Raw genomic sequence first — 56372 nt, 5'->3', positions numbered from 1 at the left:
GGCGCTGCAGCAGGGTCGCCCAGTCCAGCACCTGCAGATCGACCTTGAAGCCGGCCATTTCGAGCTGGGCCTGCGCCACCATGCTCATCTTGTACAGGAACTCGTACTGGACCGAGGTCATGATGCGGATCGGCTCGCCCTTGTAGCCGGCGGCCTTCAGCAGGTCCGCCGCCTTGCCCGCGGCATGGTCGCTGTAGGGCTTGGCGCTGGCCGCATCGAAATAGGGCGTGCCCTGGGCGTAGATCGACCCCTCCGCCTGGACGAAGGCGGGATCGCCGAGGCCGGCCAGCAGCATGTCGTTCGGCTCCAGCGCCGCCAGAACCGCCTGGCGCAGCTTCGGGTTCGCCATCACGCCGGTCTTGGTGTTCATGATCATCAGCGGGAAGCCGAAGGGCTTGACGATCACCGGCTTGACGCCGGCGGCGTCCTTGATGCGCGGCAGGGTTTCCGCCGGCAGGCTGTCGGCGAACTGGTACTGGCCGGCCAGCACGCCCGACACCCGGGTCGCGGCGTTCGGCACCGGGACGAAGCGCACCTCGCCGATGGCGGCCTTGCGGCTGCCGGCATAGCCGCTGGGCGTGCCGGCGGGAGAGGCGTAGCCGTCGTGGCGCACCAGCCGGATATACTGGTCGGGCTTGTGCTCCAGCAGCTTGTACGGACCGGTGCCGATCAGCGACTTCAGCGCGCCCGGCCCGTCGATCGCCGATTTCGGCACGATGGCGGCGGCGCCGTTGTTCATCGCCAGCAGCGCGGTCAGCGGCGCGAAGGGCTCCTTCAGCGCGATGACGACGGCGTCCGCACCCTTGGCGCTGATGCTTTCCACCAGCGGGGCGACGGTCTTGCCGCGCGGCGAGGCCTTGGTCCAATGGTCGAGCGAGGCGACCACGTCGTCGGCCGTGACGGTGCTGCCGTCATGGAAGGTGACGCCGCTGCGCAGGGGGATGGTGTAGGTCTTGCCGTCCGCCGACACCTGCGGCAGGGCCGACGCCACCAGCGGGGCGAGCTTCCAGTCGCCGTCGAAGGTGAACAGCGTCTCGAACATGTGCTGGGTGATGATGCTGACGAGGTCGGACGTGGTGCCGACCGGGTCCAGCGTCGGCGGCTCGCCGATGGTGGCGACCGTGACGACCGAGGCGCCGCCCTGCTGGGCCTGCGCCGGCGTGGTCCAGGTTCCCAGGATTCCAGAGGAAAGCCCGCCGGCGGCCAGCGTCGTGCCGAGGGCGGTGTTGAACAGACGTCGCGTGATCCCTGTCATTTCTGCCTCCCCGACCGTTTGTCCGAAATATCGGACATCGGTCTTGTATTCCAGACAAGAGAACGGTATATCGGACAAACATCGCTGGCAAGCCGAAAATCCGCGTGCTAAGCGATAGTGCGGCAAGAGGGAGCGTGGATCAGATGACGGGCGACGGTCTGGCGGAGAAGCAGATTTCCGAGAAGACGACGGGCCGCGCCCGCGGCATCGACCGCGTCATCGCGCTGATGGAGCATCTGCACGACCGGCGCGCTCCCACGCGCATCGCCGACATCGCCCGGGATACCGGCACCCCGCGCTCCACCATGTACGAACTGGTCAACACGCTGGTCGAGGCGCGCTGGCTGGAACTGCGCGACGGCGAGGGCACGGTCTATTTCGGGCCGGCGATGCATTACTACGGCAGCGATTACCTCGACAGCGTCGACCTGATCCGCAAGGCGCGGGTGGAGGTCGCCCACATCGCCGAGACGGTGGGGGAGACGGCGCAGTTCTGTACGCTGGAAGGCGACAAGTATCTGGTCGTGCTGAATGAGCCGGGCCGGCGCATGTTCCGCATCAGCTCCGAGATCGGGATCAAGGTGCCGATCCCCTGGACGGCGTCCGGCCGGTTGCTGGTCGATCACGTGGCCGCCGACGAAATCCTCCGCTTCATTCCGCCCGAAGACTTCATCCTTCCCGACGGCCGCCGCATCGCCGAGGACGAGTTCCTGGAGGACATTCGTCGTGCCCGCACCCAGGGCTATGTCCGTACCACGGCGCTGGTCGACCGTTTCACCACCTGCCTTGCCGCCCCGGTCCGTGATCCGGCCGGCCGCTGCATCGCCACCATCTGCTTCGTCGTCCCGGCCGACACGACGGAAGAGGCGCAGCAGGCGATGATCGATACGCTGAAGGCCAGTGCCGAGCGGCTGTCGCCGGGGCGCTGACGGCGGTTGCGCCAATTCGGCGCATCGGCCGTTGCCATTGACACAACCCAACCCACATGTCTTTAATCTGAACAGACGGCAGCCAGTAATAGCGCTGCGAAATCCCCCATAAAGCCCTGTAGAGCGCTGCGAACGACGCGGAGACCACAAGAAAAACTCCGTATGACGTCTTTCACAGCGCTATGCTGCAATGCGAAATGACGAGTGCAGGGATGTGATGTCTCCGCTTTTGCGGCGGCGTGATTGTGCCAATATCTTCCTCAACAGGCCGCTGCATCGGCCGCCGGAAATCCAAACCGACATTGAAGGAAGATCATCATGACCTCGTATGAAGCCCAATTCGCTGCCGCCAACGCCGAATATGCCGCCAAGTTCGCCATCGTCCGCTTCGTCATCGGCGCCCTGCTGTTCGCGGCCGTCGCCGGCATCGCCAACGTGAACACGCCCGCCGTCCTGGCCGCCGACGAAGTCCGTGCCGCTGTCGCCCTGGAAATGGTGCGGACCATGCCGGTGACGGTGGCCGACGCCACCAACTGATGTGGCCGGGGGAGCGGGTTTCCTTCAACCGCTCCTCCGTTTCGTGATCTTGCAGGCCAGTTCCTGTTTGCTGGGAAGTCCCCGGCGATCCAGGAGGAACCGATGCCCCGCAAGCCTGAAGGCTCCGACGACAATGACGACCGCAAGTCCGGTCAGGACCAGGTGCCGAAACCTCCCTCCCGCGCGGAGGTCGAGGAGATCAGCCGCTCCCAGGACTATCTGACCGACGACTGGACCGGCGAAGGCGGCAAACCGGACGAGGATCGCCAGCCCGGCTGACGCCGCCGGCATTTCCCCACAGCACCCATTCTGCCGATCGGGCTGGAAGCCGGAGGATTCCGAAAGCTTGCCGGCCCGAATCCATATGCGCAACACAGGTCCATCGACTGTGGCTAAGCATTGGGACTGGAGAGCTTACTTGGCCGTCATTCCCCCGAAGGCGGAAATCCAGGCTTTTCCGGGAGAGACCCCATCTGGGAACCCTGGCTTCCCGCCTTCGCGGGGATGACGGAAAGTTCTCGGTGCGGCAGGGGTTTAGTCGATGCCGGACCTATGTGCGTCATCGGGTTCATGCCCGAACCCGACACCCGAAGCCGCCGGAAAACCCATTCGGGACTCTGCCGGATTACATCCGCCGCCCTCAGGCTTAAGCCATCGGAGAAGTGGACGAATCACGGAACTTGCGGTCCGTCCCTCCTGTCGAAGGAAGTCCCCTTCCCCAGACCGGAGAGACCGGGATGCGCCACTCCCTCCTCGCCCTGCTGTTCGCGACCGTCCTGGCTCCCGCCGGCGCAGGCGCCCAGGCAGTCGCCCGGGAAACCGGTGCTGACATCGGCGCTCTGATCAGTGGCGGCTTTCAGGCCGATCGGCCGGTCTGCCCTTCCGGCGACGACGGCTGCGCCCGCTTCGTCGGCGATTTGAATGGGACCGTGCCAAAGCGGGGCGGGGCGAAGCAGCCGGTGGTCATCGGCTCCTCGGTCTACATGCTGACCCCCTGGCAGGCGGAGCGCGAGCGCCGCTGCCTGGCGCTCGCCGGCTGGGCCGAGGCGCGGGGCGAGGGTGCCGACGCCATGGCCGCCGTCATGTGGGTGGTCGCCAACCGGGCCGCATCGGCGTCGCAGCCGTCGCTGCCCTGCCGCGTCGTCGTCGCCGCCGGCCAGTTCGAACCCTTCTCCCCACCCCAGCAGGTGGAGCCGGAGAAGCGCCGCAAGCCGATCAAATCGGCGAAATCCCGCGCCAAGCAGGCCGAGCCGCAACAAGTGGCGGAGGACCCCCGCGTCGTCAACCGGGCGGAGGCCCGGCGCATCCTGGCGGAAATCCGTCGTCAGGCACAGGTGATCCGGGCGGGCGGCATGCCGTCCTGGCCGAAGCTGCGCACGGCGCCGGACCAGGAGGCGCTGCGCCTCGCTCGCGGCCTCGCCTGGAACCTGAACGACGACGAGATGCCCGATCCCACCGCGCGCGCCTCGCTGTTCTACAGCCCGCCCACCCAGGCGGCGCTCCGGCGCCAGAAGCCGGATTGGGCGGAGGCGCGGCTGCGCACCGCCTCCATCGGCGACCATTCCTTCTACCGCTATCCGCCCGCCCCGGCCGAACGGACCAGCCCGGCCGAAACCCAGGTGGCCGAGGTCGGCGAGTAAGGCGTCCGCCTATTCCCGCCGTTCGCCCAGCCGCATCTGCATGCGGGCCAGCTCCGGGGCGTTGCGCGCCTCCATCTTCTCCAGCACGCGGGCGCGGTGGGTCTCCACCGTGCGGATGCCGATGGAAAGCCGCTGGGCGATGATCTTGTTGGGCAGGCCCTCGGCGACCATTTCCATCACTTCCAGTTCGCGCGGGCTGAGCAGGGCGAGCCGCCGGCGGATTTCCCCGGCCTCCACTTCGTCGCGGCGGGCGGCGAGGTCGCGCTCGAAGGCCTCCTGCACCCGTTCGATCAGCAGATCCTCGTCGAAAGGCTTCTGCAGGAAATCCACGGCGCCCGCGCGGAAGGCCCGGACGGCGGCGGTCACGTCGCCATGGCCGGTGATGATGATGACGGGCAGGGTCAGGCCGCGGCGGATCATCTCCTGCTGCAAATCCAGCCCGTCCATGCCCGGCATGCGGATGTCGAGGATCGCGCAGCCGGGCTGGTCGGGCGACGCGGCATCCAGGAATTCCGCCGCCGAAGCGCAGCAGCGCACCGACAGCCCGGCCAGATCCAGGTGGAGCGCCAGGGCATCGCGCACCGCCTCGTCGTCGTCCACCACGAAGGCGACAGGCTTCTCGATCATCATGCAGACTCTCCTTGCCTGTCCTTCGCATGCACGGGAATGGTGAACTGGAACACGGTTCCCCCTTCTGCGCCATTCGCGGCGCCACCGCCACTGCGTGCCGTCAGCGTGCCGCCATGGGAATCGACGATGGTGCGCACGATGGACAGCCCCAGCCCCATGCCGGTCGGCTTGGTTGTGACGAAGGGCGCGAACAGGTTGCGCTCCACCACCTCGGCAAGGCCGGGGCCGGTGTCGCGCACGCCGATGGCGACGAAACCGGGCTGGGCCGCCTGACAGGCGAAGATCACGATGCGCCGCCGCCCCATCTGTTCACGGTCCGGCTGTTCCTCCGGCCGGGCGCCGTCGGGCGTCATTGCCTCCGCCGCATTGCGGACGAGGTTTAGGATCGCCTGCTGCAATTGGACCGCATCGCCGGCAATGGCCGGCAGGGCGGGAGCGACCTCCGCCGCGATCTCCACCGCATGCCGGCTGGCGAGCGGGCCGGCCAGCGTCAGGCAGTCGGCGATCAGCGTGGCGACCGGCAGCGGCGCCCGATCGCGGGCACCCTTGCGCACGAAGTCGCGCAGGCTGCGGATGACGCGGTCGGCCCGCTCCGCCTGAGTGACCGTCTTGTCGAGGATCTCCATCAGCCGGGGGGACGCGTCATCCAGGCGCGCGATCTTGCGGGCGGCGCGGGCGTAGCCCATGGTCGCCGCCAGCGGCTGGTTCAGCTCATGGGCCAGCGCCGCCGCCATTTCCCCCGCCTCGATCAGGCGGGAGGCGTGGGCAAGGTCGGACTGCCGCACCCGCAGCCTGTCCTCCACCCGGCGTCGTTCGCTGACCACGGCGCCCAGCAGCAGGATGGTGATGGCGAGCGTCAACATCAGAAGCTGGAAATGCGCCATGCGCGCGGTGTCGACGCCGGTCGCCTGGATGGCGGCGATCAGCCCGGCCTGCGTGGCGGCCGACGCCAGCACCGCCCCGCCCAGCCCGTGCCGCACCGCGACCGCGATGGCCGGCAGGAACAGAAGGTAGAAATGCTCGTACTGCGACGAGGCCAGCGGACCGAAATCGAGCCACAGGGTGAAGCCGATCAGCGCGCCCTGGGCCAGAATCTCGGCGGCACCGCTCCATGACCAGCGCAGCGCCGGCATGCGCCGTACCATCAGCACCATCGGAGTCAGGACGGCGATGCCGATGATCTCGCCGGTCCAGAAGCGCAGCAGCACCTCCGGAAAACGCGCCCATTCGAACAGCCCGGCCGCCGTGTGGACGGCGATGAAGCCCAGCCCGATGACCAGAACCGCCGCCGCGCTGCCGCCGAGCAGCAGGACGATGTCACGCAGGCTGGACAGCCCCGGATCGATGACCTTGCGCAGCATCCCTCCCGCCGTCCCATAGCCCAGGGCGACGATGCCATTCGCCAGAAGGGGCGTTCCCAGGGCGACCGGGAGGTCGCGGACCACGATGTCGGCGACGGTCAGTCCCAGCCAGACCAGCGGCACCGCGCGCAGGCCCAGCAGCACCGACAGCCCCATCATCAGGCCGGCCGGCGGATTCCACGGCGTGATGTTGATCGACGACACCGCATGGATGAAGCTGATCCAATCCAGGAACATATGGGCGGCCAGATAGGCCGGAATGAACATCCATCGGCGGCGGATAGTCTGTGGCATGGACCGATGGTAACGCCAACCGGTCCGGACTGCATCAGGTGAAATGATCCGCCCCGTATTACTACGGACATTCGGCAGAGCGCCGCGCGACCCTTTCAGGTCCGTATTTCCCGGCATGGACAGACTGCGGCCGACTTCCGATCATCAAGGGGTCTCTGCAAATGAATCGAAAGTCACGATGGCGAGCCTCCGGCGAATTCTGCTGGCAACCGACCTGGAACCGAAATCGGACCGCGCGTTGGAGCGCGCCGTCCATCTCGCCCGCCGGTTCGATGCGGAGTTGACGGCGCTGCATGTCGTCGACGGCACCGGCGGTCCCTATGGCTGCCTGCCGCTGCACCATGTGGAAGCGGAACTCCAGCGCCACATCCTGGCAGTGCCCGGCGGGATGGAAATCCGGTCCCAGGCGGTCGCGGTGCGCGGCGACGCCGTCGAACACCGGGTCGCCGGCTATGCCGGGCTGTGGCTCCCCGACCTGCTGGTGGTGGGACTGCACCAGCGCGACCGTGTGGCTGACCTGTTCCTGGCCTCCACCGTCGAGCGGATCGCGATCGCCGATGGAACGCCGATGCTGATCGTGCGAGACAAGCCGCTCCAGCCCTATCTGCGGGCGCTGGTGCCGGTCGATTTCTCCGAACGCTCGCGCCCTTCGGTTGACGGCGTGCGGATGCTGATGCGGGAGGGAAGCATCCACCTGCTGCATGTCGTCGATCTGCCGGGGATGGCGGGCCGGTCCAGTTCTCCCCTGGACACGGCGCCCCTGGACACGGCGCAGGTCGCGCACGATTTCCGGAAAGTGCTGGGCACCCCGTCCGGCGAACCGGATCAGGAACCGGCGGTCGAGACGATCCTGCTCACCGGTTCTCCGGGGCGGCGGATCGTCGATCTCGCGCGGGACGGACGGTACGATCTGGTCGCCCTGGGCTCCGCCCGGCGCAGCGGCGTTTCCCGTGCCCTGCTGGGCAGCACGGCCTCCGAAGTGATCGAGGCGCTGCCCTGTGACGTGTTGATCGGCGGTACGGGTGGCGTTCGGTCCCCGGTGCCCGCCTCCACCTTTGGCCTCAATGGAGAGTCGGATGCCGGAGAACCAGATGGCCATCACTGAGCTTTTTTCCGCGGCCGACGTCATCCTCGACGCCGCTCCCGCCACCAAGCCGGCCTTGCTCGACCGGCTGGCGGCGGAGGCGGCGACCCGGAGCGGCCGGCCGGCGCCGGAAATCCTGGATGCCCTGCTGGCGCGCGAGAAGATCGGCTCCACCGCGCTCGGCAAGGGCGTGGCCCTTCCTCATACGGAGCTTGCCGAACTGGCGGCCCCGGTCGTCCTGTTCGCCCGGCTCCAGCGCGCGATCGACTTCGACGCGCGCGACGACGAACCGGTCGATCTCGTCTTCCTCGCCCTGTGGCCGGCATCGAACCGCAAGGGGCTGCTGGCCGCCATGGCCGAGATCTGCGGGGCCCTGCGCGATCCGCAATCGGTGCGCCGGCTGCGCGGTGCGAAGACGCCCGCCGACGCGGCCCAGATCGTCCTCCAGGCCGTCGCCCGGGATGGGGAGGATCCGGACATCGTCAAGGATCCGGACGACGCGCCGCCCGGCCTCTGATCCCGCCCGGCCCTTGATTTCGCCCGGCTCCGCCGATCCATTCGACCGTAGGACTTCATGCCCGACGCACTGCTGCTCCTGATCGCCGTTGCATTCCCGTTCGCCGGTGCGCTCGTCGCCGGGCTGCTGCCCACGCATGCGCGCAACGCGGCGGCGTGGCTGGCCGGCGGCGTGGCGCTGGTCGGGCTGGCGATGGTGTGGTCCGTCTATCCGACGGTGTCGGCGGGCGGCGTGGTGCGTTATTCGGCCGAATGGATGCCGACGCTGGGGCTGGACTTCTCCTTGCGCATGGACGGCTTGGCCTGGCTGTTCGCCGGGCTGGTGTTCGGCGTCGGTGCGCTGGTGGTGGTCTATGCCCGCTATTACATGGCGGCCGAGGACCCGGTGCCGCGCTTCTTCGCCTTCCTTCTCGCCTTCATGGGGTCGATGACCGGGGTGGTGCTGTCGGGCAACCTGATCCAGCTCGCCTTCTTCTGGGAACTGACCAGCCTCTTCTCCTTCCTGCTGATCGGCTATTGGCACCACACCGCCGCCGCGCGCGACGGCGCGCGCATGGCGTTGACCGTCACGGCGACCGGCGGCCTCTGCCTGTTCGCGGGCGTCCTGATCCTCGGCCACATCGTCGGCAGCTACGAACTGGACGCCGTGCTGGCTGCGGGCGACCGCATCCGCGCGCATCCGCTCTATCTGCCGGCACTGGTGCTGATCCTGCTCGGCGCCCTGACCAAGAGCGCGCAGTTCCCCTTCCATTTCTGGCTGCCGCACGCCATGGCGGCGCCGACCCCGGTGTCGGCCTATCTGCATTCGGCGACGCTGGTGAAGGCGGGCGTTTTCCTGTTGGCGCGGCTGTGGCCGGCGCTGGCGGGGACGGAGGCGTGGTTCTGGATCGTCGGGTCCGCCGGCCTCGCCACCCTGCTGCTCGGCGCATACATCGCCATCTTCCAGCACGACCTGAAGGGGCTGCTGGCCTATTCGACCATCAGCCATCTCGGGCTGATCACCCTGCTGCTGGGCCTGAACAGCGAGCTGGCGCTGGTGGCGGCGATCTTCCACATCATCAACCATGCGACCTTCAAGGCTTCGCTGTTCATGGCCGCCGGCATCATCGACCACGAGACGGGGACGCGCGACATCCGGCGACTGTCCGGCCTGAACCGCCTGATGCCCTTCACCGCGCGCCTCGCGCTGGTCGCCGCCGCCGCAATGGCGGGCGTGCCGCTGCTGAACGGCTTCCTGTCCAAGGAGATGTTCTTCGCCGAGGCGCTGTCGGCCAAGGGTCCGCTGCCGGTCTTTTTCGACGTCCTGCCGATCGCCGCCATGGTGGCGAGCGCCTTCAGCGTCGCCTATTCGCTGCGCTTCATCCATGGCGCCTTCTTCGGACCGGACCCGGTGGACCTGCCGAAGAAGCCGCACGAACCGCCGGCCTGGATGCGCTTCCCGGTCGAGGTGCTGGTGCTGGCCTGCATCGTCATCGGCATCCTGCCGGCCGCCACCGTCGGCCCCTATCTCGACATGGCCGCCCGGGCGGCGCTGGGTGCGGCGACGCCCGAATACAGCCTTGCGGTCTGGCACGGCTTCAACCGGCCGCTGATGATGAGCATCACAGCGCTCATCGCCGGGGTCTGCCTCTACCGCCTGCTGCAGAGCCATCTCGCCAAGGGGATCGAGGGTCCGCCGTTGATCCGCGCGCTGGAAGGCCGGCGCATGTTCGAACGGACCATGGTCTTCCTGTCCTGGCGCCTCGCCCGCACGGCGGAGGGGCTGGTCGGCACCCGCCGCCTGCAGCCGCAGCTTCGTCTGGTGGTGTGCGTGGCGGTGCTGGCCGCCGGCTGGACGGTCTGGCTGCGCGGGTTGGGGCCGGGCAACCTGGTGCCGTCGGGCATCGATCCGGTGCTGGCGCTGATCTGGGCGCTGGGCGCCGCCTTCGCGCTGGGCGCCGCCTGGCAGGCGAAGTTCCACCGGCTGGCGGCGCTGATCCTGCTGGGCGGTGCCGGGCTGGTCGTCTGCGTCACCTTCGTCTGGTTCTCCGCCCCGGACCTCGCGCTCACCCAGCTGCTGGTGGAGGTCGTCACCACCATCTTGCTTCTGCTGGGCCTGCGCTGGCTGCCCAAGCGGCTGGACGTTCCCGGCGCCCGCGGGTCGGAGGCGGTCACCCTGACACGCCGCCTGCGCGATCTCGGCATCTCAATCGCCGCCGGGGCCGGCATGGCGGGTCTCTCCTTCGGCGTGATGACCCGCTTCCCGCCGGAACTGCTGGCCCAGCATTTCCTGGAGCTTGCCTACAGCGAGGGCGGCGGCACCAACGTCGTCAACGTCATCCTGGTGGATTTCCGCGGCTTCGACACCATGGGGGAGATCACCGTACTGGGCGCCGTGGCGCTGACCGCCTATGCGCTGCTGCGCCGCTTCCGCCCGGCGCCGGACAGCGTCGACGTTCCCGAACAGCAGCGCGACCAGAGCGCCTTCGACGCCTCCCAACCCGACCGCGAGGAGGGCGATACGGCGGCGGAATGGCTGTTCATCCCATCGCTGATCGCACGGCTTCTGTTTCCGCTGATCCTGATGGTGGCGCTGTTCCTGCTCCTGCGCGGTCACGATCTGCCGGGCGGCGGCTTCGCGGCCGGGCTGACCGTGGCGATCGCCATGATCCTGCAATACATGTTCGGCGGTACCCAGTGGGTGGAGGCGCGGCTGCGCGTCCTGCCGATGCGCTGGATGGGGGTCGGGATCCTGCTGGCCGCCGGCACCGGGCTCGGCGCCTGGATCTTCGGACGGCCCTTCCTGACCAGCTATTTCGCCTACGCCGAGCTGCCCGTGCTGGGCAAGATCCCGGTGGCGAGCGCCCTGCTGTTCGACATCGGTGTCTTCGCCCTGGTGGTGGGCGCCACCATCCTGATCCTGATCGCGCTGGCCCGCCAGTCGCTGCGCGGCCATCGCGCCGCCGCGCCGCGACCGGCGGAGATGCCGGCCGTACCTGAACCGGTGCAATCCGGGCCGGTGCCGTCCGCCGTGGGAGACGACTGACATGGAACTGATCCTTTCGCTCGGCATCGGCGTGCTGACAGGCTCCGGCGTGTGGTTGCTGCTGCGGCCCCGCACTTTCCAGGTGATCATCGGCCTGTCGCTGCTGTCCTATGCCGTCAACCTGTTCATCTTCTCCACCGGCGGCCTGCGCACCGGCGCCGAACCGATCCTGGAGGGCGGCCGGGCCGGCAACCTCGCCATGCATGCCGATCCGGTGCCGCAGGCGCTGGTGCTGACCGCCATCGTCATCGGCTTCGCCACCACCGCCCTGTTCCTCGTCCTGCTGCTCGCCGCCCGCGGCCTGACCGGGACCGACCATGTCGACGGAAAGGAGAAGAGCCGGTGACCGGCTGGATGGATCACCTGACGATCGCGCCCATCGTCCTGCCCATGCTGGCGGGAGCGGTGATGATGCTGATCGACGAGCGGCAGCGCACGCTGAAGGCCGTGATCGGCATGGCGTCGGCGCTTGCCCTGCTCGGGCTGGCCATCCTGGCGATGACGGTCGCGGATTCGGGCGCGGCCGGCGTCCGCGTCTACCGGCTGGGCGACTGGCCGGCCAATTTCGGCATCGTGCTGGTTCTGGACCGCTTCGCCGCGCTGATGCTGGTGCTGACCGGCATCCTGGGGGTGGCCGCCCTGCTGTTCTCGCTGCCGCGCTGGCAGAAGGCGGGCGCGCATTTCCATTCGCTGTTCCAGTTCCAGCTGATGGGGCTGAACGGCGCCTTCCTGACCGGCGACCTGTTCAACCTGTTCGTCTTCTTCGAGATCATGCTGGCCGCCTCCTACGGGCTTGCCCTGCACGGCTCGGGCCTTGCGCGGGTGCGGGCGGGGCTGCACTACATCGCCATCAACCTGTCGGCGTCGCTGCTGTTCCTGATCGGCGTCAGCATGATCTACGGCATCTCCGGCACCCTCAACATGGCCGATCTGGCCGGCCGCGTCGCCGGTCTGGCAGCGGAGGACCGGGGACTTCTGGAGGCCGGGGCGGCCATTCTGGGCGTCGCCTTCCTGATCAAGGCGGGGATGTGGCCGCTCGGCTTCTGGCTGCCCAACACCTATTCCACCCTGGGTGCGGCCTCTGCCGCCATCGTCTCCATCCTCAGCAAGGTCGGCGTCTATGCCGTGCTGCGGCTGTGGCTGCTGGTGTTCGGCGACGGGGCAGGGGCCTCCTCCGGCTTCGGCGGCACCGTCCTGCTGGTCGGCGGGCTGCTGACCATCGGCTTCGGGTCGATCGCCGTGCTGGCGACGCAGAACATGGCGCGGCTGGCCGGGGCGAGCGTGCTGGTGTCGTCCGGCACGCTGCTGGCGGCCATCGGCGCCGGGCAGCTGTCGGTGACCGGCGGCGCCCTGTTCTATCTCAGCAGCTCGGTCCTGGCGGTCGCCGGCTTCTTCCTGGTGGTGGAACTGGTGGAGCGCGGCCGCGCAGTCGGCGCCGACGTGCTGGCGGTGACCCGCGAGGCGTACGGTGAGGGCGATGACGAGGAGTCCGACGATGGCGGGGCCGGCGTCGCCATCCCGGCGACGATGGCAATTCTCGGCATCGGCTTCATGTCCAGCGCGCTGCTGCTGGCCGGCCTGCCGCCGCTGTCGGGCTTCCTCGCCAAGTTCGCGATCCTGTCGCCGCTGCTGGCCGCCGGCCCGGACGTGCCGGTCACCACCTGGGTGCTGATGGCGGCGCTGGTCCTGTCCGGGCTGGCGACGGTGGTGGCCATGACGCGGGCCGGCATCGACGCATTCTGGGCCTCCCCCTCCGAGGAGGCGCCGCGCGTGCGGGTGGCGGAAATCGCGCCGGTCCTGCTTCTGCTCGCCCTCAACGTGGCGCTGACCGTCCAGTCCGGGCCGGCGATGCGCTACATGGAGGACACCGCGAGGTCGCTGCATGCGCCGCGCGACTACAACGGCGCCGTGATGTCCGTTGCCCGTACACCCGGAACGACGGGAGGCTCCCAATGAGACCGTCGATGAGCCGATGGCTTCCCTACCCCATGATGACCGCGACCCTGCTGGGAGTCTGGCTGCTGCTGAACGAAAGCGTGGCTCCGGGCACGATCATCCTCGGCGGCGTGCTGTCGCTTGTGACCGCCGCGACGCTGAACACGCTCGGCCTTCCGGGCGGACGGCTCCGTCGGCCGCGGGCCGCCGTGTCGCTCCTGCTGCTGGTGCTGGAGGACATCGTGCGCTCCAACATCGCCGTCGCCCGGATCATCCTTCGGCCGGGCAAGGGCGGCCGGGTTTCGGGCTTCGTGCGCATTCCGCTCGACCTCCGGGCACCTTATGGGCTGGCGACGCTGGCCTGCATCGTCACCGCCACGCCAGGCACGGTGTGGGTCGCCTATGACCGGACGCGGAATACCATCCTCCTGCACATCCTCGATCTCGTGGACGAGCAGGTGTGGATCGAGACCATCAAGGGGCGGTACGAGACACGGTTGATGGAGCTGTTCGAATGATCGTGAAGCTGCTGATGGGAACGATCCTTCTGACCCAGATCCTGCTGGTCGTCGCCATGGCCTTCGCGACCTTCCGGGTGCTGCGCGGGCCGCGGGCTCAGGACCGCGTGCTGGGAATGGACACCCTCTATGTCACGGCGACCATGCTGCTGCTGACCTTCGGCATCCGCACCGGCAGCATCCTGTATTTCGAAGCGGCGCTGATCATCGCCCTGTTGGGATTCGTGTCGACGGCGGCGCTGGCGAAGTTCCTGATGCGCGGGGAGGTGATCGAATGACCCATCTGGCCGAAATTCCCGCCTGGGCGGCGGTCCTGACCGCAGTGCTGCTGCTGACCGGCGCCGTCCTGACGCTGATCGGGACGGTCGGTCTGCTGCGCTTCGACAGCTTCTACCAGCGCGTCCACGCTCCGACATTGGGCTCGACGCTGGGCATCGGCTGCATCCTGCTGGCCTCGATGCTGTTCTTCTCCGTCCTGGAATCGCGGGCGATCATCCACGAACTGCTGATCACCGCCTTGATGGTGGTCACCACGCCGATCACCCTGATGCTGCTGGCCCGCGCCGCCCTCTACCGCGACCGCACGGAGGGAAGCGACGAGGTGCCGCCACCGCCGTCGGATTGACCGGGCTTCCTCAAATCCGCCGCAGCCGCCCCATCAGTTGCGGGTTGTCCCAGTTCGGCTGCCGGTCCTCAATCACCACGCGGTGGAGCAGGGGCGTGTCGCGTTCCAGCACCACCTCGACCCAGCGCGGCACCAGCTCGTTGTTGAGGTCGTCGAGAATGGCGAGCGCCAACGCCTCCAGCCCGTCCGCGAAACCGGCGAACTCAGCCAGATAGGCGGCGACGGAGGCCGGGTCCGGCACCAGCCGGTCTGGCACCAGACGCAGGGTCAGGCGCGTGCCGGCCATCGGTTCGCCGTGCAGTTCCACCAGATAGTCGTGGCGGGCGTCGGGGGAGGGGCGGGTGGTCAGGCGCTCGCGCCTCATGCGGAAACTCCAAGTCCGGCCTGCCCGGCGCGGGTCAGCTTCACCCAGCTGCGGGCGCCCGACTGGAAGGACAGCCCGCCGCTGTAGCCCACCGCCCGCACGCTGTCGGCGAAGACTTGGATCAGCTCCACCCGCAGCTCCGGCGGCAGGGTGGCGTGGCTGCGCAGGATCAGGTCGAAATGGTTCGGCCGGACCAAGCCGTCCAATTGCATCGGCCCGAAGCGGCTGAGGTCCAGATCGATGAGGAAACGGCTGCCGGGCTTGCCGCGCGGCCTGCCGTCGCCCTCCTCGTCCTCCTTCAGGGGATGGACATGCAGCTTGATCGGCTTCGGACCGGTCGAATCCATCAGCGGGATGGTGTAGCTGCGCCAGTCGCCCGGCAGCGGTTCCGCGGCCTCGCGGCGCAACCCCTCGAAATCCTTGTCCAGCCGCTCCAGCAGGTCGCGCCGGCCGGCCTTGTCGAGCGCGGAGGAGGCATCGTCGCCCAGCCAGCCCCGGGCATCGCCGCCGCGCATCGCCGCCAGGAAGAAGCCAAGCGCCGCGGTCAGCTTGCGGTTCGGCTGAGGCATGGTTGCCAGCATCGACTTCGCCAACGTCGGGTCGGACGCCGCCAATGTCGCCATCAGCTGCCGCATCGCCGGCCAGTCGCGCTCGCCGACCGGCCCCGGCGGGCCGGGCAGGGTGGGGGCCGCCGCCTGGGTCGCCTGGGCGAGGTCGGTGAGAGCCGCGGTGACCTTGGCGCCCGGCGGCAGGCTGGCCGCGACGTTGAGGGCCAGCATGCCCTGTTTGGTCGCCAAAATCGGCTGACCCTGCGGCGTGCTGCCGGCGACCGTGCCGCGCAGGACGGGGGTGTCGGGCGGAAGGGCGGGAGCTGCCGCTTCCGGAGAGGATTGGCCGCCGGCCTGGCTCCCAGCCGGGCTACTGCCAGCCTGGCTACTGCCGGTCTGGCTTCCGCCCTGCCCGATCCGTCCACCGGCGTCAGAGTCGCCGGGCGGGCGCGGCTGTTGCGGAGGCGGGGTGACGGTCAGGATCCTCAACGCCACCGTGGCGCCGCGCGGCAGATCGGGCGGCTCGGCAGCGGTGCCGGCGGCAGTGCCGGGCGGCTGGTCAGGCGATGCCGGGGTTCCCGCGCCGGGGTGCGCCGCATCGCCGCCCAGTTGGACCGGCGTGCCGAAGGTTGCACTTCCCCCGGCCATCGGCGGTGCCGGCATGGATGGGGTGGCGGGTGCCGGTGTGGCGGGTGCCGCAGCCTCGGGCTTGGCCGGTCCGACCGGGTTGGCGCCGGTTGGGGAGGGGGGAGGCGGCTGGGGTGCGGCGCCGCCGGCCGGCGCCGCCAGCGTTGGCTTGGCGCCCGATCCGCCGGCGATCACCAGTGCCGGCACCACCGTGCCGGGCAGCAGGGGCGGCAGGGCGGGCACCGTGGTCGGGGTGGGGGTCGGCAGCAGGACGGCGGGAGTCGCGGCATTTCCGGGCGCCGGGCTGCCCGCGGGCGTGGCTGCCGTCGTCCCGCCTGCCGCCGTTCCGGCCGCCCCCGTCCCGGTTGGGGTGCCCAGCGCCTGCAGCAGGATCAGCGCGGTCGGCTTGGCTGTGACCGTCGCCGGTGTGGTGGGCGTTGGTGTGCCGTTGCCGGGGGTGATCTGGACGGTGACCGGCTTGTCGGGCGGCAGCTCCGCCTTGCTGTCGAGCAGCAGTTCGCCTGCCGACGTGCGCACGCGGGTCAGGCCTTCCGGCGTCTGGCCGGCGACGGTGCCGGTCAGCACCACCGGGCGGGTCACCTCCGGCAGCCGTTCGGGCAGCTGGACGACCGTGGCCTCGGCCGTGACGGGTGCGGGCGTGGCGGGAGCCGCCACGGCGGTGGCGGCAGCGGGCGTGACCGATGGTGGGAGCGCCCCGCCCATCGGTTCCGCTACTTGGAACCGGCCAGCAGCCGCTGCACGATCGCCTCGACGTCGCGTGCCGCGTCGCAGGCGGGCGAGCGGGTCAGCAGCGGGGTCTGGTTGCGGATGGCGTCGCGCACCTTCAGGTCTCGGCGGATGATGCCCGCCAGCGCCGGCTTGTATTTCAGGAAGTTCTGGCAGGCCTTCAGGATGGTGCCGTAGGTGCGTTCGCCGTCCTTCACGCTCTGCGCCATGTTCACGACGATCCGCAGGTCGGCCGACGGGTTGGTGGCATGGGTCAGCTTGATGAAGGCATAGGCGTCGGTCAGCGAGGTCGGCTCGTCCGTCGTCACCACCAGCGTGGTGCCGGCCGGCCCCGACAGGGTGCGCACCGTGCGGTCGACGCCGGCGCCCATGTCCATCACCACCCGGTCATAGCCCTTGGCCAGTTCCAGCAGGTCGTTGCGCAGGCCCGACAGGCGCTGGCTCGGCAGCTGCGCCAGCGTGCCGGAGCCCGACCGGCCGGCGATGATGTCGAACCCGGTGTCGGGGAAGCGCTGCGCCGCCTTGGCAAGCGTCACCTCGCCGTTGATGACGGCGCCCAGATCGTTCTTGGGAGAAAAGCCCAGCTGGATGTCGACGTTGGCGAGGCCGAGGTCGCCGTCGAACAGCAGGGTGTTCATTCCCGCCTTGGTGAGGGCGTGGCTGAGCGTGATGGAGAACCACGTCTTGCCGACGCCGCCCTTCCCGCTGGCCACGGCGATGACGTTGGCGCCGCGCAGCGGGCGAACGTTCTTGAGGGCGGCCGGGAACACCGGATCGGTCATGGCAGGGTCCTCGACGAGGGGGAACTGGAGGCTTTTGCCTTGGTTGCGGATTTTGCGTTTGCGGGTTTCGTTGGCTTGGCGGCGGCCCTGCGTGGTGGCGGGGGTGGCGGCGCCGGCTCGATCTCCGGCTCGTCGTCCTCCGGCTCATAGCCCCGCCCGAAGGTCGGCTTGCGCGCGCGCGTATGGTCCGGCTCATGATCCGGCTGCCCGTCGCCTTCCTCTTCCCAGTCCGCGGTGCGGGCGGTGCGGCGCGGTGCCGACTCCTTGGCGGCGGGCGCCTTCTCCTCGGCCGGGATCATCATGCGGGCGAGCGCCAGCGGGTTCAGGGCGGTCAGCCCTTCCGCCACCTTGGACGACACGCTGGCGTCGCAGAAGGACAGCCGGGCGCGGGCGGCGATCGCAAGCAGGCTGCCCAGCCGGCGGGCCATGTCCAGCCGGGTGACCAGCATCCGCCGCACGCCGACCGCCTTGAAGGCCAGCGCCATGTCGGCGGCCTCCAGCGCGTCCAGCCCGGCGGGCAGGACCAGCACCGGCTCCACCTCCCCGGCGCCGAGCAGGGCGCGGAGATCCTGCATGTCTACGGCGTCGAAGGGGTTGCGGCCGGCGGTGTCGACCAGAACGAGGTCGGTCTTGCGGTGCACTTCGAAGGCGCCGGCCAGCGCGTCGGGGTCCTCCACCGTCGCCAGCTTCAGCTTCATCAGCCGGGTGAAGGCGGCCAGCTGGTCGACGCCGCCGGCGCGCACCGTGTCGGTGGTGATGACGCCGACCGACCGCTTCTTGAAGACGGCGCGGGCCGCCAGCTTGGCCGCGACCAGCGTCTTGCCCGATCCCGGCGGCCCGACCAGCGCCAGCGGCTTCACCGGGCTGCGGCCGTCCGGCAGCGGATTGAAGGTGAAATAGGAATCGAGCGCCGAGCCCAGCGCCAGCCGCGGATCCTCGGTGTCGAGGCCCGACGCGGCGTCGATCAGCTGTTCGGCCAGGGTGGCGGGGACACCGTGGCGCTGCAGGGCGTCGGCCACCACCTCGCCCACGTCGATCTCGGGTTCGACCGGCTTCGGCGGGGCCTTGGCGCGACCGCCGCGCGCACCGCCGGAAACGGGGGCGGCCGGCAGGTCGTCCTCTTCCACCGCCGCCGTGACGCGCACGCCGCCGCCTTCCTCCTCGCGCGTTGCGACGATGATGGCGTCGTCGCCCAGCGACTGGCGCACCATCCGCATGGCGTCGGACATGGTCTTGGCGTGGAAGGACTTCAGCCGCATCGGCGGTGCCTTCCGTCAGGCAGGGGGGAGAGAACGGCGCGCACCATCAGATCTGCCCCAGGGTCTTGATGCGGGCCTTCGGGTGGATTTCGTTCTGGGACATGACCACGGTAGCCGGCCGGAACCGCTCCACGATGGAGCGGACGAACGGCCGGATCAGCGGGCTGGTCAACAGAACGGGGCTCTCGCCCATCATGGCATGTCGCTCGAAGGTTTGGCGGACGGAGGTGATGAACTGCTGCAGGCGGGACGGGGCCATCGTCAGCTGCCGGTCGTCGCCGTCGCCCACCAGAGACTCGGCGAACGCCTGCTCCCATTCGGGTGACAGGGTGACGAGCGGGATGAAGCCCATCTCGTTCGTGTTCGCGTCGCAGATCTGCCGGGCAAGGCGGGACCGCACATGCTCGGTGATCTGGGTGATGCTGCGGGTCTGGCTGGTCGCTTCGGATACCCCTTCCAATATGGTGGGAAGATCCCGGATCGAAACGCGTTCGGCAAGGAGATTCTGCAACACCCGTTGCAATCCGCCCACAGTGATCTGATTCGGCACCACGTCGGCGATCAGCTTCTGGTGTTCCTTGTCGGTCTCGTCCAGCAGCTTCTGCGTCTCGGTGAAGGACAGCAGCTCCTGCATGTTGTCCTTGATCAGCTCGGTCAGATGGGTGGTGACCACGGTGGACGGGTCGACCACGGTGTATCCCTTGAACAGAGCCTCCTCGCGGTAGCCGGGCTCGATCCAGATGGCGGGCAGGCCGAAGGTCGGCTCCACCGTCTGCTCGCCGGGCAGGCTCATGGCGTCGCCGCGCGGGTCCATGACCAGAAGCATGTTGGGCCGGATGTCGCCGCGCCCGGCCTCGATCTCCTTCACGCGGATGATGTAGGTGTTGGGCGGAAGCTGCAGGTTGTCCTGGATGCGCACGGCCGGCATGACGAAGCCGACCTCGCCGGCGATCTGCCGGCGCAGGCCCTTGATCTGGTCGGTCAGCCGGTGGCTTCCCGCCTGCGGCTGGTTGATCAGCGACAAGAGGCCGTAGCCCAGCTCCAGCCGGATCAGGTCGATGGCGAGCGCGGTGGAGATCGGCTCGTCCGGTACCGGCCCTGCTCCGGGCATGCCGCCCGGTCCTGCGCCGGCCGCTGCCTCCTCCGCCGCGGCGGCCTCCTCCGCCTCCTTCTTCGCGCGCAGGCGCGGCATGTACCAGGCTGCGGCGCCGACGGCGGCGATGACCGGGGCCAGGGTCAGGATCGGCATGCCCGGCAGCAGGGCCAGCACGCCGATGGCGCCGGCCGACAGGGCCAGCGCCTGGCTGTGGCCGGTCAGCTGCCCCACCACCGCCTTGTCGGTGGAGCCGCCCATGCCGGCCTTCGACACCAGGAAGCCGGCGGAGATCGAGATCACCAGCGCCGGGATCTGGGAGACGAGGCCGTCGCCGATGGTCAGCTTGGTGAAGGTGTCGAGCGCCTGCATCACCGGCATGTCGTGGCGCAGCACCGCGATGGTGACGCCACCGATGATGTTGATGAACATGATCATCAGGCCGGCGACCGCGTCGCCCTTGACGAACTTCGACGCACCGTCCATGGAGCCGAAGAAGGCGCTTTCGTCCTCCAGCTCCTTGCGCCGCGCGCGCGCCGTGCCTTCGTCGATCATGCCGGCCGACAGGTCGGCGTCGATGGCCATCTGCTTGCCGGGCATGGCGTCGAGGGTGAAGCGCGCCGCCACTTCGGCGATGCGGCCCGAACCGGCGGTGATGACCTTGAAGTTCACGATCGTCAGGATGGCGTAGATGATCACGCCGATGACGAAATCGCCGCCCATGACCAGGCTGGCGAAGGCCTCGATCACATGGCCGGCGGCCGACGTGCCCTCATGCCCCTGCGTCAGGATCAGGCGCGTGGAGGCCATGTTCAAGGACAGGCGCAGAAGCGTGGTGATCAGCAGGATCGTCGGGTAGGACGACAGCTCCAGCGGCTTCTCGATGAACAGCACCACCATCAGGATCAGGATGGAGATGGTGATGTTCAGCCCCAGCATCATGTCGAGCATGACGCTGGGCAGCGGCATGATCAGCCCGACCACGACGATCAGGATGCCGATGGCCATCGCCACGTCGCCGCGCTTCAGCGACGCCTTGGTGACCGCCCACATCTCGCCGAAGGCGGCCATGTTGCCGGGACCGCCGCCCCTGCCTCCGCCTCCGCCATTCTGTTCCGTCAGCGCCATGGATGCTCCCGCCGCTCAGGGCCCGGTGCCGGACCGGCCGTCAGGCCGTCGCCCGTTCGTCGTTGCCCGGCGAGGGCACGCTGCGGCCCTCGTCGCCGTACTGCTTCAGCTTGTTGCGCAGCGTACGGATCGAGATGCCCAGGATGTTGGCGGCATGGGTGCGGTTGCCCAGGCAGTGGGTCAGAGTCTCCAGGATCAGGTCGCGCTCCACGTCGGCCACCGTGCGGCCGATCAGCGCCGCCAGGCCGGCACCGGTCCCGCCGGCATTGGCCGCGGCGGCGGCACCGCTGTTGGCGGCCATGCCGTAGGGACCTGCCTTGCCGCCCTTGGGCGGGCCGTAGCTGGTCGGCAGGGCGCCCGGCGGCGGAACCACCAGGGGCGGGGCGGAGACGGGAGGCTGGGGCGCATGCGGCTGCGCGGCGGGCACGGTGCCGCCGGGGCCGGCGAAGGGGTTGGCGACCGGCGAGTCGGCGGGGATGGAGGCCTGGGCGCTGCCCTCCGGCGCCAGCATCTTGCTGGTCAGCATGATGGCCTCGGGTCCCACCTCTTCGCCGCGCGACAGCAGGACGGCGCGATGCATGGTGTTTTCCAGCTCGCGCACGTTGCCGCGCCAGTGGTGGGTCTTCAGCATCAGCAGGGCGTCCTCGGTCAGGCGCTTGTCTCCCAGCCCGTTGGCCTCCGCGTATTTCTTCAGGAAATGCTCGGCGATCATCGGGATGTCGGCCGGGCGTTCGCGCAAGGACGGGATCGCCACGCTGAACACGTTCAGGCGGAAATACAGATCCTCGCGGAAATTGCCGGAGCGGACCTCCGCCTCCAGGTTGCGGTTGGAGGTGGCGATCAGGCGGACATTGACCTTCACCGGCTGGCTGGAGCCGATGCGGTCGATCTCCTTCTCCTGGATGGCGCGCAGCAGCTTGGCCTGCAGGCGGGGATGCATCTCCGACAGCTCGTCCAGCAGCAGGGTGCCGTTGTTGGCCTCCTCGAACTTGCCGAGACGCCGGGCCACGGCGCCGGTGAAGGCGCCCTTCTCGTGCCCGAACAGCTCCGATTCCAGCAGGTTTTCCGGGATGGCGGCGCAGTTCACCGCGACGAAGGGCTCGCCCGACCGCCGGCTCTTGCGGTGGATGAAGCGGGCCATCAGCTCCTTGCCGGTGCCGCTCTCGCCGGTGATCATCACCGACGCGTCGCTGGGGGCCACCTGCTCGGCCAGCCGCAGCGTCGCCAGCATGGCGGGGTCGCTGCAGACGATGGAATGGCTTTCCTCCGCCACCGCCTCCAGCACCGCGGCGATCAGCTCGGCGTTCGGCGGCAGCGGCAGATATTCCTTGGCGCCGGCGCGGATGGCGCGCACGGCGGCGGCCGCATCGGTGCCGATGCCGCAGGCGACCACCGGGATGGTGATCCGCTCCGACTTCAGGCTGTCGATGAAGGTTGCGATGTCCAGCTTGACGTCGATCATCACCAGATCGGCACCGGCGGCGGCACGCAAGGCGTTCAGCGCCCCTTCGATGCTGTCGGTGTGCGACACCTTGGCCCCCCGCTTCATGGCGATCTTGCCGGCGGCGGTGATGTAGCCTTCCAACGTTCCAACGATCAGCAGACGCATAGCCTTACGCTCCCACTCTCGGGGCTTCCCGGTCGAAATACTGGATCCGCTTTCCAGGCGGCAGGACGGCGTTCAGGAGCATCTCCAGACGCCGCGGATTCTCCTGGCGCGCGATGGATACGGCGCCGATGGTAAAGAGGGTCTTGACCAGAGCGTCCTCCTCCGCCGACCGCTCCACCTTGGCGGCGAGCGGGGAGAGGACGACGTTGCCGAGCACGGCCCCGTAGAAGGTCGTCAGCAATGCCAGCGCCATCGCCGGCCCGATGGCCGACGGGTCGCTCAGGCTGCCCAGCATCTGCACGAGACCGACCAGCGTGCCGATCAGCCCCATGGCCGGCGCCACTTCCGACGCGCGGCGCAGCACGCCGGCGCTCTTGCCCAGGGCGCCCGCGGTCGCCTCGACCTCGCCGGTCAGCATCTGCTCGATGGTGTCGGGCGGATGCCCTTCGGTGATCAGGGTGACGCTGCGGTGCAGGAAGGGCTCGCCGCGCAGTTCCGGCAGGACGTTGCGCAGGGTCTCCGGCCCGGCCCGGCGGGCGGCCTCGGCCAGCAGGATCACCTGCCGCGCCACGCCCTTGGGGTCCAGCGTCTGGTGGACCAGCACCGCCGCCGCGCTCCGCCACGCCACCGCAACGTCGCCCAGCGAGAAGGAGGCGGTGGTGACCGCCAGCGTCCCGCCCAGCACGATCAGCAGCGACGGCGGGTCGAGGAAGGCGCGCGCGGAACCGCCGGTGGTGATCGCCAGCAGGATCACCGCCGCCGCCGCGGCAAGCCCGACCAGGGTCGCCACGTCCAGCCCGCCGCGCAGCCGCACGCCCCGCCCCGGAGCGGCGGCGGCGGGTGCCGCCGGCTGCGGTTGGGCCGCCTTGGCGCGGGATGCGGCGCTGTCGGACGATATCGCCATCAGCCCCGGTCCGACTTGATGATTTCCGTCATGGTCACGCCAAGCCGGTCTTCCACCACCACCACCTCGCCGCGGGCGACCAGGCGGTTGTTGACGTAGATGTCGATGGCCTCGCCGACCTTGCGGTCCAGCTCCACCACGGCGCCCCGGCCCAGCTTCAGCAGCTGCGCCACCTGCATGGTCGACTTGCCCAGCACCGCGGAGATCTGGACGGGAATGTCGTACACCGCCTCCAGATCCTTGGCGATCCCGGGGCTGGCGTAGTCGTCGCCATCGCCACCGTGCAGGTCGTTCAGCGAGAAATTGTCGCTCGGCATGTCGGTCTCGGACCTCCTTCAATCCGGTCACCCCTTAGACGGGGGCCGGAGCCTCCAGCATGTGCGCGGCACGGCGTTCGATCTCTGCCAGCAGCTGGGCGGTGTCCCGCTCCATGCCGCCTTCGGCCCATTCGATGCGGCAGCCGCCGGGCGCGATCGACGGGTCGCCGATCACCATCAGCTTGGCGCCGAAGCCGCGCGACCCGACCGTCTGGTCCAGATGGTCGCGCACCAGCCCCATCGTGTCCTCCGCCACCCGGATGACCAGCCGCGGCTCGTCGATCAGGTCGGTCAGGCAGGTGCGGACCATCGCCTCCACCTCGGCCATCCCGCCGCGCCGCGCCCATTCGGGCAACAGCTTGCGGACGATGGCCAGCGCCAGATGGACCGGCTGTTCGGAGCGCATGGCGTTGCCCGCCTCGTGCTCCGCCAGCAGGCGGGACACCCCGTCGGCGATCTGGGAGAGCGCGTTGGCGATGCGGTTGTTCACCGTCGCCTCGACCTCAGCCTTGCCGCGCTCATACCCGGTGTTCTGACCGGCGGCCATGCCGTCGGTGAAGCCCTTGCCGTATCCGGCGGCCGTGCCCTCCGACTTGCCGGCGGCCAGACCCTCCTCGTAGCCCTGGGCGCGGGCGGCGGCCAACTCCTCCTCGCCGAAGGTCGGCGCGGGCGGGGGCGGCGGCTCCTCCGGCTCCGGCGGCAGGGCGAATTCGTCCTCCGGTAGCAGATCGTCGTCCTCCACATGGGTCATGCGGGGCACGGCGTCCACGTCGAAGGACTCGTCGAAGAGGAATTTGCGCACGCTCATCGCCGCGGCACTCCCTCAGAAGACGGTATGGAAACGGAGGCCGGCATGGCTCAGCTCTCCTGGTACAGCCAGTTGCGCAGGATCGAGACCGCCTCTTCCGGGTGCTTGTCGACGATCTCGCCGACCTTGCGCAGGGACGACGCGCGGACGCGGCCTTCCACCCGGTTGATGTCGATCATCTGCTCCAGCTCCTCGTCGGCCTGCGCGGCTTCCAGCGCCAGATCCTGGGCCAGCGCGCCGGTCGGGGCGGCAAGGGCGGCCGGCATGCCGGCCTGATCGGTCAGCAGGCGGTCCATCTCGTCCTCCTCCTGCATCTCGGCCTTCTCGAAGGCGCGGGAGATCAGGGGGCGGATGACCAGCAGGATGATCAGGACGGCGACGATGCCCAGGACCACCATCTCCGCGATGCGGAACAGGTCGTCCTTGGTCATGCCCATGAACAGCTCTTCCGGCTTCTGGATGTCGTCCTCGGGCGACCAGAAGCGCAGGTTGATCACCTCCAGCGAGTCGCCGCGCACGGCGTCCAGCCCCACGGCGGACCGCACCAGCGCCTTGATGCTCTCGATCTCCTGTTCGCTGCGCGGCTGGTAGGCCGGCGGCGCCTCCTTGGAGAGCTGGTAGGTGCCGTCCACCAGCACGGCGACCGACAGGCGGCGGACGGTGCCGGCCTCGCGCACATGCGACTTGGTGGTCTTGGTGATCTCGTAGTTGATCGTCTCTTCGTTGCGGTTCGACTTGTTCGACGACAGCGGGCTGGCGCTGCTGCTGGCCTGCGCCGTTGGCAGGTTCTGGTCCACCGTGACCGGGGCCAGCGGGTCGCGGTCGCTGCTCTCGTTCGATTCGGCCACCGTCTGGGTGGAGCGGACGACCTGGCTTTCCGGATCGAAGATTTCCGACTGCGTGGTGATGCGGTCGAAGTCGAGGTCGGCCGACACCTCCGCCCGGACCTTGCCGTAGCCGAGAGTGCGGCCCAGCAGATCCTCGATGGTGCGGGCAAGCCGGCCCTCGTAGGCCTGCTTCTTCTCCTCCGCGCTTGCCATCATCGCTTCGGCGGTGTCGCTGCCGGTGCCGCGGGCCAGGAGCTTGCCCTTGTCGTCGACGATGGAGATGCGGTTGGGGTCCAGGTTGGGGACCGAGGCGGCGATCAGCTGCTGGATCGCCTGGATGTTCTCGCGGCTCAGCTGGGCGCCGGGGCGCAGCTTCAGGAAGACGCTGGCGGTGGCCGGGTTCTGCTGGCGGGCGAACAGCTCGCGCTTGGGAAGGACCAGATGGACGCGGGCCTGCTGGACGCCATTCAGGGTCTGCACCGTGCGCGCCATCTCGCCTTCCAGCGCGCGCAGGTGGTTGATGTTCTGCATGAAGCTGGTGGCGCCGAAGCCTTCGCCCTTGTCGAACAGCTCGTAGCCGACCGAGCCGCCGGACGGCAGCCCCTGCGCCGCCATGCGCATGCGCATCGGCCCGACCTGATCGGCCGGGACCATGATCTTGGTGCCCGTCTTGTCGACGGTGAAGGGGACCTTCGCCTCCTCCAGCTTCTTGGCGATCGCCGCGGCTTCCGTCTGCTGGAGCTCGGCGTAGAGCAGCTCCATCTCCGGCGTGGACAGGCGGGTCGTCAGGTAGACGAAGAATCCGATCAGCAGCAGCCCGACGCCGCCGATCGCCGCGAGGCGGGCGGGCCCGAGATTGCGCAAGGTCTGCAGCAGGTTGTTCACGCGCGGTCCCCGATCGGAAGTCTCCCCGGCATTCTCTTCGCATCGGCCGCTTCGCTGATGCGAAACGGTTTTTGCAAGTTCCGCGCCGGGCTTGCCTACGTTGGGGCATGCTGCGGCGTCTTGATGAAGAGAGGGTTAATCAGCGGCAGTTTTTGCCGGGCGCCCGGCAAAATATGCCTAGTGCCCCGCAAATGTTGCAGCCCTGCGACGGTACCCTTCGGCAACCGTGGGTCACGATGCCGCATCGGATTTGCGCCGCATCGGCTTCCCGGCTTGGACGGTGCCGTGCGGCGTCGCGACCATGGGTAGGACGATACCAGCCCTTGCACGAAAAGAGTGTATGCGCGCGTGGTGCCGTACGATTCCCGCGAAAGGCCTACTGTCCAAAAGAGGTATCCGGCGGAGCGGCGGTTGACATCGGCAGGTGTCGGTCATAGCTGAGTTGCATTCCGTGCCCGCAACCGGCCGATTCGTCTTGCCCGCCGACGTCTTTCCAGCTTCGACGCCGCCTGCGACGCGTTCCGGTTCGAAGGGCCAACCGGTGTCCCGGTGAGCGTCGACACGGTTCGGCGGCCGGGACCTGTACAGGATCGAAGGGGGAGAGCCATGAAACGGCGTGGCCGCGAAAAGAAGGAAGGCCTGAACGAGGTCGATGTGTTCGTCGGCCAGCGCCTGCGGGAACTGCGCATGCTGGCCGGCCTCAGCCAGAGCGACGTGGCCTCCGCCCTCGGGCTGACCTTCCAGCAGTTGCAGAAGTACGAGCGCGGCTTCAACCGCGTGTCCTCCAGCCGCCTGTTCAAGTTGGGCCAGTTCTTCCGCGTACCCGTCTCCGTCTTCTTCGAAGGGCTGGAGAACCGCCAGCCGGCGGCCGAGGGCGGCGAGATGCCGGCGGCCGGTGGCGGCGAGGAGCAGGAGAACACCCTGCAGTCGCGCGAGGCGCTGATGCTGGCCCGCTATTTCCAGAGCATCCGCGACCCGCAGATCCGCGCCGCCATCCGCGAACTGGCGGAGCGCTGTGCCGAGCAGCAGACGGACGGCGGCGGTGAAGGCACGGCGCCGGCGGTCAAGCGCGGCCGTGCCCGCCGGGCGGAGCAGGGCGGGCACGCCTGAACCCGCTTCCCTCGCTTCGGGTGAAAGGGGTTCAGGCCGGCCGCAGCCGCCGGTAATGCTCCAGGAAGTCGGCCAACGCCTCTTCCGGGCCGAGCGGCACGATGGCTGCCTCGTCCGGGGCCGGCAGGTCGCGCCAGTTGACGCGGTGCGGCGCGCAGAGGTCGCGCAGTTCCGTCGCGAGCGCGCGCTGGTCGGCCAGCTTGACCGCCTTCGGCTCCGGGTGGCGGAAGCCGAAGCGCAGGGCGAGCGCGCTCTTGATCGGTTCCACCGCCTGCCGGATGGCGTCGCGGCCGATCCGCACCTTCCACGGCGTCGGCCAGTCGCCGGTGAAGGCCTCCTCGCAATCATGCATCAGCGCGTCGTAGGCATAGCCTTCCGGCGCCAGCCGGCTGGCCAGGACGCAGTGCTGGGCGACGCTGAAGAAGGCTTGCGTGTTGCCGACGAAGCGGCACTGGTAGGCCAGCGGGCGGGCGATGTCCTCGATGTCGAAGGGGCCGAAGTCAGGCCGCTCCAGGTCCACCGTGCGGCCCGAATAGGTGATCATGACCGCGGTCGGCTCGGGCACGTCGAGCAGATCGAACTGGTCCGGATGGGTGATGCGGGGAGACCCGCTGCGCCGTTTCGGCGTGGCTTTCTTCATCCCCGGATCTCTAGCAGATCGGCCGTCCGTCGCTCAACCGCGCGTCCGTACGCCCCTCAATCCCTCAATCGTTACTGCCCGCCGGTTCCCGCACCAGGCTGCTGGTGGCGCCGACGGTGGTCTCCAGCAGCGGGAGCAGGGCGGCGACCTTGTCGATGTCGCCGGGGTTGTCGTTGATCGCGCGGGCGATGGCGGCCATGCGCGGCGCGCCGAAATTGGCCGCCAGCCCGGACAGGGTGTGGGCGGCCTGCTTCAGTTCCTTCGGACGTCCGGCCTGCAGGGCGGAGCGGATGGCTGTCAGTTCGCGCAACGCCGTCTCCGGCAGGAGCTGCAGCATGCCGTCCAGCGCCTCGCCGCCCAGCGCCAGCCGCAGTTCCGCCAGCTTCACCCGGTCGAGCAGCGGCAGGGCCATGAAGTGGCCGCCCTCCAGCGCCGGGCGGCTGGGAATCGGCACCACGCGCCCGTCCTCCGGCCGGGTCGCCAGATCCACCAGCACGGCGTTCAGCTGCTCCCAGTCGATGGGCTTGGTCAGGTAGGCGTCGAGCCCGGCGGCCATGTGGCCATCCCGATGTTCCGGCAGGGCATCGGCGGACAGGCCGACGATGGGGATGCGCGCCACCGCGCCGTCCATCCGCCGGATCGCCCGCGCAGCCGACCGCCCGTCCAGCACCGGCATCTCCATGTCCAGGATCAGCACGTCGTAATCGGCCGCCTTGACCGCGTCCAGCACCGCCCGCCCGTCGTTGACCGCGTCGATGCGGTGGCCGATGCGGGTCATCATGGCGGTGATCAGCATGCGGTTGATGTCGTTGTCCTCGGCCAGCAGAAGCCGCAGGGCGACGGGGCTCTGCTGCGGCTCCTCCGCGGAAGCGGACAGCAGGCCGCGGGTGCCCAGATCGCCGACCGGCTGGGCTTCCGCCGTGCGCGTCCTGATCGAGAAGCGGAAGGTGGAACCGCGGGCGGGCGCGCTGGCGACGGTGATCTCGCCGCCCATCGCCTCCACCAGCCGCTTGCAGATCGCCAGCCCCAGCCCGGTGCCGCCATATTTGCGGCTGGTCGAGGCGTCGGCCTGGACGAAGGCGTCGAACAGCCGCCCGCGCTGCTCCGCCGTCATGCCGATCCCGCTGTCCTCCACCTCGAACCGCAGCGTGACCGGCAGGGAGGCCGGCACCGTTGCGCCTTCATCCGAGGCGTGCCCGCCGGACGGCATGGCGGGTGGATCGGGCGACCACACCGCGATCTCGATGGCGCCGCGTTCGGTGAATTTGATGGCGTTGGACACCAGATTGAACAGCACCTGCCGCAGCCGCGTCGGGTCGCCGCGGATGTGGCGCGGCGTATCGTCGGCGATGGAGGCGGACAGGGTCAGCCCCTTCGCCGCCGCGCGTACCAGGAAAAGCTGGACCACGTCGTCGACCAGCCGGGGCAGGGAGAAGTCGATCTCCTCCAGCATCAGCTGCCCGGCCTCGATCTTGGAGAAGTCGAGCACGTCGTTCAGAATGGTCATCAGCGTGTCCGCCGACGACCGCAGGGTCCGCACGAAGGATTTCTGCTGGTCCGACAGGCCGGTTCCCATCAGAAGGTCGCCCATGCCGATCACCGCGGTCATCGGCGTGCGCAGCTCGTGGCTCATCATCGCCAGGAAGCGCGACTTGGCGCGGCTGGCATTTTCCGCCGCCATCTGGGCGGCCTCGGCCTCCTCCCGCGCGCCGTCCAGCTTCTCGGCCAGCGCGAAGGTCTCCGCCGCCAGCCGGGTCAGCTGCTCCTCGGCGGCGCGCAGTTCCTGTTCCGACCGGCGGCTGCGGGTGACGTCGGCGCAGGACGCGGTGATCCAACGTGCCGACCCGTCCGGCCCCGGCACCGGCCGCAGGGTCAGCGCGTTCCAGAAGGCGCTGCCGTCCTTGCGGTGGTTCAGCACCTCCACCGACAGCGGGCGAGCCTCCGCCAGGGCGGCGCGGATCGCCGCCGCGGTCTCCTGATCGGTGTCGGGCCCCTGCAGGAAGAAACCGTCGTGGCCGATCACCTCGTCCGCCCGGTAGCCGATAATCTCCAGGAAGGCGCGGTTGCAATAGACGATCGGCTGGCCGGGGAGCGTCGCGTCGTGCACCACGATCCCGGCACCGCTGGCCTCCACCACGGCGGCGAGCATCGCCGCGTCGGGCGAGGCGCCGAAGGGCAGGGCGGGATCGGCAGGCGGTGCGGTCACGGGGTGGGAGGTCCTTCTCCGGTTCGGGCTGCAAGGATAAGGCGTCGCGCCGGCGATTGCCATTCCCCGCCGGTCGGATTTGTGCGGTCCGGCTCTCGCTAATGCAATTCCGTTAACGACTGTGCAACGGTGCATTACAAAAACTGTGACCGATGACCGCCGGCGCGAGCGCCGGAGGCAACGGGGCCAAGCGGAGAGCGTCATGGTGGTGGAGGCAGGCGGCGGCACTCGTCAGATCCGGACGATCCACGATCTGGGTGTGCTGCTGGTCGAGGACGATGATTTTACCCGAAAGCTGATCTCGCGCCTGCTGCACGACATCAAGGTGCGGGCGGTGTTCGAGGCGGCGGACGGCATCCAGGCGCTCGACATCCTCCGCAAGAACGGCGGGGACGTGGATGCGGCGATCTGCGACCTGGAGATGCCGCGCATGGGCGGGCTGGACCTGCTGCACGCGCTGCGCACGGCCACCGGCAACCCGCTGGCCGACCTGCCGGTCCTGGTACTCACGGGCCATCGCGAGGCGGATGTGGTCAAGCGCGCCATCGCATACGGCATCTCCGGATATCTGGTGAAGCCGGTATCGAAGGCCGACCTGACCAAGCGGCTGAGCTTCGCCATCCAGAAGAAGCAATAGGCCGTTTGTCCGGCCGGATCGCCTTTTGCGGGGGCCAACCTGCGCTGGCGCTTTGGCCGCCCTTCCTGTAGAAGGGAGATTGATGCCGCCGCGACGCGAAAGGTCCATGGGTTCCTGCCATCCTTCGCCCGGCCCGCTCCGATCCCGTTTCCGGCATCGGGGAGAGCCGTGAGCAAAGACCGACCTCCCAGGTCGTCCCCCAGGTCGAACGACGCCCGTCCCCCCGGTGCGGACCGGGCTTGTGCGCGCGTTTCCGACCTGCTGGACGACTTTCTGGCTCGCGGTGACGAGGCTGCCTCCGGCGGCGCCTCGCAGTCCTCTTCCGGCCCCGTTTCTCCCGACCGCATATCGTTGGGCGAGGTGATGGATGCGCTGGGCGACCGCGCCTTCGGCGCGCTGCTGCTGATCCTGTCCATCCCCAATGTCCTTCCGGTGCCCGGCCTGTCGACCGCCACCGGCGTGCCGATGATCCTGATCGGCGCCCAGATGGCAGTGGGCCGGCATGGCCCCTGGCTGCCGCGCCGAATGCTGGCGGTCACCTTCGACCGCAAGGCCTTCCTGGGCGTGATCCGCCGGGCAAAACCTTGGGCCGACCGGCTGGAGCGGCGCCTGCGCGCCCGCATGCCGGCGCTGGCCGGCCCCACCGCCGAGCGTTTCCTGGGGCTGGCGGTGATGGTGCTCGCCGGCATCCTGTCCCTTCCCATCGTCTTCGGAAACCAGCCCCCCGCCCTCGCCATCGCGCTGATCGCGCTGGGACTTATGGAGTCCGACGGAGTTTTCGTGTCGGCCGGCCTCGTCGCCGGCCTTCTTTCCATCGCCATCATCGTCGCCATCCTGCTCGGTCTCGGGCAGGCGGCGGTCGCCGTGGCGCAACAATTGATCGGTTGAGGGAGCGCCCTTTGGGCATACCGCCATGATTTGGGAATTGTTGGTCATCGTCCTGCTGATCCTGATCAACGCCTTCTTCGCGATGTCGGAGATGGCGCTGGTGTCCGCGCGCCGCGGCCGGCTTCAGCAGATGGCCGAGGAAAAAGGCGGCGCCGGCGCCCGCGCAGCATTGGATCTGTCGGAGGATCCGAGCCGCTTCCTGTCGACCGTGCAGGTCGGCATCAGCCTGACCGGCATCATCGCCGGCGCTTACGGCGGCTCCACCCTGGCCGAACGGCTGGGCGGCGTCCTGAACGAGCGGGTCGAGTGGATCGCGCCCTATGGCCACACCGTCGCCTTCGCGCTGGTGGTCGCCGCCATCACCTATTTCTCTCTGATCGTCGGCGAACTGGTGCCCAAGCGCGTGGCGCTGATCTCGGCGGAGCGGATCGCCGCCCTGGTGGCCGCCCCGATGCGGACGATCGCGCGCCTATCCGCCCCGGTGGTCTGGCTGCTGGGCGTGTCGAGCGACGCGGTTTTGAAGCTTCTGCGCCTGCCGACCTCGCGCGAGCAGACGGTGACGGAGGAGGAGGTCAAGACCCTGATCGCCGAAGGCACCCAGAGCGGCGTCTTCGAGCCCGCCGAACGCCAGATGATCGAGGGTGTGATGCACCTGTCCGACCGGACGGTGCGGTCGATCATGACCCCGCGTCCCGACCTGATCTGGCTGGACATCGACGACAAGCCCGACGTGGTCGGCCGGGAGATCTGCGATAGCGGCTATTCCCGCTTCCCGGTCTGCCGCGGCGACGTGGACGAGCTGCAGGGCGTGGTGGCCGCCAAGGCCCTGCTCGACCAGTCGCTGAACGGCATTGCCTTCGACCTGAAGGCGGCGATGGTCCAGCCGCTGGTCGTCCATGACGGCACGCCGGTCTTCCGCCTTCTCGACCTGTTCAAGCAGGCCAGCGTCCACATGGCGATCGTGGTGGACGAATATGGCAGCGTCGAAGGTCTGGTCACCATGACCGACATCCTGGAGGCCATCGCCGGCGAGTTGCCCGACAGCACCCACGAGGGCGAGGCCGCCGCCATCCAGCGCGAGGACGGCAGCTGGCTGGTCGACGGCATGACCCCGGTGGAGGAGGTCGAGGCGCTGGTCGGCGTCAAGAACATGAAGGGGGAGGGCGATTTCCACACCATCGCCGGCTTCCTCCTCGATCATTTCGGCCACATTCCGACCGCGGCGGAGCATCTGTTCTGGAACGGCATCCGCTTCGAGGTCGTCGACATGGACGGCCGCCGCATCGACAAGGTGCTGATCCAGCTGAACCCGGAGATTTCGGAGGGGTGAGTTGGGGAAGTCATACCCCCACCCCAACCCTCCCCCGCTGGGCGGGGGAGGGGGCAAGCGCTTGAGCGGGAGAGCGGCGGCAGTCCCTCCCCCGCCCAGCGGGGGAGGATAGGTGGGGGTCTAACTCACCTCAATCTATATCCCCCCGTCCACCCCCCTCAATGCACCGCCGTCCCGCCGCCGCAGAACCGTACGCCCTCGTCCCCGTTCGTCATCCGCACCGCCTGCACCAAGTCGCGCACCTCTTCGGTCAGGTCGTCCGCGCTCCAGCCATGCCCGTCGGCGCCGGCAACCACCAGCAGGCGCAGGGTGGTCCGCAGCAGGTCGCCGGCCTCCCAACCGTTGGAGCGTTCCGCCTCGCGCGCCATGTGCAACAGACCGGTGGCGCAGTTCAGGACCTCGGGGTCGACCTTCATCGGGCGCTCCTCCTTGCTCGCGGGGGGAGATCGGATGGTATGACTAACAATAATTGGGGCGCGGCCTTGGTCTGTCAAACACGTCCTTCGGAAGTAGTGGAAAGTACCTAAGTACCGTCTGCTCGCCGTCACTCTTCCAGCGGCGGCAGGCGGGAAACGAAACGACCTTTGACTCCCTGGGGCCATTGCTTGAACGGAACGATCCCATCCGCGGTCGCCGCATAGGCACGCAGATAGGCGGTTAGCGTTTCCGCCGTCACTTCGTCCGGGGCGAAGTCGCCCAGCACATAGCTCATCCGCCGGGCCGAGCGCACCGCGACGGCGCAAGGGCGCTTGCAGGTCATCAGGCAACGCATCGGCCGCAGCCGCACCTGTCCGGCCAGATCGGGGGCGTCTGCCAGCACCCGCTCCATCAGCGCTACCAGCTCCGCCCCTGGACGTACGGCGTCGGGCGGGTCTTCCGGACGGCGGCAGGTTTCGCAGACGACTAGCTCGACGGTCATGATTCCGCTTTCGAAACTGTTTTCGGGGGCCATGCGGACCGACAGCTAGAGTCCGTTCCCTGCTCTGTCAACGCCGCCCTCTCACCGATCGGGAGAGGGAGACGCTTGCCAACCACCGGCAAACTCCCGACGATGCGGTCGGGCGGACTTCAAGGACGGAAACGGCGGACGGGCATGAGCGCGAGGCAACGGATCGTCCGTGAACGCCGGCAGTACAACCAGCTCGCCGCCGATCAGACCATGGAGGACTATGCGCTCCGCTACACGGCGGAGCGGGCGCGGCGCTGGACCGCCTGGCGCGTCGCCAACACGGCGCTGGGTGCGATCTCCTTCCTGGCCTGCGAGGCGATCGGCGCAGCGGTCACCCTGACCTACGGCTTCGAGAACGCCATGGCCGCCATCCTGGCGGTGGCGGTTCTCAGCATCCTGGTCGGGCTGCCGATCACCTACCATGCGGCCAAGGCCGGGGTGGACATCGACCTGCTGGCCCGCGGGGCGGGCTTCGGCTATCTGGGCTCTACCATCACGTCGCTGGTCTACGCCTCCTTCACCTTCATCCTGTTCTCCATCGAGGCGAGCATCATGTCGGCCGGGCTGACCATGGTGCTGGGCATCCCGGCCTCGGTCGCCCACGTCATCAGTTCGCTGGCGGTGATTCCCATCGCCGTCTACGGCATCCGCTTCATCAGCCGCATGCAATGGGCGACGCAGCCGGTGTGGATCCTGCTGCAATGCGTGCCGCTGGCCTATTTCTTCCTGCTCGACCGCGAAACCCTGGCGCAATGGACCTCGCTGCCCGGAGTTTATGCGCCGGAGGGCGGGCTGTCGCTGCTGCCCTTCGGCATGGCGGCCTCGGTCCTGCTGTCGTTGCTGCCGCAGATCGGCGAGCAGGTGGACTATCTGCGCTTCCTGCCCTCCCAGGCCCGCATCGGCAAGCTGCGCTGGTGGGCGGCGATGCTGGCCGGCGGGCCGGGCTGGGTGCTGATCGGCAGCCTGAAGCTGGCGGCGGGCTCGCTGCTTGCCTTCCTCGCACTCAAGCACGGAATGCCGGCCGAGGACGCGGTGCAGCCCAACAGCATGTACCACATGGCCTTCCTCGACGTGTTCGGCTCTCCCGCCGCGGCGCTGGCGCTGACCGGCATCTTCGTCGTGGTCTGCCAGATGAAGATCAACGTCACCAACGCCTATGCCGGCTCCATCGCCTGGTCGAACTTCTTCTCCCGCCTGACCCGCAGCCATCCCGGCCGCGTCGTCTGGCTGGTCTTCAACGTGCTGCTGGCCCTGCTGCTGATGGAGATCGGCATCCTCGGCGTGATCGAGAGCATCCTCGGCCTCTACGCCAACGTCGCGGTGGGCTGGCTGGGGGCGGTCGCCGCCGATCTCGCCATCAACAAGCCGCTCCGCTTCAGCCCGCCGGGAATCGAGTTCAAGCGCGCCCACCTCTACGACATCAACCCGGTGGGCACCGGGGCGATGGGCCTGTCGGTGCTGTGCTCCACCACCGCCTTCTTCGGGCTGCTGGGGCCGGTGGCCCAGGCGCTGGCCCCCTTCATCGGGCTGGTGGTCGCCTTCGCCGCCGCCCCGCTGATCGCCTGGAGGACCAGGGGCCGCTACTACATCGCCCGCAAGTCCGACACTCTGCCCGGCGATGCCGCGACCATCCGCTGTTCGATCTGCGAAAACCACTTCGAACGGCCGGACATGGCCTTCTGCCCGGCCTACGACGCGCCGATCTGCTCGCTCTGCTGCACGCTGGAGGCGCGCTGCCACGATCTGTGCAAGAAAGACAGCCGCTTCGCCGACCAGATCGCCCACAGCCTGCAACGGGTGCTGCCCAAGCGGATGGCGGCGGGGGTCCACACCCGCACCGGCCACTTCATCGGGGTGATGACGCTGTTCTCGCTGGTGCTGGGCGGGGTGCTGATCGTCATCGACTTCCAGTACGCCAACGCCGACGCGGCGGAGCGGGCGGCGATCCACACCGCGCTGTTCACCGTCTTCGTCTGCCTGTTCATCCTGTCCGGCGTCGCCGCCTGGCTGCTGGTCCTTGCCCATGAGAGCCGCCACAAGGCGGAGGAGGAGACCGCCCGCCAGACCGCCATGCTGATGGACGAGATCGCCGCCCACGAACGTACCGATGCCGCCTTGCAGAAGGCCAAGGAAGTGGCGGAGGCCGCCAACGCCGCCAAGAGCCGCTACATCATCGGCGTCAGCCACGAAATTCGCGCGCCTCTCAATGCCATCTCCGGTTATGCCCAGCTTCTGGAAAGCAACAGCACCCAGCGCCCGCAGGACGCGGTGCGCGTCATCCGCCGCAGCGCGGAGCATCTGTCGAACCTGATCGATGGGCTGCTGGACATCTCGAAGATCGAATCGGGCCTGCGCCGGCTCAGCCGCGACAAGGTGCAGCTGATCGACTTCCTCGACCAGCTGGCCGACATGTTCCGCATCCAGGCCACCGCCAAGGGGCTGGAGTTCCGCTATGCCCGCGTGCCGCACCTGCCGGCCTGGGTTCACACCGACAGCAAGATCCTGCGCCAGATCCTGATCAACCTGCTGTCCAACGCGGTGAAATACACCGAGACCGGCCATGTTGCGCTGAACGTCCGCTACCGCAGCCAGATCGCCGAGTTCGAGATCGTCGACACCGGCATTGGCATCCGGGACGAGGATCTCGACCGCGTCTTCGAGCCGTTCGAGCGCGGGCGCGGGGCGGCGGTGCGGGCGGTGGCCGGCACCGGCCTCGGCCTCACCATCACGCGGGTGCTGACCCGGATCATGGGCGGCGACATCGCCGTGCGCAGCACGCTGGGGCAGGGCAGCGTCTTCACCGTCCGCCTGCTGCTGTCGGAGGCGATGCACCGGCCGGGCGAGCAGGCGGAGCGGCGCTCCATCACCGGCTATGCCGGGCCGCAGATCACCATCCTGCTGGCCGACGACGACCGCGACCATCTGGCGCTGATGACCGACATCCTGCGCCCGCTGGGATTCGTGCTGTTCACCGCGTCGGACGCCGCCGGCTGTCTGGAACTGGCGGCGCAGTGCAAGCCGGATCTCGCCATGCTCGACATCTCCATGCCGGGAGAGAGCGGCTGGGACGTGGCCGACGGGCTGCGCCGGCAGTTCGGCGACGGCATTCGGATCATCATGGTGTCCGCCAACGCCTACGAGGCGCAGGGGCCGGGCGATGGGCGGGCTCCGCACGACGCCTTCGTCGCCAAGCCCATCGAGATCCACGCTCTGCTGGATCGGGTTCAGGCGCTGACCGGGCTGGAATGGATCCATGCGGCGGAAAAGCCGCCGGAACCGCTTGCGCCGGCACCGGTGGCGGTCAAGTCTGCGGAGCCGCCTCCTGCTCCCATCGTAGCGGCGGCTCCAGCCCGGCCGCCGGATTCGGCGCTGCGTCATCTCGACGACCTGCGCCAATTGGGCCGGATCGGTTACATTCGCGGAATCGAGGCCAAGCTGCGCGAGATTGAGGCGGAGGATGCGGCCGCAACGCCCTTCGTCGAACGGCTGCGGACGCTGGTGCGCGCCTTCGACCTGAAGGGCTATATGCGCGCGGTGGAAGAGGCCGCCCAAGTCGATGGCAAGCAAGTCGATGGTAGGGGACCGGAGGGAGAGGCAGTGGACGGGGCCGTGACAGGATGAAACGCCGCGACATGATCCTGGTGGTGGACGACACCCCCGACACGCTGGGATTCCTGACGGAGGCCATCGAACAGGCCGACCTGACCGTGCTGGTCGCCGTGGACGGTGAAAGCGCGCTGGAACTGGTCGGCCAGATCACGCCGGACCTGATCCTGATGGACGCCGTCATGCCGGGGCTGGACGGCTTCGAGACCTGCCGGCGGCTGAAGCAGATCCCCCATTTGTCGCACCTGCCCGTGATCTTCATGACTGGGCTCAGCGACACCGAGCATGTGGTGAAGGGGCTGGAAGCCGGCGGCGTCGATTACGTCACCAAGCCCATCGTGGTGGACGAGCTGATCGCCCGCATCCGCGTTCACCTGACCAACGCCCGCGTCGCCTATGGCGCCCGCGCCGCGCTGGACGCCACCGGCCGCTTCCTGCTGGCGACGGACGGGGAGGGGAGGCTGCTGTGGTGCACCCCCCAGGCGGAACGGCTGCTGGGCGGGCTGCTGCCCGGGGCGGACGGCGTGCGGCCGGAGTTGGCCACGACCATGGCGGCGGGGCTGGTCCGCCTGCGTCAGGGGGCTGGCCCCGGCGCTGCGGCGGAGACCTTCGCGCTCGACCTGCCGGACGGCGAGGGTGTGCGCCGGCTGGAATTCACCTATCTCAGCCCGGCCAACCCGGACGAATACCTGTTCCGCCTCAGCGAGCCGGCCGCCGGCCGGCAGGAGGCGATTCTGCGCGATGCTTTGGGCCTGACCGTGCGCGAGGCGGAGGTCCTGCTGTGGATCGCCAACGGCAAGCCCAACCGCGACATCGGCGAGATCCTGGGCATCAGCCCGCGCACGGTCAACAAGCACCTGGAACAGGTCTTCGCCAAGCTGGGCGTGGAGAACCGCGCCTCCGCCGCGGCGCTGGCGATCCGGACCCTGGCGGCACGGGGTTAATAGGAAGCTCCGACCGGCGGAGTTTCTGCGAGGAGTGGCGATATGAGCAAGGCGACCTACCCCCTGAAGCTGCCCGCGTCCGTCAAGGATGCCGCTGCCCGGCTGGCCCGTGAGGATGGCGTGTCTCTGAACCAGTGGATCGCCGCCGCCGTCGCCGAGAAGGTCGGTGCCGTCGAAACGGCAGCCTCCTTCCTGAAGGCCCGTGCCGGCACCGCAACCGGTGCAGGCTTGCGCTCCTTCCTGGACAGGGTGCCGGACAGACCGCCACAGACCGGCGACGAATTGGAACGGTGATAACGGGTTCAAAAAGAGGAGCGACCGTGCCAAGTGTGGGTTCGGGGAGGAGGCCCTTCTACATGGCGCCTCCTCCCTGCACCTATGCCCCCAATACCTTGTCCACCGTGATCGGCAGGTCGCAGAGGCGCTTGCCGGTGGCGTGGTAAATGGCGTTGGCGATGGCGGCGGGGACGCCGACGATGCCGATCTCGCCGACGCCCTTGGCGCCCAGCGGGTTTACAATGTCGTCATGCTCCTCGACGAAGATGACGTCGATGTCGTGGACGTCGGCGTTCACCGGGATGTGGTATTCGGCGAAGTCGTGGTTCATGAAGCGGCCGAGCCGCTGGTCGGTCATCGACTCCTCCTCCAGCGCCATGCCGATGCCCCACACCACCGCACCCAGCACCTGACTGCGCGCCGTCTTCGGGTTGATGATGCGGCCGGCGGCGACCGCGCTGACCACGCGGGTGACCTGCACCGTGCCCAGATCCTCGTCCACCCGCACCTCCGCGAAGATGGCGGAGTGGGTGCCGAGCGCATGCTGCATCTGCGACTTGTAATAGGGGATGGAGCGCGCCTCGTCCTCCAGCACAGCCAAGTCGTTGGCGCGCATCACCTCGGTGATCGACATGCGCCAGGACGGATCGGCCTTGGCGATCAGGTGGCCGTCGGCGAAGACCAGATCGTCGGCCTTCAGCCCCTTCAGCGGCCCGTCGTTCAGCCCCACCGCCAGACCGGCGAGCCTGTCGCGCAGCCGGTCGCACACCGCCTTCACCGCCGACCCGACCGACGACACCGTCCAGGATCCGCCCTGCAACGGCGCCATCGGCAGGTTGCTGTCGCCCAACTGGAACGACACCTTGTCGATGGGCAGGCCCAGGATGTCGGCGGCGATCTGCGTCATCGCCGTGTAGGTGCCGGGGCCGATGTCGGCGGTGGCGCTGCCGACCGTCAGAGTGCCGTCGATGCCGAGCCGGGCGGAGGCCGCCGCCTGCCCCTGCATCGCATCCCACACGCCGGCCGCCATGCCCCAGCCGATCAGCTGCCGCCCTTCCCTCATCGACCGCGGCGTATGGGTGCGCTTGTGCCAGCCGAAGCGCTCCGCCCCCTGTTGGAAGCAGGCGCGCAGTTCCTTGCTGGAGAAGGGCTTGTCCGTGTTGGGATCGACCTCGGTGTAGTTCTTCAGCCGCAGTTCCAGCGGGTCCATGCCCAGCTTGGCCGCCAGCTCGTCCATGGCGATCTCCAGCGCCGGGACGCCGGTCGCTGCACCGGGGGCGCGCTGGTCGAGCGGGGTGTGGGTGTCCATCCGCGCCAGCTTGTAGTCCAGCCGGACATTGTCGCACTTGTACTGCTGGCCCGACCAGTTGACGACGACCTCGACATAATTCTCGGTCTGCGAGGTCTCCTGCACCGCCTCGTGGATCATGGCGGTCAGCGTGCCGTCCTTGCGGGCGCCCAGCGCAACGCGCTGCAGCGTTTCAGGCCGGTGGCCGAAGCTGAACATCTGCGGGCGCGACAACTCCACGCGGACGGAGCGCTTCAGCGTGGTCGCCGCCAGTACCGCCATGAACAACTGGTGCTGCGGTCGCAGCCCCGAGCCGAAGGCGCCGCCGACGAAGGGCGAGATCACCCGCACCGCGTCCTTGGACAGGTTGAAGACGTTGCAGACATAGGTCTGGGTGTTCAGCGGCCCCTGGGTCTTGTCATGGACGGTCAGGGTGCCGTCGTTGTGGTGGATGACGGTGGAGGCGTGCATCTCCATCGGGTTGTGGTGCTCGACCGCCTGGGTGAAGTGCAGGTCGATGCTGACCTCCGCCTCCGCCAGCGCCCGGTCGGCGTCGCCGCGCGGCTTCGGCGGCGGCTGGAACCCGCCCTTGTCCTTGCCGGGGGTGAAGGCCTTGGCCTGCGCCGCGTGCAGGTCGGTCTGGTGCTCGTCGGCCTCATAGACGACATGGATCAGGCGGGTGGCGTAGCGCGCCAGTTCGAAGCTCTCGGCCACCACCAGCGCGATGGGCTGGAGCGCATGGTGGATCGTCGCGTCGTAGAGCGGACGGAAGGGCGATCCCTTGGGCGCGTCGTCGTCCTTCCACTTGCGGTCGAACCAAGGCAGGCTCGGCCGGTTCTCATGGGTGAAGATTTGAAAGACGCCGGGCAGGGCCAGCGCCTTGGAGGTGTCGATGCTCAGGATCCGCCCGCGGGCAATGGCGCTCGACAGGATATAGCCGTGGGCGAGGCCGGGCGTGTTGAACTCCGCGGCGTATTTGGCGCCGCCGGTCACCTTCAACCGGCCGTCGACGCGGCTGACGGGCTTGCCGATCTGGGAACCCGAAGAGCCATTGGGACGCTCCAGCGGATCGGGAATGGTCGGTTTGGCGATCATGGATGCTCCACTCCGGCGGCTTCGGCCAGCGCCCGGACGATGGCGCGCTCGGCAAGTCCGATCTTGAAGGCGTTGTGGGAATGGCCCTTGGCGTCGCGCAGCAGCACGCGCGCCGCCTCGCGGAATGTCTCCAGCGAAGCCGGCTTGCCCGCCAGTTCGGCTTCGGCCGCCGCATCGCGCCAGGGCTTGTGGGCGACGCCGCCCAACGCCAGCCGCGCAATTCGGATCGTCTGCCCGTCCATCTCCAACGCCGCCGCCACCGACACCAGCGCGAAGGCGTAGGAGGCGCGGTCGCGCACCTTCAGGTAGGTGGAATGCTGGGCGAAACCTTGGGCCGGCAGGTCGATGGCGGTGATCAGTTCGTCGGCGGCCAGAGTGCTGTCGATGTGCGGGGTGTCGCCGGGCAGGCGGTGGAACTCGGCGAAGGGGATGGTCCGCTCGCCCCGTGGCCCGCTGACGCGCACCATGGCATCAAGGGCGGCCAGCGCCACGCACATGTCGGACGGGTGGACGGCGATGCACTGGTCGCTGGCCCCCAGGATGGCGTGGATGCGGTTGACCCCGGTCAGCGCCCCGCAGCCGGTCCCCGGCTCCCGTTTGTTGCAAGGGGTGCCGGTGTCGTAGAAGTAATAGCAGCGCGTCCGCTGCAGCAGGTTGCCGCCGTTGGTGGCCATGTTGCGCAGCTGCGCCGACGCCCCGGCCAGGATCGCCTTGGACAGCATCGGATAGCGCGTCCGCACCCGCTCGTCATAAGCGGTATCGGCATTGCGGGCGAGCGCGCCGAGCCGCAAGCCGCCGCTGTCCGTCTCCTCGATCCGGTCGAGGCCGAGGCGCGAGATGTCGACCAGCCGTTCCGGCCGCATCACGTCGGCCTTCATCAGATCCAGCAGGTTGGTGCCGCCGGCGACGAACTTCACCGCCGCCTCGGTCGTCGTGCCGGACTGGCCCGAAACGCCGCGCAGCGCCGCATCGACGCTGTCGGGGCGGTCGTAGGAGAAGGCCCTCATGGCTTGCCTCCATCCTTCGATTGCCCATCCATCACCTGCCGGATTGCCGCGACGATGTTGGGATAGGCGCCGCAGCGGCACAGGTTGCCGCTCATCAGCTCGCGGATGTCGTCGTCGGTCTTGGCGTGGCCTTCCTCCAGCATGCCGACGGCGGAGCAGATCTGGCCCGGCGTGCAATAGCCGCACTGGAAGGCGTCATGTTCGACAAAGGCCTCCTGCAGCGGATGGAGCGTGTCGCCGCTGGCCAGCCCCTCAATGGTGGTGATGCTCCGCCCCTCCATCATCACCGCCAGCGTCAGGCAGGAGTTGATGCGCCGCCCGTCGACCAGCACGGTGCAGGCGCCGCATTGTCCATGGTCGCAGCCCTTCTTGGTGCCGGTCAGGTCGAGATGCAGGCGCAACGCGTCGAGCAGGCTGGTCCAGGGGGCGACATGCAGCGTCCTGCGGCCTCCGTTGAGGGTCAGGGTGACTTCCATCTCTTCAGGGGGCATCGCTTCCGGCGGCGGTGCCGGCTGCATGTGGGCATGGCCCTGGGACGCTGGACCTGTTGGCTGGGACATGACCGCTCCGACTGCTGGCAGGGGGTTGCGCCGCCGGCCGCGGGGGTGCGGCGGCGCGTCTTGGCTTGCGGGGGTAACAGCCGCCCTTCCGCTGCGTTCCCTCGGCGGGGGTGGTGGCAAACGGTGATCGCGGTCCCATCTGGTGCGGGGTGCGGCGTCCCCTGCCGGCGCCATCCCTTCGTGGAGACCCCCTGCCATGAAACTCTCCGGTTCCTGCCGCTGCGGTGCCGTCCGCTTCACGCTGAACTCGCCGACGCCGGTGCCCTACATGCACTGCTACTGCACGATCTGCCGCAAGAGCGCCGGCGGCGGCGGTTACGCCATCAACCTGGGCGGCAATGCCGACACGCTGGAGGTGGAGGGACGCGAGGCCGTTGAGATGTGGCGCGCGCCCATCGACGATCCCGACCATCCGGGCCATACCCACCTCGGCCCGTCGCACCGCCATTTCTGCAAGCATTGCGGCACCGCGCTGTGGGCGGAGGATCCGGCCTGGCCGGATCTGGTCCACCCCTTCGCGTCGGCCATCGACACGCCGCTGCCGACTCCGCCGGAGCGGGTGCACATCATGCTGGACTTCAAGGCGCCCTGGGTGGAGGTGCCCAGCGGACCGAACGACGTGCATTTCGCCCGATACCCGGAGGAATCGCTGGAGGACTGGCACCGGCGCCACGGCTTGCTGGACCGCTAGGCGGCCCATGATGGCAAGGCTGCTGCGATGGGTGGCGCTGCTGGTCCTGCTGGCGCTGGCCGGGGCGGCGGCCGGGGTGTGGGGCGGGCTGATCGTGGTGCCACCGCGTTACGACCCCTGGGCGCCGCTCGACCTGCGGGCGGAGCCGGACTGGCTCACCGGATTCAAGCTGTCGCGGCTGGAGCGCGACCCGGAGCAATGCCGGGCGGCGCTGGGCGACACGGGTTTGCGCTTCACCCCCGTGCCCGACCGGCCATCGGACGAGAATTGCGCCTTGAGTGGCGTGGTGAGGGTGTCACGCTCCGACATCGCCTTCAGCAGCGGCTTTCTCGCCACCTGCGGCCTCGCCGCCGCCTGGACCCTGTTCGAGACGCATGCCCTGCAGCCGGCGGCGCAAACGCATTTCGGCCAGAAGGTGGCGCGTGTCGAGCATCTCGGCACCTATGCCTGCCGCAACGTCTATGGCCGGGCGGAGGGGCGGCGCAGCGAACATGCCGGCGCCAACGCCATCGACCTCGGCGGCTTCGTTCTGGCCGACGGCACGCGGATCAGCGTTCTGAACGACTGGAAGAAGACCGGCGACGCACGGAAGGCCGCGTTCCTGCGCGACGTGCGCGACGGCGCCTGCCGCTTCTTCGACGTGGTGCTGGGCCCGGACTACAACGAGGCCCACCGCAACCACTTCCACCTGGACATGGGCGCCTTCAGCACTTGCCGTTGAGGGAACCGCCCCATGGGCCTCCTGTTGCTGGGCTCAAGACGAACGCGACACGACCCGGCAAGGGAGAGGACCCATGGCACGCACGGCAGCCGACATCCTGGTGGACGTCCTGGTGGATTGGGGGGTGGACACCATCTTCGGCATTCCCGGCGACGGCATCAACGGCGTGGTGGAGGCGCTGCGCCAGCGCAGGGACGAGATCCGCTTCATCCAGGTCCGGCACGAGGAAGCCGCCGCCTTCGCCGCCTGCGGCTATGCCAAGTTCACCGGGAAGCTCGGCGTCTGCCTCGCCACCTCCGGCCCCGGCGGGCTGCATCTGCTGAACGGCCTCTACGACGCCAAGCTGGACCACCAGCCGGTGCTGGCGATCACCGGGCTGCAGTATCACGACCTTGTCGGCACCCACACCCAGCAGGACGTGGAACTGGACAAGGTCTTCCAGGACGTGTCGGTCTTCAACCAGCGCATCATGGGCGCCGCCCATGTCCGCAACATCGCAACGCTGGCCTGCCGCACCGCGCTGGCCCGCCGCGGCGTCGCCCACATCACCATCCCCGTCGATCTGCAGGATCAGGCGGCAGGCGACGACATGCGGGCGCCGCGCAACGTCAAGGGCCACAACACCGCCCTGTTCGCCCCCGAACTGCCGGTGCCGTCGGAGGCGGAGATGCGCAGGGCGGTGGAGATCATGGACGCCGGCAAGCGCATCGTCATCCTGGCGGGCCAGGGCGCGCTCAACGCTACGGACCAGCTGGAACGGCTGGCGGAGAAGACCGGGGCGGTGATCGTCAAGGCGCTGCTGGGCAAGGCGGCGGTGCCGGACGACAGCCCCTACACCACCGGGTCGGTCGGGCTGCTGGGCACCGAACCGTCGCAGACCGCGCTGGAGACCTGCGACACGCTGCTGATCGCGGGATCCACCTTCCCCTACATCGAATATTACCCGAAGCCGGATCAGGCCCGCGGCATCCAGATCGACATCGACGCCGCCCGGATCGGCCTGCGCTATCCGGTGGAGGCCGGGCTGGTCGGCGATTGCCGGCTGGCGCTCGATATCCTGACCGAGCGGGTGCAGCCGCATGAGGACCGCAGCTTCCTGGAGAAGGCGCAGGCCGGCAAGGCGGAGTGGATGCGCCTGATGGAGGAGCGCGGCACCCGCCAGGACATGCCGATGAAGCCGCAGGTGGCGGCATGGGAACTGGGCAAGCGGCTGACCGACACCGCCATCGTCGCCTGCGACAGCGGCACCATCGCCACATGGTGGGCGCGGCAGATCCCGGTGAAGCGGGGCCAGATGCATTCGCTGTCCGGCAATCTCGCCACCATGGCGCCGGGGCTGCCCTATGCCATCGCCGCGCAGATCGCCTACCCGGACCGGCAGGTCATCGCCTATGTCGGAGACGGCGGTTTCTCGATGCTGATGGCCGATTTCGTGACGGCGGTGAAGTATAACCTGCCGGTCAAGGTCATCATCAACAACAACAGCTCGCTCGGCCAGATCAAGTGGGAGCAGATGGTGATGCTGGGCAATCCCGAATATGTCTGCGACCTGCACCCCATCGACTTCGCCAAGGTGGCTGAGGCCTGCGGCGGCAAGGGCTTCACCATCCGCGACCCCAAGGACTGCGGCGCCATCCTGGACGCCGCACTCGCCCATCCCGGCCCGGTGGTGGTGGATTGCCTCGTGGACACCAACGAACCGCCGATGCCGCCCAAGGTGAAGGCCAAGCAGGCCGCCCATTTCGCCGAGGCGCTGGCCCGCGGCACCCCCGACGCGCTGAAGATCGCCGCCACCGTCTTCAAGGACCGCGCGCGGGAGATCATATAAGCGGCGCAGGTTCGCAATCGGCAAAAGGGAGGGAATGGGTTGAGAGATGGCAGGGTTCGATTGCCGCTCCTTCGGCCGTCACCCCGCGAAGGCGGGGATCCAGGGTTTCCAGTGCAGGTCCTTGCTGAGTCTGGATTTCCGCCTTCGCGGGAATGGCGGCCGAAGAAAACTGAGCGTCATCCGACGGGCCACTGGTGTCCCGACATCCGTGCAGCGGCAATCCGTCTCACTGCCATCCCGGATATGTCCGCCGGGTGCGACACCGCATCGACGAAAGAAAGGGTTACTGATTGTCGGTTTCCTCACCATTATTACCTCAAGGGGGTAAGAAGTGGAGGAAACCGATGCTCACTCTTCTCTATCGCAGCGATGCCGTCGCTTTGCTGCCCTTCTCGGCATTGGCGGACATTTGTGTACGAAGCTCTTCAAACAACCGGCGCCTGGGTGTCACCGGTTTCCTGATCGAGCATGAAGGCACCTTCCTCCAGGTGCTGGAAGGGGAGGCGGACGCCGTCGGCACCTTGTTCGCCAGCATCTCCAGCGACACGCGGCACCGCAACCTCGCCGTGCTCGGCCGCTGGGAACAGCCGGAGCGTTCCTTCGGGTTCTGGGCAATGAACTTCGGGCCGTTGGACGACCCGGATTTCTGGGACGGCGAATTCGCCCCCCTGCGCGACCCCCAGGCGTTCCGACGCAGGAGTTGCGATCCGGAAACCGCACTCGCCGTGCTGTGCCGCGCCTATGCCTTCGCCGGCAAGGTCGCGGGGGCGGACCCGGTGATCGGCGACTTCGTGATGGGGCTGTCCCGACCGGTCCGGCAGCCGGTCAGTGTCTGAATACACAAGTCTCTGAAACAATTGACCGCTTGACGGGGTGGCGCGTGTTTGTGCCATCGTCGCACCTCGCCCGGCCAAGGGTGGCCGGTCGCCGAGGAGAACCCCGTCCGATGAACGCCTTGCGGCGTCTGTCCATTCCCGCCCTGCTGCTTGCCCTGCTGGCCGCCCTGGTCGCAGCCAAACCCTGGCTGCACGGCCATCTGGAGCCGGTCGTCGGCCGTTCGCTCAGCACCGGATTCGACATCGTGGTCGCATCGGCCGCGTGGCTGGTCGCAGCCTGGGGCGGCGCGCGCCTGATCGACCTGCTGGCGGCCGGCAATGGCGGCACCGGCCTGGACGGCATGCCCCGGCCGCCGCGCATCCCGCGGCTGCTGGCCGACCTGCTGCGCTTCTTCGTTTATGGCGTCGCGGTGCTGGCGATCCTGGCCTTCGTGCTGGAACAGCCGGTTACCGGCCTGCTGGCGACTTCCGGCGTCGCCATCGCCGTGCTGGGCTTCGCGTTGCGCAACATGATCGCCGACATCTTCGCCGGCATCGCGCTGAACATCGAGCACCCCTATCGCATCGGCGACTGGCTGGAGCTGTCGCCCGGCGTGGCCGGCCGGGTGGACGAGATCAACTGGCGCGCCACCCGCCTGATCGCTGGCGACGGCACCGCCGTCATCGTGCCGAACGGCATGGTCGCCGGCAGCCGCTTCGTCAATTTCAGCCGTCCCAACCCGGCCTTCCGCGCCACCGTGCCGATCCTGCTGGACCATGAGGTGCCGGTGGAGCGGGGCAAGCGCATCCTGCTGTCCGCCATGCTCTGCGCCGACGGCGTTCTGCCCACCCCGCGGCCGGATGTGATCGTCGAGGCGGTGACGCCCAACGGCATCTCCTATCAGGCCCGCTTCTGGACCGACGACGGCGGGCGCGTGTCGCTGGTGCGCGACGCCGTGCTGACCGAGGCACTGGCCAACCTCGCCCGCGCCGGGATCGAGCCCGCGCGCCCCAAGCAGGAGGCCCGCCGGCGCCAGCCCGCCCAGCCCGGCACCGACACGTTGCGGCACAGCCTGCTGCGCCAGTTGGAGCTGTTCGACGCCTTCGACGACGAGGAGATCGGGGCGCTGGCCCAGGCGATGCGCGAGCTTTACCTCCCCGTCGGCACCGCCGCCGTCCGGCAGGGCGAGGCCGGCGAATCGCTCTTCGTCATTGCGGAGGGGGTGTTCGACGTCCAGGCCGCCGCGCCCGCCTCCACCGACGCCGCCTCCATCAATCCAAATGGCGACCAGCATCCCGGCGTGATCCACCTGACCCGCCTGCGGCCGGGCGACCTGTTCGGCGAGATGTCGCTGCTGACCGGCCAGCCGCGCAGCGCCTCGGTCGTCGCCTGCACCGACGCTGTGGTGTACGAGTTGGCGCGCAGCCATCTCGACCCGGTGCTGCGCCAGCGCCCGCAGTTGGCGGAGCGGCTGGCCGACCTGATGGCCGACCGCCAGACCCGCAACACCGCCGAACGCAACCGGCAGCAGGGCGTCGCCCCGCCCCCGCCGGTGGAATCGCAAGCCCTCCTGGCCCGCCTGCGCAACTTCTTCAAGCTCTGAGGAGGAGGGGCACCTTTATCCCCTCTCCCCGGAGGAGAGAGGGTGATTAACCCCCGAAAACGCCCGCCGCGGGGGAACCTTGGGCGCTGCCAACCGTTATGCCGCGCGGGTGCCGGTGGTGCATCGAGCGGGAGAAGGGCCGGCATCCTTGATCGCTCCCAACGGGTGGCGGCCGCATTCCGCAGCCGGCGCCCCCGGTGTTTGGCCCTTGTTGCGGGTCGAGCGCCCCTTCGTCCTGAACCAACGAGGAGGCTCGACAGCCGATGTGCGGACTGAGTGGCGAGATACGTTTCAAAACCGGCGAGGCGGCCAGCACGGCGGCGGTCCAGGCCATGTGCGACCGGCTTGCGGCGCGCGGGCCGGACGGCCATGGCCTGTTCGCCCATGGCCGCGTCGCCTTCGGCCATCGCCGGCTGAAGATCATCGACCTCAGCGAGGCATCGCAGCAGCCGATGGTGGACTCCGCCCTCGGCCTCGCCATCGTCTTCAACGGCTGCATCTACAACCACCGCGAATTGCGCGAGGAGTTGGCCGGGCTCGGCTACAGCTTCTTCTCCGACGGGGATACCGAGGTCCTGATCAAGGCGTATCACGCCTGGGGTCCCGACTTCGTCAAGCGCATGAACGGCATGTTCGCCTTCGCCATCCACGAGCGCGACAGCGGGCGCGTCGTGCTGGGCCGTGACCGACTGGGCATCAAGCCGCTCTACCTCGCCGACATTCCGGGCGGTCTGCGCTTCGCCTCCTCGCTTCCGGCCCTGGTCGCCTCCGGTGGCATCGACACCGACATCGACCCAGTGGCGCTGCACCATTACATGAGCTTCCACGCAGTCGTCCCGGCGCCGCACACCATCCTGAAGGGCGTGCGCAAGCTTCCCCCCGCCACCACCCTGATCGTCGAGCCGGACGGCACCCGGCGCGAGACCACCTATTGGTCGCTGACTTTCGGGCCGCAGGCCAGCGACGAGGGGCGCGACTTCGCCGACTGGCGCGAGCTGGTGCTGGAGACGCTGACCCGCGCCGTGCGCCGCCGGCTGGTCGCCGACGTTCCGGTCGGCGTACTGCTGTCGGGCGGGCTGGACAGCTCGCTGATCACCGCGCTGCTGGCCGAGAACGGACAGAGCGGACTGAAGACCTTCTCCATCGGTTTCGAGACGGTGGGGGACGAGCGCGGCGACGAATTCCAGTATTCCGACATCGTCGCCAAGCATTTCGGCACCGACCACAACCGCATCTTCGTCGATTCCGCCCGCGCCCTGCCTGAATTGCGCGACTGCGTGCGCGCCATGTCGGAGCCGATGGTCAGCCACGACAACATCGGCTTCTTCCTGCTGTCGCAGGAGGTGGCGAAACAGGTGAAGGTGGTGCAGTCGGGGCAGGGCGCCGACGAGGTCTTCGGCGGCTATCACTGGTACCCGCCGCTTCTGGAAAGCAAGGACGCGGTGGACGACTATGCCCGCGTCTTCTTCGACCGCGACCATGCGGAGATGGCCGACGCGCTCGATCCCCGCTTCATCGGCGAGGACCATTCCCGCCGCTGGCTGGAGCGGCAGTTCGCCATGCCCGGCGCCGAGCGGGCGGTGGACAAGGCGCTGCGGCTCGACACCACGGTGATGCTGGTGGACGATCCGGTGAAGCGGGTCGACAACATGACGATGGCCGCCGGGCTGGAAGCGCGCGTCCCCTTCCTCGATTACGAGCTGGTGGAGCTTGCCGCCCGGATTCCTGCCGAAATGAAGCTGGCCGAAGGCGGCAAATACGTCCTGAAGGAGGCGGCACGCCGCGTCGTCCCGGCCGAGGTGATCGACCGGCCGAAGGGCTATTTCCCGGTGCCGGCGCTGAAATACCTGCGCGGCCCCTTCCTGGAACTGGTGCGCGACGTGCTTGACGCTCCGGCGGCACGCGAGCGCGGCCTGTTCCGGCGCGACTATCTGGACCGGCTGCTGGCCGACCCGGAGCGCCACATCACGCCGCTGCGCGGGTCGAAGCTGTGGCAGGTCGCGCTGCTGGAATTCTGGTTCCAGGAACAGGGCTTCTGACGGCCCATCCGGCCATTCCATCACAACGAACGCTTTGCCGGGGCGTCCAGGCGCGGGACCGATCCGCGCCCCGGGGCGTTTCCCGAGTGTGGAGCCGCATCCGACGATCAGGGGGACCCCATGAGCTACGCCCGCGTGAAACCGCACCGGCTGGAGCGCGCCGCCAGCGCCAGCCTGCGCCACACCCGGCGCTACACCGGCCGCCCGCCGACGGCGGGGGAGGGCGGGGAGGCCGAGGCGCCGCGCGCCGACGTGGTGGTCGATTGCGGATGGGGCCGGCTGATCTTCGCCCACACCTTCGACGATCTCGACCGCATGATCGACACCCTGCGGCAGGAGGCGCCGGGGACCCGCGACATCGTCTTCTACCTGCAGGACCCGCATGTCGCCCTGTCCCGCGCCCCGCAGGAGCTGTTTCTCGACCCTTCCCACACCTTCCGGCTCTGGCTGACCGACTACCGCCCGTCGCGGCGCCGGCCCAAGGGCTACAGCGTCCGGCGCCTGCGCACGCGCGAGGATGCGGAAGGCGTGCAGCGCATCTATGCCCGGCGGCGGATGGTGCCGGTCTCCTCCTCCTTCCTGGTGGCGACGCGCAACAGCCGGGTGCTGACCCATTTCGTCGCCTGCGACGACGCCACCGGCGAGGTGATCGGTTCGGTGACGGCGGTGGACCATGGCCATGCCTTCGCCGATCCGGAGAACGGCAGCTCGCTGTGGTGCCTGGCGGTGGATCCGCAGGCCTCCTTTCCGGGCATCGGCGAGACGCTGGTGCGCACGGTGGCGGAGCATGTCCAGGCGCGCGGCCGCGCCTTCCTCGACCTGTCGGTGCTGCACGACAACGAGAACGCCATCGCGTTGTATGAGAAGCTGAATTTCCGCCGCATCCCGGCCTTTGCGCTGAAGACGAAGAACCCGATCAACGAGCGGCTGTTCACCGGCCCGCAGCCCGGCGAGCGGCTGAACCCCTATGCCACCATCATCGTCAACGAGGCGCGGCGGCGCGGCATCGGCGTCGACGTGCTGGACGCGGAGGCCGGCTATTTCTGCCTGACCTGGGGCGGGCGCAGCGTGGTCTGCCGCGAATCCCTCAGCGAACTGACCACCGCCGTCGCCATGAGCCGCTGCGACGACAAGGCGGTGACGCGGCGCGTGCTGGAGCGGGCCTGCCTGAACGTCCCCGCCCAGGCGGTGGCGGGGGAGCCGGCGGAAAACGCCGCCTTCCTGGAGACGCACGGCCGCATCGTGGTGAAACCGGCCCGTGGCGAGCAGGGCCGCGGCATCACCGTGGATGTCCGCGACGCCGAGACGATGGAGCGCGCCATCGCATCGGCCCGCCAGCATTGCGACACCGTGTTGCTGGAACAGTTCTGCGAAGGGCAGGATCTGCGCATCGTCGTCATCGACAAGAAGGTGGTCGCCGCCGCGGTGCGCCGTCCGGCCGAGATCACCGGTGATGGCACCCACAGCGTGCGCGAACTGATCGAGGCGCAGAGCCGCCGCCGCGCCGCCGCCACCGGCGGGGAAAGCCACATCCCGATGGACGCCGAGACCGAGCGCTGCCTCGCCGCCGCCGGCCGCACGCTGGACGACGTGCTCCCGGCGGGGGAGGTGCTGCCTGTGCGCAAGACCGCCAACCTGCACACCGGCGGCACCATCCACGACGTGACCGACAGCCTGCACCCCGAACTGGTGGAGGTCGCGACGGTCGCCGCCCGCGCGCTGGACATCCCGGTCGTCGGCTTCGACCTGCTGGTGGAGGCGCCGGACCGGCCGGGCTACGTCTTCATCGAGGCGAACGAGCGTCCGGGCCTTGCCAACCACGAGCCCCAGCCGACGGCGGAACGCTTCGTCGATCTGCTGTTTCCGCAGACGCGGGGGGTGTTCTGAGGGGGGAGTTAAACCCCCACCTAGCCTCCCCCGCTGGGCGGGGGAGGGACTGCCGCTGAACGCCGACAAAGCTCCTATCTCCCTCTCCCGCCCAGCGGGGGAGGGTCGGGGTGGGGGCAAGTGTCAGCGATGAGCAGGAGGAAAATCCAATCATGGCCGTGCCGCTGCCCATAGACATGGGCTATGTCACCGACATCCTCTACCGGCTGCTGACCACGCCCAGCCCGACCGGCTACACCACCGACGTGGTCCGGCTGTGCTGCGCGGAACTGGAGCGGCTGGGCATCCCCTACGAACTGACCCGGCGCGGCGCCATACGCGCCGACCTGAAGGGCGTGCGGGGCAGCCCGGACCGGGCGCTGGTCGCCCATGTCGACACGCTGGGCGCCCAGGTGAAGATGCTGAAGGACAATGGCCGGATGGAGCTGGTGCCCATCGGCCACTGGTCGTCCCGCTTCGCCGAGGGCGCGCGCTGCACCGTCCTGACCGACCGCGGCCCCTGGCGCGGCACCATCCTGCCGCTGAAGGCGTCCGGTCACACCTTCAACAAGGAGGTCGATACCCAGCCGGTCAACTGGCAGCAGGTGGAACTGCGCGTCGACGCCCCGGTCGGCAACCGGCGGGAACTGGAGGAGCGCGGCTTCAACATCGGCGACATCGTCGCCATCGATCCGCAGCCGGAATTCCTTGAGAACGGCTACATCGTCTCCCGCCATCTCGACGACAAGGCGGGCGTGGCGGTGATGCTGGGCGCGGCCAAGGCGGTGGTCGATGCTGGGGCATCCCTGCCGGTCGACTGCCACCTGCTGTTCACCATCTCCGAAGAGGTCGGGTCCGGCGCCTCGTCGATCCTGCACCAGGACGTGGCGGAGATGGTGACCATCGACAACGGCACCACCGCCCCCGGCCAGAACAGCAGCGAATTCGGCGTCACCATCGCCATGGCCGACAGCACCGGCCCCTTCGACATGGCGCTGACCCACTCGTTGATCGCGCTGTGCCAGGCGCAGAACATCCCGCACCAGCGCGACGTCTTCCGCTATTACCGCTGCGACAGCGCGTCCGCCATCGAGGCCGGCAACGACATCCGCACCGCACTGGTCTGCTTCGGCATCGACGCCTCGCACGGCTACGAGCGCATCCATGCCGACGCGCTGGAAAGCCTCGTGCGGTTGCTGGTCCTCTACATGCAGAGTCCGCCGCGGGATTAGCAGGCCGTCTTCCCGTCCCGCCGCACCTCTTCCAGAACCCGGCGCAGTTCGCCGGGGTGCAGCGGCTTGTGCAGGAAGGCGCAGCCGCGGCGCTGGCCCTCCAGCAGGGATTCGGGCGCCGTCTCGCCGGTCAACACCACGGCCGGGATGTCGGTCTTGAACAGCTTGCGCACCCGGTCGATCACGTCGAATCCGGACACCTTCCCCGGCAGGCGGAGGTCGGTCAAGATGGCGTCCGGCGGTCCTTCCAGCCCGTCGACCGCCGCGAACACCTCGCGCATGTTCGACGCGGAGACGAAGGCGCAGCCCCAGCTTTCCAGCGTCAGCAGCAGGCCGGACAGCACCATGCTGTCGTCGTCCACCACCAAAACGCGCATGCCGTCGAGCGGCACCCCGGACGGGCCGCCGTCGGCGTGAGCACCGACCGTCAGCGCGTCGGCCGGCGCCTCCCCCTCCAACCGGTTCACGGTGACGGCGAAGACCGACCCGCGCCCCGACCGCGACTGCACCTCGATCGGCGCCTGCAGCAGCACCGACAGCCGGCGCACGATGGCAAGGCCGAGGCCGAGGCCGCGCGTGGGGTCGCGGCTGGGGTTCGTCAGCTGGTGGAACTCGTCGAAGATGACGTCCAGCTTGTCCTGCGGGATGCCGAAGCCGGTGTCCCACACCTCGATCCGCCACTGCCCGTCACGCTTGCGCAGGCCCAGCAGGATGCCGCCGCGCTGGGTGTAGCGGATGGCGTTGGCCAGCAGGTTGCGGACGATGCGGCCCAGCAGGATCGGGTCGCTGCGAGTGACCGCTCCGCCCGCCACGTCCGGCACATGGACGCGCAGGCGCAGTCCTTTCTCCTCCGCCTGCGGGCGGAATTCCTCGGCCAGCGACTGCAGCAGCGCATCAACCGACACCGCCTGGAGGTCGGGCTCCACCGTCCCGGCGTCGAGCGTGGAGATGTCCAGCAGCGCGTTCAGCAGCTGCTCGCCCGCAGTCATGGCGTTGGCCAGCATGCCGGCGGTGCGGGTGGCCCGTGCGTTGCCGTCGACCTGGCTGGTCAGTGCGTCCAGGAACAGCCGCATCGCCTGGAAGGGTTGGCGCAGGTCATGGCTGGCCGAGGCGAGAAAGCGGGAGCGCGCCGCGGTGGTGCGCGCCACCTCCGCCCTCATGGTCTCGGCCATCTGGGCGATGGCGCCGTCCAGCGTCGCCGAGGCCAGCACCCCCACCACATGCCCGTCGACCAGCAGCGGCGCCGCGCGCAGGCTCAGCGGCGGGTCGGTCGGCAGGCTCAGCAGCGACGATTCCGGCCGGTTTGCCGCCGTCGCATCCCCTTCGTCCACATAGAGCGGGCGCAGCGCCTCGGCCACCGCGGTCCAGCCGCCGGGCAGCAGGCTGGGGCCGCTCTCGTCACGGGATGCTGCGCGCGGGCGGTTCAGCAGGGCGGCCAGCGGTTCGTTGCAGCGGACGGCGGCCATCTCCGGTCCGCCGATCACCAGCATGGTCGGGACCGTACCGGCGGCGCAGACGCGCCGTGCGTTGTCCAGACACTCCCGGTAACGCTGATCGGTCGGTGACATGGGGTTGGCCGAGGATCGGGGCATCGCGTCGGTGTCTTTCGCGTCGGTATCTTTGGGGATCGAGGTCCCGTGGAAGGGCTGGAGGCTGATCGCCATGGGCACCGGCTCGACCGTCGGACAGTTTCGGGAAGCCGGCTGAGAATAAACGGACCTTCCTGCTTGTGAAATCACACGATGGCTCTACTCCCTCCTATGCGGAAGGTGAAGGCCGCGGCAGCCGCATCAGATGGTCCTCCACGAAGTATTTCCGGCGCAGAAGCGCCATCAGTCGGACTTTCAGGACATCCATCTCCTGTGCCTTACCAACGAAATCATCGGCGCCGGCATTCAGGCTGATCATCAATTGTTCTTCGTCGTCCTGGCTGGTCAGGATGACGATCTGGAAGAACAGGCCGCGCTGGCGCCGAAACCTGTCGAATCTTTCGCAGAGCTGGGTGCCGCTGGTTCCCGGCATCACCAAATCCAGGATGACGCAGTCCAGCCCGCCGCCGGAGAGCGCCGCCACCGCCTCGTCGGCATTGCGGGCGGCGGTGACGGTGCAACCTTCCTGCTCCAGCTCGGCGCGCAGGAACTCGCGGTAGGTCGCGCTGTCGTCGACGATCAGGATGCGGGCGCGGCGGAAGATCTCCGGCACGGTCGGTGGCGCGCTGCGCCGCTCCAGCACGGCGCAGGCATCGTCCACCACCGCCTTGGGGTCGGACGGGTCATGCTCGCCCGCGCCGCGGCCGAGCACCAGCACGGCGGCATCGCTGCGCGCCCGTAGTTCCGCCAGCCCTTGCGGACCGGCAAGCTCGCCCTCGACGATCAGCAGATCCTGCGGCCTGCCGGCGATCTCGGCCAGGGCCGGTTCCACCCCATCGACGCAGACGGTCTCCACGCCGCGTTCCTCAAGCAGCAGCTTCAGCAGAAGCCCCTGCGTCTGGGAACCCATGACAACCAAGGTGCGGAGTCCGTTCATGACGCCATCTTATCGTCGGAGGTCAATTGCAGCAGCCGTCCGGCCACCCGGTCGAGAGGCAGTTCCTCCACCGCACCGCCCAGCCGCACCGCGGTGCCGGGCATGCTGTGGATCACCGCCGTGGAGGCGTGTTCGGCAATGGTGTAGGCCCCAACCTTATGCATGTCCACCAATCCCCGCGCGCCGTCCTCGCCCATGCCGGTCAGCAGCACGCCGATTCCGGACGCGCCATAGGCGCGCGCCATTGACCGGAACAACTCATCGCCG

General features: G+C 68.8%; 50 protein-coding genes (2 of these 50 cut by a window edge). 27 read left to right on the top strand and 23 right to left on the bottom strand.

Features of this window, described 5'->3' with window-relative positions; all coding sequences use genetic code 11:
• Positions 1-1255 carry the 5' portion of an ABC transporter substrate-binding protein gene (locus ACWPKK_RS20430; RefSeq protein ID WP_452007691.1) on the bottom strand. It extends 320 nt beyond the left edge of the window, so 1255 of the gene's 1575 nt are visible here — the first part of the coding sequence; its start codon is at positions 1253-1255; the stop codon falls past the left edge of the window.
• Positions 1256-1398: 143 nt separating this feature from the next.
• Between ACWPKK_RS20430 and ACWPKK_RS20425 the strand changes: the two genes are divergently transcribed.
• The 4 genes from ACWPKK_RS20425 (at position 1399) to ACWPKK_RS20410 (ending at position 4361) form a co-directional block, all read left to right on the top strand.
• Positions 1399-2184 (top strand): IclR family transcriptional regulator, encoded by a 786-nt coding sequence (locus ACWPKK_RS20425; protein ID WP_452008251.1) that lies wholly within the window; start codon positions 1399-1401, stop codon positions 2182-2184.
• 318 nt (positions 2185-2502) lie between these two features.
• On the top strand, positions 2503-2721 hold the full coding sequence (locus ACWPKK_RS20420; protein ID WP_452007689.1) for a hypothetical protein: 219 nt from the start codon (positions 2503-2505) through the stop codon (positions 2719-2721).
• Between the two features lie 102 nt (positions 2722-2823).
• Entirely contained in the window at positions 2824-3000 is a 177-nt protein-coding gene (locus ACWPKK_RS20415; RefSeq protein WP_452007687.1) for a hypothetical protein, read from the top strand.
• A gap of 458 nt (positions 3001-3458) precedes the next feature.
• Complete coding sequence (locus ACWPKK_RS20410) at positions 3459-4361, top strand: cell wall hydrolase (protein ID WP_452007685.1); 903 nt, start codon at positions 3459-3461, stop codon at positions 4359-4361.
• 9 nt (positions 4362-4370) lie between these two features.
• On the opposite strand, the gene ACWPKK_RS20405 is transcribed toward ACWPKK_RS20410, so the two are convergent.
• Together ACWPKK_RS20405 and ACWPKK_RS20400 are read right to left on the bottom strand one after the other, a co-directional pair.
• A complete protein-coding gene (locus ACWPKK_RS20405) occupies positions 4371-4991 on the bottom strand; it encodes a response regulator transcription factor (RefSeq protein WP_452007683.1) in 621 nt (206 codons plus the stop codon).
• Positions 4988-6646, bottom strand: a complete 1659-nt coding sequence (locus ACWPKK_RS20400; RefSeq protein WP_452007681.1) for an ATP-binding protein — start codon at positions 6644-6646, stop codon at positions 4988-4990. Before ACWPKK_RS20400 ends, ACWPKK_RS20405 begins: the two co-directional genes overlap by 4 nt.
• A 178-nt stretch (positions 6647-6824) precedes the next feature.
• Here ACWPKK_RS20400 and ACWPKK_RS20395 point away from each other — a divergent pair, with 178 nt between their 5' ends.
• Genes ACWPKK_RS20395 through mnhG form a run of 8 tightly spaced genes read left to right on the top strand, consistent with a single transcriptional unit; the run spans position 6825 to position 14349 of the window.
• Positions 6825-7751 (top strand): universal stress protein, encoded by a 927-nt coding sequence (locus ACWPKK_RS20395; RefSeq protein ID WP_452007679.1) that lies wholly within the window; start codon positions 6825-6827, stop codon positions 7749-7751.
• A complete protein-coding gene (locus ACWPKK_RS20390) occupies positions 7738-8247 on the top strand; it encodes a PTS sugar transporter subunit IIA (RefSeq protein WP_452007677.1) in 510 nt (169 codons plus the stop codon). The genes ACWPKK_RS20395 and ACWPKK_RS20390 overlap by 14 nt, the downstream gene beginning before the upstream one ends.
• Before the next feature lie 57 nt (positions 8248-8304).
• On the top strand, positions 8305-11271 hold the full coding sequence (locus ACWPKK_RS20385) for a monovalent cation/H+ antiporter subunit A (RefSeq protein ID WP_452007675.1): 2967 nt from the start codon (positions 8305-8307) through the stop codon (positions 11269-11271).
• A 1-nt stretch (position 11272) separates the two neighbouring features.
• Positions 11273-11617: a Na+/H+ antiporter subunit C gene (locus ACWPKK_RS20380; protein WP_194914214.1), complete on the top strand. Its 345-nt coding sequence runs from the start codon at positions 11273-11275 to the stop codon at positions 11615-11617.
• A gap of 8 nt (positions 11618-11625) precedes the next feature.
• The gene (locus tag ACWPKK_RS20375; RefSeq protein ID WP_452008248.1) at positions 11626-13227 is read left to right on the top strand and encodes a monovalent cation/H+ antiporter subunit D; all 1602 of its coding nucleotides are present in this window, start codon (positions 11626-11628) and stop codon (positions 13225-13227) included.
• Between the two features lie 8 nt (positions 13228-13235).
• Positions 13236-13724, top strand: coding sequence for a Na+/H+ antiporter subunit E (locus ACWPKK_RS20370; protein WP_324869124.1), 489 nt, complete (start codon positions 13236-13238; stop codon positions 13722-13724).
• Positions 13721-14002, top strand: coding sequence for a K+/H+ antiporter subunit F (locus ACWPKK_RS20365; protein ID WP_452007672.1), 282 nt, complete (start codon positions 13721-13723; stop codon positions 14000-14002). Before ACWPKK_RS20370 ends, ACWPKK_RS20365 begins: the two co-directional genes overlap by 4 nt.
• Positions 13999-14349, top strand: coding sequence for a monovalent cation/H(+) antiporter subunit G (mnhG, locus tag ACWPKK_RS20360; protein ID WP_149224326.1), 351 nt, complete (start codon positions 13999-14001; stop codon positions 14347-14349). Before ACWPKK_RS20365 ends, mnhG begins: the two co-directional genes overlap by 4 nt.
• A 10-nt stretch (positions 14350-14359) precedes the next feature.
• Here mnhG and ACWPKK_RS20355 read toward each other — a convergent pair whose 3' ends face one another.
• The 10 genes from ACWPKK_RS20355 to fliF are packed head-to-tail and all read right to left on the bottom strand — an operon-like array spanning position 14360 to position 26247.
• On the bottom strand, positions 14360-14713 hold the full coding sequence (locus ACWPKK_RS20355) for a hypothetical protein (protein ID WP_452007670.1): 354 nt from the start codon (positions 14711-14713) through the stop codon (positions 14360-14362).
• Positions 14710-16611: a hypothetical protein gene (locus ACWPKK_RS20350; protein WP_452007668.1), complete on the bottom strand. Its 1902-nt coding sequence runs from the start codon at positions 16609-16611 to the stop codon at positions 14710-14712. Before ACWPKK_RS20350 ends, ACWPKK_RS20355 begins: the two co-directional genes overlap by 4 nt.
• A gap of 8 nt (positions 16612-16619) precedes the next feature.
• Positions 16620-17417, bottom strand: coding sequence for a MinD/ParA family protein (locus ACWPKK_RS20345; protein ID WP_452007664.1), 798 nt, complete (start codon positions 17415-17417; stop codon positions 16620-16622).
• Positions 17414-18676, bottom strand: coding sequence for a GTPase (locus tag ACWPKK_RS20340; protein WP_452007662.1), 1263 nt, complete (start codon positions 18674-18676; stop codon positions 17414-17416). Before ACWPKK_RS20340 ends, ACWPKK_RS20345 begins: the two co-directional genes overlap by 4 nt.
• A gap of 46 nt (positions 18677-18722) precedes the next feature.
• Entirely contained in the window at positions 18723-20897 is a 2175-nt protein-coding gene (gene flhA / locus ACWPKK_RS20335) for a flagellar biosynthesis protein FlhA (protein WP_324869118.1), read from the bottom strand.
• A gap of 40 nt (positions 20898-20937) precedes the next feature.
• Positions 20938-22506, bottom strand: coding sequence for a sigma-54-dependent transcriptional regulator (locus tag ACWPKK_RS20330; protein ID WP_324869117.1), 1569 nt, complete (start codon positions 22504-22506; stop codon positions 20938-20940).
• 4 nt (positions 22507-22510) lie between these two features.
• Complete coding sequence (locus ACWPKK_RS20325; protein WP_452007660.1) at positions 22511-23410, bottom strand: motility protein A; 900 nt, start codon at positions 23408-23410, stop codon at positions 22511-22513.
• Positions 23410-23727 carry a flagellar motor switch protein FliN gene (fliN, locus tag ACWPKK_RS20320; protein ID WP_111069733.1) on the bottom strand — a complete coding sequence of 106 codons (318 nt, stop codon included), beginning with the start codon at positions 23725-23727 and terminating at the stop codon, positions 23410-23412. The genes ACWPKK_RS20325 and fliN overlap by 1 nt, the downstream gene beginning before the upstream one ends.
• A gap of 34 nt (positions 23728-23761) precedes the next feature.
• Positions 23762-24535 carry a FliH/SctL family protein gene (locus ACWPKK_RS20315; RefSeq protein ID WP_452007657.1) on the bottom strand — a complete coding sequence of 258 codons (774 nt, stop codon included), beginning with the start codon at positions 24533-24535 and terminating at the stop codon, positions 23762-23764.
• Positions 24536-24585: 50 nt separating this feature from the next.
• On the bottom strand, positions 24586-26247 hold the full coding sequence (gene fliF / locus ACWPKK_RS20310) for a flagellar basal-body MS-ring/collar protein FliF (RefSeq protein WP_324869114.1): 1662 nt from the start codon (positions 26245-26247) through the stop codon (positions 24586-24588).
• Between the two features lie 606 nt (positions 26248-26853).
• On the opposite strand from fliF, the gene ACWPKK_RS20305 reads away from it, so the two are divergent.
• Complete coding sequence (locus ACWPKK_RS20305) at positions 26854-27357, top strand: helix-turn-helix domain-containing protein (protein ID WP_324871848.1); 504 nt, start codon at positions 26854-26856, stop codon at positions 27355-27357.
• 31 nt (positions 27358-27388) lie between these two features.
• Here ACWPKK_RS20305 and ACWPKK_RS20300 read toward each other — a convergent pair whose 3' ends face one another.
• Positions 27389-27997, bottom strand: coding sequence for a transcriptional regulator (locus tag ACWPKK_RS20300; RefSeq protein WP_310115835.1), 609 nt, complete (start codon positions 27995-27997; stop codon positions 27389-27391).
• A 64-nt stretch (positions 27998-28061) separates the two neighbouring features.
• Entirely contained in the window at positions 28062-30203 is a 2142-nt protein-coding gene (locus ACWPKK_RS20295; protein WP_452007654.1) for an ATP-binding protein, read from the bottom strand.
• A 202-nt stretch (positions 30204-30405) separates the two neighbouring features.
• Between ACWPKK_RS20295 and ACWPKK_RS20290 the strand changes: the two genes are divergently transcribed.
• From ACWPKK_RS20290 to ACWPKK_RS20280, 3 genes are all read left to right on the top strand, one after another.
• The gene (locus tag ACWPKK_RS20290) at positions 30406-30840 is read left to right on the top strand and encodes a response regulator (RefSeq protein ID WP_310115837.1); all 435 of its coding nucleotides are present in this window, start codon (positions 30406-30408) and stop codon (positions 30838-30840) included.
• Between the two features lie 168 nt (positions 30841-31008).
• Positions 31009-31728: an exopolysaccharide biosynthesis protein gene (locus ACWPKK_RS20285; RefSeq protein WP_452007652.1), complete on the top strand. Its 720-nt coding sequence runs from the start codon at positions 31009-31011 to the stop codon at positions 31726-31728.
• 25 nt (positions 31729-31753) lie between these two features.
• Positions 31754-33058, top strand: coding sequence for a hemolysin family protein (locus ACWPKK_RS20280; RefSeq protein WP_324871852.1), 1305 nt, complete (start codon positions 31754-31756; stop codon positions 33056-33058).
• Between the two features lie 158 nt (positions 33059-33216).
• Here the strand turns inward: ACWPKK_RS20280 and ACWPKK_RS20275 are convergent, their stop codons facing one another.
• Both ACWPKK_RS20275 and ACWPKK_RS20270 read right to left on the bottom strand, forming a co-directional pair.
• Positions 33217-33474: a hypothetical protein gene (locus ACWPKK_RS20275; RefSeq protein ID WP_452007650.1), complete on the bottom strand. Its 258-nt coding sequence runs from the start codon at positions 33472-33474 to the stop codon at positions 33217-33219.
• 128 nt (positions 33475-33602) lie between these two features.
• Entirely contained in the window at positions 33603-33977 is a 375-nt protein-coding gene (locus ACWPKK_RS20270) for a DUF1636 domain-containing protein (protein WP_452007648.1), read from the bottom strand.
• Between the two features lie 174 nt (positions 33978-34151).
• On the opposite strand from ACWPKK_RS20270, the gene ACWPKK_RS20265 reads away from it, so the two are divergent.
• From ACWPKK_RS20265 to ACWPKK_RS20255, 3 genes are read left to right on the top strand one after another with little or no spacing between them, the layout of a single operon-like run.
• Entirely contained in the window at positions 34152-37628 is a 3477-nt protein-coding gene (locus tag ACWPKK_RS20265) for a hybrid sensor histidine kinase/response regulator (RefSeq protein WP_452007646.1), read from the top strand.
• Positions 37625-38557 (top strand): response regulator, encoded by a 933-nt coding sequence (locus tag ACWPKK_RS20260; protein WP_452007644.1) that lies wholly within the window; start codon positions 37625-37627, stop codon positions 38555-38557. The genes ACWPKK_RS20265 and ACWPKK_RS20260 overlap by 4 nt, the downstream gene beginning before the upstream one ends.
• A 42-nt stretch (positions 38558-38599) precedes the next feature.
• Positions 38600-38851: a pilus assembly protein HicB gene (locus ACWPKK_RS20255; RefSeq protein ID WP_324871857.1), complete on the top strand. Its 252-nt coding sequence runs from the start codon at positions 38600-38602 to the stop codon at positions 38849-38851.
• An 82-nt stretch (positions 38852-38933) separates the two neighbouring features.
• On the opposite strand, the gene ACWPKK_RS20250 is transcribed toward ACWPKK_RS20255, so the two are convergent.
• Genes ACWPKK_RS20250 through ACWPKK_RS20240 form a run of 3 tightly spaced genes read right to left on the bottom strand, consistent with a single transcriptional unit; the run spans position 38934 to position 42741 of the window.
• The gene (locus ACWPKK_RS20250) at positions 38934-41216 is read right to left on the bottom strand and encodes a xanthine dehydrogenase family protein molybdopterin-binding subunit (RefSeq protein WP_452007642.1); all 2283 of its coding nucleotides are present in this window, start codon (positions 41214-41216) and stop codon (positions 38934-38936) included.
• Positions 41213-42223 carry an FAD binding domain-containing protein gene (locus ACWPKK_RS20245; protein WP_452007640.1) on the bottom strand — a complete coding sequence of 337 codons (1011 nt, stop codon included), beginning with the start codon at positions 42221-42223 and terminating at the stop codon, positions 41213-41215. Before ACWPKK_RS20245 ends, ACWPKK_RS20250 begins: the two co-directional genes overlap by 4 nt.
• Complete coding sequence (locus ACWPKK_RS20240) at positions 42220-42741, bottom strand: (2Fe-2S)-binding protein (protein WP_452008246.1); 522 nt, start codon at positions 42739-42741, stop codon at positions 42220-42222. The genes ACWPKK_RS20245 and ACWPKK_RS20240 overlap by 4 nt, the downstream gene beginning before the upstream one ends.
• Positions 42742-42979: 238 nt before the next feature.
• Between ACWPKK_RS20240 and ACWPKK_RS20235 the strand changes: the two genes are divergently transcribed.
• From ACWPKK_RS20235 to ACWPKK_RS20200, 8 genes are all read left to right on the top strand, one after another.
• Complete coding sequence (locus ACWPKK_RS20235) at positions 42980-43474, top strand: GFA family protein (protein WP_452007638.1); 495 nt, start codon at positions 42980-42982, stop codon at positions 43472-43474.
• 7 nt (positions 43475-43481) lie between these two features.
• On the top strand, positions 43482-44195 hold the full coding sequence (locus tag ACWPKK_RS20230) for an extensin-like domain-containing protein (RefSeq protein WP_452007636.1): 714 nt from the start codon (positions 43482-43484) through the stop codon (positions 44193-44195).
• Between the two features lie 73 nt (positions 44196-44268).
• Positions 44269-46023, top strand: coding sequence for a thiamine pyrophosphate-dependent enzyme (locus ACWPKK_RS20225; protein WP_452007634.1), 1755 nt, complete (start codon positions 44269-44271; stop codon positions 46021-46023).
• Between the two features lie 344 nt (positions 46024-46367).
• Positions 46368-46859 carry a BLUF domain-containing protein gene (locus tag ACWPKK_RS20220; protein WP_324871863.1) on the top strand — a complete coding sequence of 164 codons (492 nt, stop codon included), beginning with the start codon at positions 46368-46370 and terminating at the stop codon, positions 46857-46859.
• 110 nt (positions 46860-46969) lie between these two features.
• Complete coding sequence (locus ACWPKK_RS20215; RefSeq protein ID WP_452007632.1) at positions 46970-48442, top strand: mechanosensitive ion channel domain-containing protein; 1473 nt, start codon at positions 46970-46972, stop codon at positions 48440-48442.
• Between the two features lie 263 nt (positions 48443-48705).
• Positions 48706-50481 carry an N-acetylglutaminylglutamine amidotransferase gene (locus ACWPKK_RS20210; protein WP_452007630.1) on the top strand — a complete coding sequence of 592 codons (1776 nt, stop codon included), beginning with the start codon at positions 48706-48708 and terminating at the stop codon, positions 50479-50481.
• Positions 50482-50601: 120 nt separating this feature from the next.
• On the top strand, positions 50602-52368 hold the full coding sequence (gene ngg / locus ACWPKK_RS20205; protein ID WP_452007628.1) for an N-acetylglutaminylglutamine synthetase: 1767 nt from the start codon (positions 50602-50604) through the stop codon (positions 52366-52368).
• A 152-nt stretch (positions 52369-52520) separates the two neighbouring features.
• Complete coding sequence (locus ACWPKK_RS20200) at positions 52521-53579, top strand: osmoprotectant NAGGN system M42 family peptidase (RefSeq protein WP_452007626.1); 1059 nt, start codon at positions 52521-52523, stop codon at positions 53577-53579.
• Here ACWPKK_RS20200 and ACWPKK_RS20195 read toward each other — a convergent pair.
• The 3 genes from ACWPKK_RS20195 to ACWPKK_RS20185 form a co-directional block, all read right to left on the bottom strand.
• Complete coding sequence (locus tag ACWPKK_RS20195; RefSeq protein WP_452007624.1) at positions 53576-55243, bottom strand: ATP-binding response regulator; 1668 nt, start codon at positions 55241-55243, stop codon at positions 53576-53578. The two genes, ACWPKK_RS20200 and ACWPKK_RS20195, sit on opposite strands and share 4 nt — an antisense overlap.
• 94 nt (positions 55244-55337) lie before the next feature.
• Positions 55338-56078: a response regulator transcription factor gene (locus ACWPKK_RS20190; protein ID WP_324871869.1), complete on the bottom strand. Its 741-nt coding sequence runs from the start codon at positions 56076-56078 to the stop codon at positions 55338-55340.
• 23 nt (positions 56079-56101) lie between these two features.
• Positions 56102-56372: the 3' portion of a chemotaxis protein CheB gene (locus ACWPKK_RS20185; protein WP_452007621.1), read on the bottom strand. 821 nt of this gene lie beyond the right edge of the window; the window shows 271 of its 1092 coding nt (coding positions 822-1092); the start codon falls outside the window, past its right edge — the gene reads right to left on this strand; it ends in the stop codon at positions 56102-56104.

The sequence above is a fragment of the Azospirillum largimobile genome, from assembly GCF_977007025.2.
Note: the sequence above shows the minus strand (reverse complement) of the source record. Positions and strands in the feature narration are given on the sequence as shown.

What these genes read in the sequence shown, in the direction of transcription:
- ACWPKK_RS20300 (WP_310115835.1), bottom strand. Translation starts at nt 27,997, where the DNA reads ATGAAGAAAGCCACGCCGAAACGGCGCAGCGGGTCTCCCCGCATCACC.
- ACWPKK_RS20365 (WP_452007672.1), top strand. Translation starts at nt 13,721, where the DNA reads ATGATCGTGAAGCTGCTGATGGGAACGATCCTTCTGACCCAGATCCTG.
- ACWPKK_RS20315 (WP_452007657.1), bottom strand. Translation starts at nt 24,535, where the DNA reads ATGAGCGTGCGCAAATTCCTCTTCGACGAGTCCTTCGACGTGGACGCC.
- ACWPKK_RS20395 (WP_452007679.1), top strand. Translation starts at nt 6,825, where the DNA reads ATGGCGAGCCTCCGGCGAATTCTGCTGGCAACCGACCTGGAACCGAAA.
- ACWPKK_RS20225 (WP_452007634.1), top strand. Translation starts at nt 44,269, where the DNA reads ATGGCACGCACGGCAGCCGACATCCTGGTGGACGTCCTGGTGGATTGG.
- ACWPKK_RS20330 (WP_324869117.1), bottom strand. Translation starts at nt 22,506, where the DNA reads ATGCGTCTGCTGATCGTTGGAACGTTGGAAGGCTACATCACCGCCGCC.
- ACWPKK_RS20280 (WP_324871852.1), top strand. Translation starts at nt 31,754, where the DNA reads ATGATTTGGGAATTGTTGGTCATCGTCCTGCTGATCCTGATCAACGCC.
- ACWPKK_RS20265 (WP_452007646.1), top strand. Translation starts at nt 34,152, where the DNA reads ATGAGCGCGAGGCAACGGATCGTCCGTGAACGCCGGCAGTACAACCAG.
- ACWPKK_RS20210 (WP_452007630.1), top strand. Translation starts at nt 48,706, where the DNA reads ATGTGCGGACTGAGTGGCGAGATACGTTTCAAAACCGGCGAGGCGGCC.
- ACWPKK_RS20255 (WP_324871857.1), top strand. Translation starts at nt 38,600, where the DNA reads ATGAGCAAGGCGACCTACCCCCTGAAGCTGCCCGCGTCCGTCAAGGAT.
- fliN (WP_111069733.1), bottom strand. Translation starts at nt 23,727, where the DNA reads ATGCCGAGCGACAATTTCTCGCTGAACGACCTGCACGGTGGCGATGGC.
- ACWPKK_RS20305 (WP_324871848.1), top strand. Translation starts at nt 26,854, where the DNA reads ATGAAACGGCGTGGCCGCGAAAAGAAGGAAGGCCTGAACGAGGTCGAT.
- ACWPKK_RS20220 (WP_324871863.1), top strand. Translation starts at nt 46,368, where the DNA reads ATGCTCACTCTTCTCTATCGCAGCGATGCCGTCGCTTTGCTGCCCTTC.
- ACWPKK_RS20345 (WP_452007664.1), bottom strand. Translation starts at nt 17,417, where the DNA reads ATGACCGATCCGGTGTTCCCGGCCGCCCTCAAGAACGTTCGCCCGCTG.
- ACWPKK_RS20390 (WP_452007677.1), top strand. Translation starts at nt 7,738, where the DNA reads ATGGCCATCACTGAGCTTTTTTCCGCGGCCGACGTCATCCTCGACGCC.
- ACWPKK_RS20370 (WP_324869124.1), top strand. Translation starts at nt 13,236, where the DNA reads ATGAGCCGATGGCTTCCCTACCCCATGATGACCGCGACCCTGCTGGGA.
- ACWPKK_RS20275 (WP_452007650.1), bottom strand. Translation starts at nt 33,474, where the DNA reads ATGAAGGTCGACCCCGAGGTCCTGAACTGCGCCACCGGTCTGTTGCAC.
- ACWPKK_RS20270 (WP_452007648.1), bottom strand. Translation starts at nt 33,977, where the DNA reads ATGACCGTCGAGCTAGTCGTCTGCGAAACCTGCCGCCGTCCGGAAGAC.
- ngg (WP_452007628.1), top strand. Translation starts at nt 50,602, where the DNA reads ATGAGCTACGCCCGCGTGAAACCGCACCGGCTGGAGCGCGCCGCCAGC.
- ACWPKK_RS20405 (WP_452007683.1), bottom strand. Translation starts at nt 4,991, where the DNA reads ATGATGATCGAGAAGCCTGTCGCCTTCGTGGTGGACGACGACGAGGCG.
- ACWPKK_RS20350 (WP_452007668.1), bottom strand. Translation starts at nt 16,611, where the DNA reads ATGGGCGGGGCGCTCCCACCATCGGTCACGCCCGCTGCCGCCACCGCC.
- ACWPKK_RS20245 (WP_452007640.1), bottom strand. Translation starts at nt 42,223, where the DNA reads ATGAGGGCCTTCTCCTACGACCGCCCCGACAGCGTCGATGCGGCGCTG.
- ACWPKK_RS20385 (WP_452007675.1), top strand. Translation starts at nt 8,305, where the DNA reads ATGCCCGACGCACTGCTGCTCCTGATCGCCGTTGCATTCCCGTTCGCC.
- ACWPKK_RS20375 (WP_452008248.1), top strand. Translation starts at nt 11,626, where the DNA reads ATGGATCACCTGACGATCGCGCCCATCGTCCTGCCCATGCTGGCGGGA.
- ACWPKK_RS20260 (WP_452007644.1), top strand. Translation starts at nt 37,625, where the DNA reads ATGAAACGCCGCGACATGATCCTGGTGGTGGACGACACCCCCGACACG.
- ACWPKK_RS20235 (WP_452007638.1), top strand. Translation starts at nt 42,980, where the DNA reads ATGAAACTCTCCGGTTCCTGCCGCTGCGGTGCCGTCCGCTTCACGCTG.
- ACWPKK_RS20240 (WP_452008246.1), bottom strand. Translation starts at nt 42,741, where the DNA reads ATGCAGCCGGCACCGCCGCCGGAAGCGATGCCCCCTGAAGAGATGGAA.
- ACWPKK_RS20190 (WP_324871869.1), bottom strand. Translation starts at nt 56,078, where the DNA reads ATGGGTTCCCAGACGCAGGGGCTTCTGCTGAAGCTGCTGCTTGAGGAA.
- ACWPKK_RS20425 (WP_452008251.1), top strand. Translation starts at nt 1,399, where the DNA reads ATGACGGGCGACGGTCTGGCGGAGAAGCAGATTTCCGAGAAGACGACG.
- ACWPKK_RS20355 (WP_452007670.1), bottom strand. Translation starts at nt 14,713, where the DNA reads ATGAGGCGCGAGCGCCTGACCACCCGCCCCTCCCCCGACGCCCGCCAC.
- ACWPKK_RS20340 (WP_452007662.1), bottom strand. Translation starts at nt 18,676, where the DNA reads ATGCGGCTGAAGTCCTTCCACGCCAAGACCATGTCCGACGCCATGCGG.
- ACWPKK_RS20400 (WP_452007681.1), bottom strand. Translation starts at nt 6,646, where the DNA reads ATGCCACAGACTATCCGCCGCCGATGGATGTTCATTCCGGCCTATCTG.
- ACWPKK_RS20290 (WP_310115837.1), top strand. Translation starts at nt 30,406, where the DNA reads ATGGTGGTGGAGGCAGGCGGCGGCACTCGTCAGATCCGGACGATCCAC.
- flhA (WP_324869118.1), bottom strand. Translation starts at nt 20,897, where the DNA reads ATGGCGCTGACGGAACAGAATGGCGGAGGCGGAGGCAGGGGCGGCGGT.
- ACWPKK_RS20250 (WP_452007642.1), bottom strand. Translation starts at nt 41,216, where the DNA reads ATGATCGCCAAACCGACCATTCCCGATCCGCTGGAGCGTCCCAATGGC.
- ACWPKK_RS20195 (WP_452007624.1), bottom strand. Translation starts at nt 55,243, where the DNA reads ATGGCGATCAGCCTCCAGCCCTTCCACGGGACCTCGATCCCCAAAGAT.
- ACWPKK_RS20200 (WP_452007626.1), top strand. Translation starts at nt 52,521, where the DNA reads ATGGCCGTGCCGCTGCCCATAGACATGGGCTATGTCACCGACATCCTC.
- ACWPKK_RS20410 (WP_452007685.1), top strand. Translation starts at nt 3,459, where the DNA reads ATGCGCCACTCCCTCCTCGCCCTGCTGTTCGCGACCGTCCTGGCTCCC.
- ACWPKK_RS20415 (WP_452007687.1), top strand. Translation starts at nt 2,824, where the DNA reads ATGCCCCGCAAGCCTGAAGGCTCCGACGACAATGACGACCGCAAGTCC.
- ACWPKK_RS20230 (WP_452007636.1), top strand. Translation starts at nt 43,482, where the DNA reads ATGATGGCAAGGCTGCTGCGATGGGTGGCGCTGCTGGTCCTGCTGGCG.
- mnhG (WP_149224326.1), top strand. Translation starts at nt 13,999, where the DNA reads ATGACCCATCTGGCCGAAATTCCCGCCTGGGCGGCGGTCCTGACCGCA.
- ACWPKK_RS20380 (WP_194914214.1), top strand. Translation starts at nt 11,273, where the DNA reads ATGGAACTGATCCTTTCGCTCGGCATCGGCGTGCTGACAGGCTCCGGC.
- ACWPKK_RS20215 (WP_452007632.1), top strand. Translation starts at nt 46,970, where the DNA reads ATGAACGCCTTGCGGCGTCTGTCCATTCCCGCCCTGCTGCTTGCCCTG.
- ACWPKK_RS20325 (WP_452007660.1), bottom strand. Translation starts at nt 23,410, where the DNA reads ATGGCGATATCGTCCGACAGCGCCGCATCCCGCGCCAAGGCGGCCCAA.
- ACWPKK_RS20420 (WP_452007689.1), top strand. Translation starts at nt 2,503, where the DNA reads ATGACCTCGTATGAAGCCCAATTCGCTGCCGCCAACGCCGAATATGCC.